General features: G+C 38.4%; 46 protein-coding genes and 1 other annotated feature (1 of these 47 only partly in view). Of the genes, 6 read left to right on the top strand and 40 right to left on the bottom strand.

What is annotated here, in order from left to right:
* Positions 1-165: 165 nt before the first annotated feature.
* The gene (locus AC2TDL_RS02370; RefSeq protein ID WP_484698497.1) at positions 166-1986 is read right to left on the bottom strand and encodes a hypothetical protein; all 1821 of its coding nucleotides are present in this window, start codon (positions 1984-1986) and stop codon (positions 166-168) included.
* Positions 1987-2126: 140 nt separating this feature from the next.
* Between AC2TDL_RS02370 and glsA the strand changes: the two genes are divergently transcribed.
* Positions 2127-3080: a glutaminase A gene (gene glsA / locus AC2TDL_RS02375; protein WP_484698499.1), complete on the top strand. Its 954-nt coding sequence runs from the start codon at positions 2127-2129 to the stop codon at positions 3078-3080.
* A gap of 92 nt (positions 3081-3172) precedes the next feature.
* Here the strand turns inward: glsA and AC2TDL_RS02380 are convergent, their stop codons facing one another.
* The 7 genes from AC2TDL_RS02380 to AC2TDL_RS02410 all read right to left on the bottom strand — a co-directional run bounded on the left by AC2TDL_RS02380 (position 3173) and on the right by AC2TDL_RS02410 (position 11439).
* Positions 3173-5029, bottom strand: a complete 1857-nt coding sequence (locus tag AC2TDL_RS02380) for an ABC transporter ATP-binding protein (protein ID WP_484701001.1) — start codon at positions 5027-5029, stop codon at positions 3173-3175.
* A 32-nt stretch (positions 5030-5061) separates the two neighbouring features.
* Entirely contained in the window at positions 5062-6825 is a 1764-nt protein-coding gene (locus AC2TDL_RS02385) for an ABC transporter ATP-binding protein (RefSeq protein ID WP_484698501.1), read from the bottom strand.
* Positions 6826-7007: 182 nt separating this feature from the next.
* A complete protein-coding gene (locus AC2TDL_RS02390) occupies positions 7008-7913 on the bottom strand; it encodes an ArsR/SmtB family transcription factor (RefSeq protein ID WP_484698502.1) in 906 nt (301 codons plus the stop codon).
* Between the two features lie 63 nt (positions 7914-7976).
* Positions 7977-9365, bottom strand: a complete 1389-nt coding sequence (locus tag AC2TDL_RS02395) for a M14 family zinc carboxypeptidase (protein ID WP_484698504.1) — start codon at positions 9363-9365, stop codon at positions 7977-7979.
* Positions 9366-9584: 219 nt separating this feature from the next.
* Complete coding sequence (locus tag AC2TDL_RS02400) at positions 9585-9842, bottom strand: YfhJ family protein (RefSeq protein WP_484701003.1); 258 nt, start codon at positions 9840-9842, stop codon at positions 9585-9587.
* Positions 9843-9958: 116 nt separating this feature from the next.
* Positions 9959-10699, bottom strand: a complete 741-nt coding sequence (locus AC2TDL_RS02405; RefSeq protein ID WP_484698506.1) for an ABC transporter permease — start codon at positions 10697-10699, stop codon at positions 9959-9961.
* A gap of 17 nt (positions 10700-10716) precedes the next feature.
* Complete coding sequence (locus tag AC2TDL_RS02410) at positions 10717-11439, bottom strand: ABC transporter ATP-binding protein (RefSeq protein ID WP_484698507.1); 723 nt, start codon at positions 11437-11439, stop codon at positions 10717-10719.
* Positions 11440-11834: 395 nt separating this feature from the next.
* Here AC2TDL_RS02410 and AC2TDL_RS02415 point away from each other — a divergent pair, with 395 nt between their 5' ends.
* Positions 11835-12833, top strand: a complete 999-nt coding sequence (locus AC2TDL_RS02415) for an LLM class flavin-dependent oxidoreductase (protein WP_484698508.1) — start codon at positions 11835-11837, stop codon at positions 12831-12833.
* A gap of 180 nt (positions 12834-13013) precedes the next feature.
* Here AC2TDL_RS02415 and AC2TDL_RS02420 read toward each other — a convergent pair whose 3' ends face one another.
* On the bottom strand, positions 13014-13244 hold the full coding sequence (locus tag AC2TDL_RS02420) for a hypothetical protein (protein WP_484698511.1): 231 nt from the start codon (positions 13242-13244) through the stop codon (positions 13014-13016).
* A gap of 178 nt (positions 13245-13422) precedes the next feature.
* On the opposite strand from AC2TDL_RS02420, the gene AC2TDL_RS02425 reads away from it, so the two are divergent.
* Entirely contained in the window at positions 13423-14889 is a 1467-nt protein-coding gene (locus AC2TDL_RS02425) for a SpoVR family protein (RefSeq protein WP_484698514.1), read from the top strand.
* 160 nt (positions 14890-15049) lie between these two features.
* On the opposite strand, the gene AC2TDL_RS02430 is transcribed toward AC2TDL_RS02425, so the two are convergent.
* From AC2TDL_RS02430 to AC2TDL_RS02510, 17 genes are all read right to left on the bottom strand, one after another.
* Positions 15050-16783 (bottom strand): choice-of-anchor I family protein, encoded by a 1734-nt coding sequence (locus AC2TDL_RS02430; protein WP_484698516.1) that lies wholly within the window; start codon positions 16781-16783, stop codon positions 15050-15052.
* A gap of 223 nt (positions 16784-17006) precedes the next feature.
* Positions 17007-17579, bottom strand: coding sequence for a hypothetical protein (locus AC2TDL_RS02435; protein ID WP_484698519.1), 573 nt, complete (start codon positions 17577-17579; stop codon positions 17007-17009).
* Positions 17580-18184: 605 nt separating this feature from the next.
* Positions 18185-18853: a histidine phosphatase family protein gene (locus AC2TDL_RS02440; protein ID WP_484698521.1), complete on the bottom strand. Its 669-nt coding sequence runs from the start codon at positions 18851-18853 to the stop codon at positions 18185-18187.
* Positions 18854-19052: 199 nt separating this feature from the next.
* Positions 19053-20090, bottom strand: coding sequence for a stalk domain-containing protein (locus AC2TDL_RS02445; RefSeq protein ID WP_484698522.1), 1038 nt, complete (start codon positions 20088-20090; stop codon positions 19053-19055).
* A 90-nt stretch (positions 20091-20180) separates the two neighbouring features.
* Complete coding sequence (locus AC2TDL_RS02450) at positions 20181-21056, bottom strand: ABC transporter permease (protein ID WP_484698524.1); 876 nt, start codon at positions 21054-21056, stop codon at positions 20181-20183.
* Positions 21001-21975 (bottom strand): ABC transporter ATP-binding protein, encoded by a 975-nt coding sequence (locus tag AC2TDL_RS02455; RefSeq protein ID WP_484698526.1) that lies wholly within the window; start codon positions 21973-21975, stop codon positions 21001-21003. The genes AC2TDL_RS02450 and AC2TDL_RS02455 overlap by 56 nt, the downstream gene beginning before the upstream one ends.
* A gap of 4 nt (positions 21976-21979) precedes the next feature.
* Entirely contained in the window at positions 21980-22384 is a 405-nt protein-coding gene (locus AC2TDL_RS02460; protein WP_484698527.1) for a DUF3021 domain-containing protein, read from the bottom strand.
* 2 nt (positions 22385-22386) lie between these two features.
* Positions 22387-22842 carry a LytTR family DNA-binding domain-containing protein gene (locus tag AC2TDL_RS02465; RefSeq protein ID WP_484698528.1) on the bottom strand — a complete coding sequence of 152 codons (456 nt, stop codon included), beginning with the start codon at positions 22840-22842 and terminating at the stop codon, positions 22387-22389.
* Between the two features lie 286 nt (positions 22843-23128).
* Entirely contained in the window at positions 23129-25381 is a 2253-nt protein-coding gene (locus AC2TDL_RS02470; RefSeq protein ID WP_484698530.1) for a glycoside hydrolase family 88/105 protein, read from the bottom strand.
* Positions 25362-26639, bottom strand: a complete 1278-nt coding sequence (locus AC2TDL_RS02475) for a hypothetical protein (RefSeq protein ID WP_484698531.1) — start codon at positions 26637-26639, stop codon at positions 25362-25364. Before AC2TDL_RS02475 ends, AC2TDL_RS02470 begins: the two co-directional genes overlap by 20 nt.
* Positions 26640-26720: 81 nt before the next feature.
* Positions 26721-28298: an extracellular solute-binding protein gene (locus AC2TDL_RS02480; RefSeq protein ID WP_484698533.1), complete on the bottom strand. Its 1578-nt coding sequence runs from the start codon at positions 28296-28298 to the stop codon at positions 26721-26723.
* A gap of 74 nt (positions 28299-28372) precedes the next feature.
* Entirely contained in the window at positions 28373-29257 is an 885-nt protein-coding gene (locus tag AC2TDL_RS02485; protein ID WP_484698536.1) for a carbohydrate ABC transporter permease, read from the bottom strand.
* Between the two features lie 238 nt (positions 29258-29495).
* Complete coding sequence (locus AC2TDL_RS02490) at positions 29496-30407, bottom strand: ABC transporter permease (RefSeq protein WP_484698537.1); 912 nt, start codon at positions 30405-30407, stop codon at positions 29496-29498.
* A 185-nt stretch (positions 30408-30592) separates the two neighbouring features.
* Positions 30593-32902: an AraC family transcriptional regulator gene (locus tag AC2TDL_RS02495; RefSeq protein ID WP_484698539.1), complete on the bottom strand. Its 2310-nt coding sequence runs from the start codon at positions 32900-32902 to the stop codon at positions 30593-30595.
* 273 nt (positions 32903-33175) lie between these two features.
* Complete coding sequence (locus AC2TDL_RS02500; RefSeq protein WP_484698540.1) at positions 33176-34840, bottom strand: 2-isopropylmalate synthase; 1665 nt, start codon at positions 34838-34840, stop codon at positions 33176-33178.
* Positions 34841-34899: 59 nt separating this feature from the next.
* Positions 34900-35143: a binding site (T-box leader), on the bottom strand.
* A gap of 213 nt (positions 35144-35356) precedes the next feature.
* Positions 35357-35668, bottom strand: a complete 312-nt coding sequence (locus AC2TDL_RS02505) for a hypothetical protein (RefSeq protein WP_484698542.1) — start codon at positions 35666-35668, stop codon at positions 35357-35359.
* Between the two features lie 162 nt (positions 35669-35830).
* Positions 35831-36667, bottom strand: coding sequence for a polysaccharide deacetylase family protein (locus tag AC2TDL_RS02510; protein WP_484698543.1), 837 nt, complete (start codon positions 36665-36667; stop codon positions 35831-35833).
* A gap of 127 nt (positions 36668-36794) precedes the next feature.
* On the opposite strand from AC2TDL_RS02510, the gene AC2TDL_RS02515 reads away from it, so the two are divergent.
* Both AC2TDL_RS02515 and AC2TDL_RS02520 read left to right on the top strand, forming a co-directional pair.
* Complete coding sequence (locus AC2TDL_RS02515; RefSeq protein WP_484698546.1) at positions 36795-37682, top strand: helix-turn-helix domain-containing protein; 888 nt, start codon at positions 36795-36797, stop codon at positions 37680-37682.
* A gap of 136 nt (positions 37683-37818) precedes the next feature.
* Positions 37819-39105: a glycoside hydrolase family 27 protein gene (locus AC2TDL_RS02520; protein WP_484698547.1), complete on the top strand. Its 1287-nt coding sequence runs from the start codon at positions 37819-37821 to the stop codon at positions 39103-39105.
* Between the two features lie 442 nt (positions 39106-39547).
* On the opposite strand, the gene AC2TDL_RS02525 is transcribed toward AC2TDL_RS02520, so the two are convergent.
* Positions 39548-41443: a PrkA family serine protein kinase gene (locus AC2TDL_RS02525; RefSeq protein ID WP_484698548.1), complete on the bottom strand. Its 1896-nt coding sequence runs from the start codon at positions 41441-41443 to the stop codon at positions 39548-39550.
* 228 nt (positions 41444-41671) lie between these two features.
* On the opposite strand from AC2TDL_RS02525, the gene AC2TDL_RS02530 reads away from it, so the two are divergent.
* Positions 41672-42379: a DUF2161 family putative PD-(D/E)XK-type phosphodiesterase gene (locus tag AC2TDL_RS02530; protein ID WP_484698550.1), complete on the top strand. Its 708-nt coding sequence runs from the start codon at positions 41672-41674 to the stop codon at positions 42377-42379.
* Positions 42380-42381: 2 nt separating this feature from the next.
* On the opposite strand, the gene AC2TDL_RS02535 is transcribed toward AC2TDL_RS02530, so the two are convergent.
* The 13 genes from AC2TDL_RS02535 to AC2TDL_RS02595 all read right to left on the bottom strand — a co-directional run.
* Positions 42382-43149, bottom strand: a complete 768-nt coding sequence (locus AC2TDL_RS02535) for a hypothetical protein (RefSeq protein WP_484698551.1) — start codon at positions 43147-43149, stop codon at positions 42382-42384.
* 350 nt (positions 43150-43499) lie between these two features.
* Positions 43500-43751, bottom strand: coding sequence for an AbrB/MazE/SpoVT family DNA-binding domain-containing protein (locus tag AC2TDL_RS02540; RefSeq protein ID WP_484701007.1), 252 nt, complete (start codon positions 43749-43751; stop codon positions 43500-43502).
* Positions 43752-43866: 115 nt separating this feature from the next.
* Entirely contained in the window at positions 43867-44331 is a 465-nt protein-coding gene (gene trmL / locus AC2TDL_RS02545; RefSeq protein WP_484698552.1) for a tRNA (uridine(34)/cytosine(34)/5-carboxymethylaminomethyluridine(34)-2'-O)-methyltransferase TrmL, read from the bottom strand.
* Between the two features lie 305 nt (positions 44332-44636).
* Positions 44637-45737 carry a 3-phosphoserine/phosphohydroxythreonine transaminase gene (gene serC, locus AC2TDL_RS02550; protein ID WP_484698554.1) on the bottom strand — a complete coding sequence of 367 codons (1101 nt, stop codon included), beginning with the start codon at positions 45735-45737 and terminating at the stop codon, positions 44637-44639.
* Positions 45738-46110: 373 nt separating this feature from the next.
* Positions 46111-47535 carry a type I glutamate--ammonia ligase gene (gene glnA / locus AC2TDL_RS02555; RefSeq protein ID WP_484698556.1) on the bottom strand — a complete coding sequence of 475 codons (1425 nt, stop codon included), beginning with the start codon at positions 47533-47535 and terminating at the stop codon, positions 46111-46113.
* 359 nt (positions 47536-47894) lie between these two features.
* On the bottom strand, positions 47895-49724 hold the full coding sequence (locus AC2TDL_RS02560) for an ABC transporter ATP-binding protein (RefSeq protein ID WP_484698557.1): 1830 nt from the start codon (positions 49722-49724) through the stop codon (positions 47895-47897).
* The gene (locus AC2TDL_RS02565) at positions 49705-51513 is read right to left on the bottom strand and encodes an ABC transporter ATP-binding protein (RefSeq protein WP_484701009.1); all 1809 of its coding nucleotides are present in this window, start codon (positions 51511-51513) and stop codon (positions 49705-49707) included. The genes AC2TDL_RS02560 and AC2TDL_RS02565 overlap by 20 nt, the downstream gene beginning before the upstream one ends.
* Before the next feature lie 218 nt (positions 51514-51731).
* Entirely contained in the window at positions 51732-52073 is a 342-nt protein-coding gene (locus tag AC2TDL_RS02570) for a zinc ribbon domain-containing protein YjdM (RefSeq protein WP_484698559.1), read from the bottom strand.
* Between the two features lie 206 nt (positions 52074-52279).
* Complete coding sequence (gene aroF / locus AC2TDL_RS02575; protein ID WP_484698561.1) at positions 52280-53344, bottom strand: 3-deoxy-7-phosphoheptulonate synthase; 1065 nt, start codon at positions 53342-53344, stop codon at positions 52280-52282.
* Positions 53345-53674: 330 nt separating this feature from the next.
* Complete coding sequence (locus tag AC2TDL_RS02580; RefSeq protein ID WP_484698563.1) at positions 53675-54394, bottom strand: hypothetical protein; 720 nt, start codon at positions 54392-54394, stop codon at positions 53675-53677.
* Between the two features lie 3 nt (positions 54395-54397).
* Complete coding sequence (locus tag AC2TDL_RS02585; RefSeq protein WP_484698564.1) at positions 54398-55255, bottom strand: ATP-binding cassette domain-containing protein; 858 nt, start codon at positions 55253-55255, stop codon at positions 54398-54400.
* Between the two features lie 72 nt (positions 55256-55327).
* The gene (locus AC2TDL_RS02590; RefSeq protein ID WP_484698566.1) at positions 55328-56275 is read right to left on the bottom strand and encodes a 4-hydroxy-3-methylbut-2-enyl diphosphate reductase; all 948 of its coding nucleotides are present in this window, start codon (positions 56273-56275) and stop codon (positions 55328-55330) included.
* Positions 56276-56331: 56 nt separating this feature from the next.
* Positions 56332-57671: the 3' portion of a sensor histidine kinase gene (locus AC2TDL_RS02595; RefSeq protein WP_484698567.1), read on the bottom strand. 130 nt of this gene lie beyond the right edge of the window; the window shows 1340 of its 1470 coding nt (coding positions 131-1470); the start codon falls outside the window, past its right edge; the stop codon is at positions 56332-56334.

Below are 57671 nucleotides of genomic sequence, written 5' to 3' on the forward strand. Positions count from 1 at the left end.
AACTTTTTTTATTTTTTCTAAATCCACTAGATCATGATATAAAAAAGCTTTAACACACTAGATGATGTGTTTCATTCAACTTTACCGTAAAAAGAAAACACCCTCAAGTTCTAATCATATTTTGCAACATGATTTTAGAACCTGAAGGTGAATAAACTCTCTAACTTATATCTTAATAGATGCAACTCTTAATTTTAAATCATACACATAAGCCCATTGAATAAGTCCATTGTGATAAATCGGCATTTCATAAGAGTTTAATTGTAAATTACCAAGTGAGGTCTTTGGTGTAAGAACATTCCCGCTTGATGATAAGACCATATAATAAGATTTTGCTGTATAATTACTCTTCTCAGTCCAAAGCACAACGATACGATCATCAGCAACTACAACCTGTGGCGCAATAACATCTTTATCGGTATAATTCGTAAGCCATATGACTCCATAATCATTTACACTCGTTAACGGTGTATTTTTATTATCATTGATGTCTAAGGAAGTAGCTCCGCTGCGCTTCGTCCCTCCAACAAACATATCAGAAGAAATTTCTTGAGCTAATGGATCAAAAATTTGAATAAATAAATTTTGTTTTTCAGATTTCGCCGATCCACTAATCGATTTAGCAGATGCTCCAACAAGCACAACACCTTTACTAGTCTCTGCAAGCCCTCCAAGCTGAGCAAAAGTTTTATTTACAATATACATATCATAATTCGCATTGGCTGGCAGGTAAAATTGAAAAATGTTATGTGCAGGATATTTCGAAGCATATACACCCTTTTCATAGTCTACATACATTTCTTTCTTCAATTTTTCAACAATAAAGCCGCGGCCATACGCATCGCCATGATTAGCAAATATGAAATCCTGTGCTTTTTCTGAATAAATAACCGATTGATTAAATGAATGACTTACATACGGAATGTTTGGCGTATTCTCATCCCATAGTATTGACTCAAATTGATATGGGGACATGTCTGAGATATTTACAGCAACTACATTGTTCGACTGATGTCCGTTATACATAGTTCGAGCATAGTTCACCATTAATACACCATCATGGATAGCTGAAACTACATTACCATGATTAAAAGGAATCTTAGTATTCCCATCTTCCCCCATTATTGACTTTCCAACAAAGCCTGTTGATTTAACTAACTTTCCATCAGGTGTATATTTGCTGATAAATACAGTTTGCTGAGTACTAGCTGTACCTTCTTTCCCCCATATTATATAGAAGTTACCTGACTCATCTGCAATTACATCACCCAATCTAGGATAAAGCAGCTCTACTTTTATTTCTTTGCGCGGAGTTACGATAATAAGTTGTTTATTTTTGACATAGGCGTAAGCTAAGCCTTCATCTTTATATGAAAACTGTTGCAGCTCTGAAACATTCGCCCAGTTACTTATAGAATTCATTTGTGTATCTAATAACGGAACGTTTGCTTTATATAGATAGCTATCGTTACTTTGACCATAGCTAAACATCGTTTCAATCACTATTGCGTATTTATCAGCCTCCCAACCTACATAGAAATCTAGTAAACTGCCGAGATCACGCAATTTAAAGTAGTTATTATTTCCAATCGTGTAAGCCGTTAATTTGGCTTCCTTACCATTAAGATAAACTTTAACATTTGAAAGTGTTGCTTTTGTTCTGTAGTCTCCTGATTGTGTCTTCATTTCACTGCCATCAGCTCGATACGTCTTTCCACTTACGATATTTATTGCATTTTTCTTAGAATCAAAACTAATATCAAACTTCTTAGACGTATTTGACAATACATAGGCGATATCTCGCAATTTAAAATAGTTGCTGTCATTAATAGAGTAGGCATCAAAAAATTCATACTCTCCATCAACAATCACATTGGAATAACTCGCAGTTGCCGTAACAGTATTGCCAGCCGCTGTAACGTTTCCTGGACTACTAAGCAAAAATAAGATCATCATTGCTAGTAAACCTAAGCTGATTTTCTTCACTAATTTTCCTCCATTTCCAAATAGATTATAAAAGGAGTATATCAAAGTTTACAACAAATTACTTCTATATAATGATAATCTGTTGGAATTTCGATAAAATAACTACATTAGATAATAGATTGTGGAGGTGAAGCTATTATATGAATAAACTAAAGTTACATGAATATTTACCAGATCTTGATAAAAACTTAGCATTATGGGTAGAAGATAGTAAGAAACATTGCAGTAACGGAACAGTTGCCTCCTACATTCCAGAGTTAGCAAAAGGCAATAAGTCAGCGTTAGGAATTTATATAATGGATGCGGAAGGCAATCATTGCAGCGCAGGAGATAGTGATACTGTTTTTACATTACAAAGTATTTCTAAAGTATTTACTCTCTTATTAGCATTAATTGACAACGGAGAAGAGAACGTATTTCATAAAGTAGGGATGGAGCCTACTGGAGACAGCTTTAATTCCATGCTTAAATTAGAGCTTGTTCAACCTGGTATTCCTTTTAATCCGCTAATTAATGCAGGGGCTATTGCTATCTCTTCATTAATTCAAGGAAATAACCAAGAGCATAAGCTAGAGCGCACGTTACAATTTTTCCGTAAATGCGCACAAAACGATCAGCTCCAATTTAATGAACGTGTATATCAATCCGAGCTAGCTACCGCAGATTTAAACCGTTCAATGGCTTATTTTTTGAAAGATAACGGAGTGCTAGAGCAAGCTGTAGATGATGTGCTCGATATTTACTTTCATCATTGTTCAATCGATGTAACTGTAAAAGATTTAGCACGGATGGGCTTACTGCTGGCTTATAACGGTACAGATCCTATTACAGGTGAACATATTATTCCAAAACGTTATGTGCAAATCGCGAAGTCGTTTATGGTGACATGCGGCATGTACAATGCCTCTGGACAATTTGCAATTGAAGTAGGTCTGCCAGCAAAAAGCGGTGTCTCTGGCGGCATTTTAACACTTATACCTGGCACAGCAGGAATCGGGGTCATTGGACCTGCACTAAATAGCAAAGGTAACAGCATTGCTGGTGTGAATTTATTGGAAAAGTTGTCTTCCTTCTACGACCTTAGCATTTTCTAAAACATATAAAAAAGCTGCTGGATAGCAGGTGGAATCGCTCCACTTACTGTCCAACAGCTTTTTTGATTTCGCATTTAATTTATATGGTCATACTAAGCCTCAAGCACAATTTGACCTTGTACCAGTCTACGGTATAAGCCATCCTGCTTACACAACTCCTCATGTGAGCCAATTTGCGTAATAGCTCCTTTTTCAAGCACAATAATTTTATCAGCTTGTGTAATCGTATTTAAGCGATGAGCAATAACAAAAGAAGTTCTCCCTTTCATTAAGCGATGCAAAGCCTCTTGTATTTTTATTTCTGTCACTGTATCGATACTGCTAGTTGCTTCATCAAGAATTAAAATCGCTGGATCAGCAATAAGCGCTCTTGCTATCGCAATTAACTGCTTTTGACCTTGACTAATCCCCGCTCCCCCAAGCTTAAGCTCGGTCTGGTAACCATCCTTTAAACGCATAATAAAGGAATGGGCATTCGCCAGTTTTGCAGCCTTATATACTTCTTCATCGCTGGCATCAAGCCGACCATAACGAATGTTTTCCATTATTGTACCTTCAAACAAATACGGATCCTGCAATACAAATGCCATATGAGAGCGTAAGCTTTCTCTTGTATATTGCGCAATATTTTTGCCGTCGATCAATATAGCACCAGAGGTCGGTTCATAAAAACGAGATAGCAGCGAAATAAGCGTCGTCTTCCCTGCACCAGTTTGTCCAACAAAAGCAACCATTTCTCCCGCCTTTACTTCAAAGCTGGCATCCTGAATAATCGGCTTACCCTGTTCATATTGAAAATTAACATTTTGAAATTTAACATCACCTTTAACCTTTGTTAACGGTTTAGCTCTTGACTCATCCTGTACTTCAAGCGGCTCATCTAAAATTTGAAATACTCGCTCTGCCCCAGCAATCGCACTGAGCAGCGTATTCCATTGATTTGCTAAATCATTTAGCGGTCTTGTAAATTGTCTTGCATATTCCGCAAAGATAATGATAATTCCAATTGTGACGCTATCTGTCCAAAGCGCCATTAATGCACCAACACCACAAATTAAGCCAAAACTAAGTGAATTTAAACCATTCATCAGCTTAGGAATAAAGCCAGAAATCGCCTGTGCCCAAAAACCTGCCAAACGAATACTTTCATTTCTTGATTTGAATCCTTTAATTACTTCTTCCTCTTGAGCAAAAGCTTTAATAATTTTTTGCCCCGATAAAGTTTCCTCTACAAACCCGTTTAATGAACCTACACTTCTTTGTTGCATGCGAAATAATCGGCTTGTACGACTGGAAATCCATTTCATCCCCATAAACATTAACGGGATTACGGTAAATGTCAATAAGGTCAGAAGCGGACTTAAACTAAACATTACAACAACGATCCCAAGTAAGGTTAACGTACTTGAGAACACCTGAATAAACGAGCTGTTCATAGAAGAGCTTATATTTTCAATATCATTGCTAGCACGGCTCATTAAATCTCCCTGCTGTCGTTTTGTAAAAAAAGCAATCGGCAAACGATGAAATTGTGCAAATAAATCTGTACGCAACTTAAATACGGTTTGCTGCGATACTTGAATCATCCATATATTTTGCAGCCAAGCGCTCACTGCTTGCAGCAAATAGACTGCAGCAGCGACGAGCAGCATAAACAATAAACCATCCTTTGCTTCCACAATATAATGGTCAATAATATGTCCGATTAAATAAGGTCCTAACAGTGACATTGATGTACTAAGTACAATCATGACTAATACCGCGATCAGCTTTAGGCGATATTCAGCTAAATAACTCCATAATCTAGCCAGTGTACGCCACATATTTTCTGAACGCTTTATTTGCTGAGGAGCCCGCCCGGGAGCTCCTCCTAAACCTAATCCTTTATACTTCTGCTTATCTCCATCATCAGCTAAAAAAGCGCTTGGCTTATCATAGCGAAAAGGCAATATAAAAAACTGAATCCATCTAGGATAGCTTCCTAAGGAACGATTAGTTTCTGCTCTGCTTTGTCGCTCCACATCCCCTCACGCTCCTTCCCTCTTTGAGACTGATAAATTTTTCGGTATAACGATGATTGCTGCAAAAGCTGCTCATGCGTTCCTTGTTTAATGACTTTTCCATCATCAACGATTAATACTGTATCTGCCCGTAATGTCGTGCTCATCTTTTGCGTTACAAGCAATACTGTACAGGACAAGTCACTTATAGCATCAAGTATTTTATTTTCTGTTTCTACATCTAATGCGCTCGTACAATCATCTAGCAGTAAGATTGGTGGCTTGCGAACAAGTGCTCGAGCGATACTAAGCCGCTGCTTTTGACCTCCAGACAAATTTACCCCTTTTTGTCCGATAATCGTATCGTAGCCCTGCGGCAGTTCCATAATAGTTTCGTGAATTTGAGCAAGCCGCGCAGCCTCCATCACCTCTTCAAGCGTTGCATCAAGCTTTCCCCATCGAATATTATCCGCTACTGTTCCTGAAAATAGCATAATCTCTTGCGGAACGTATCCAATATTCATGCGCAGTTGATGCAGATCGTACTGTTCTATAGGTTTATCATCTATTGTAATTACACCTGAATCACAATTGTACATTCTAGTGAGCAATTGCAAAATGCTTGTTTTTCCTGAGCCTGTAGCCCCCATCATTGCTAAAAGTTGCCCTTGTTTCACCGAAAAGCTCACATCAGTTAAAGTGTAGGTATTGGATTCAGGATAGTTAAATGATACACCTGAAAAGCAAATATCTCCTTTCAAATGTAATATCTTCTGCTCTTCAGTTTCAGCCTGTTCACGTTCCTTCACCAAAAATACTTCATCAATCCGCTGCATAGAAGCAGTTGCTCTTGCTAATGATGTCACAATCCAAGAAATCATCGAAAGTGCACCGATTATTCGCATTGCATAGTTCACAATAGCGACTACTTCACCAACGGTAATTGACGAGCCCGTTTGCAACTGATGGCGAGCTGCCCATAGCATTAGAATTATACATCCATTTATAAGAATGATAACGACTGGATTGGCAAGTTCGGCAAAAATCATCGTCGTAACTGTCTTAGCTCTAAGTTGTTCATTTTGCTGTTGAAACTGTTTATTTTCATAGCTCATACGCCCAAATACGCGAATAAGCCTTACACTCATTAAACTTTGCTGCATCACTTTATTCACTTGATCAAGCTTTTGTTGTACCACACGAAACAATCTATTGTTGCGCAGCATTAACCAACCAAGAAAGAAAGCTAGGAATGGAAAAGCAATTAACAAATAAATGGCGAGCTGAACATTTAGCACAAGCGCAAATATTAAACTAGTAATAACTAAAAGCGGCGCACGCAGTAAAACTCTCATTCCCATAAACACAGCATTTTGCACCTGATTGACATCATTACTTATGCGAGTAAGCAATGAAGCTTCTTGAAACTTACTAAAGGCATTGTAGCTCATCCGTTGAACGCTTTCATAAATACCGTGTCTTAGATCATAGCCAAAGTTTTGACTGACATATGCGGAATAAAAAGAACTTACAATTCCAATCGCAAAAGCGAGAATCGTTGTACCGATTAATAAACCGCCCCATAAAAGAATTCTCTCAACATTACCAGAGACAATACCATCATCTATAATTTTGGACATTAATAACGGTTGAATGACCTCAACTGCTAGTTCAATTAACATTAATGTAATTGCTAAGATTGCATAGCCTTTATAACGAATCAAATAAGAAGTGAATGTACGCAAGCTTTTCCCTCCTTCATTTTCTATTATAAGCGAAGATTGGTAATAAATTGAACACTTTTTTTATAGTTGTAAATATCTTAATTTTAAATCTTTATCTATAAATAATGCAGGCAAGTATCTTTCAAGTCCTACACTTTTTGAGTAGTCATCGAATTAAAACCTGCCTGCGCTATTAACTAAATTTATTCATAATACATGCGAAATGAAATATCTCTGCTGTAGTTTCCAAAGCCCTTGCCAAATAACGTTAATCCGCCAACATGCTCGGCATCCTCATGAACACCAAGTCTAAAGCTCCATACATTGCGATTAATACTTAACATATCTAGCGTAACATCTGATATTTTATGCCCATCAACCCAACTGCCGACTTCATCTACACGAAGCACCTTTAACAAGCCATACTGATTGACAGGATCACCCCACCATGATGGTGAAAATCTGCCTCGTTCCGCACCAAAGTCACCTGGGCTTGTCCATGTTCCTATTTCCGTCCCGTTGATTTGAAAGAAAATATCTGAAGGCCAGTTTTCATTATAGCCAGGTGCTTCTGAACCTAACTCCAACGAAATTTCAATCGCGATAATACGTTGAGAAGGCAATAAATAATTAGGCACCTTGTACTCTAAGTAACCATGTCCAAGCCATAGTATCCCTGCATTTACTCGCTCAGGGGTATAAAAATAACGTGGATCATCAAATTGACCGATCACCCGATCAGGCGTTGCCAGCCCACAGGTTGGATGAATCTCGAATTCAGTATAATGACCAATAGGAATTGTTACCTCATGACATTTGTATTGAGCACTTCCATGAGAAGGAAGCTCAATATGAATATCATATTCAGCCAGAGAGCACATTTTATGTGTGCCACCGTCTTTACGAACCATTTGCGTTTTAACTAAACCAGCCTTCTCAAGCTTTTTTACATGCATCGTAATAATTGCACTGCTTAAATTTAAGGCAGAAGCAAGTTGCTTTACGTTCATCGATTCCTTAGAAAGCAGCTTAATTATTTCCAAACGCACTTCGCTAGCTAATGCTTCATAAAGAGGTAACCATTTTTTATCCGTATTTGCCTCAATCATTAACTTCGATCCTTCCCGTATACTTATAGCTTTGTCCTATACTCATCGTACAACTATTGAACATCATTTGTAAATAGAAGGAATATGAATCCACATTTCTCCCATCCAAGTATCTATTTTAGCCCAATTCAATGTTTGCTTAAGTATCGTTATACGCTGCGGTGAAATCGTAGCTACTGCAGTTGCTGTTTCAGACGGATAAGGATAGAGCGGAGTATCCTTAGTCAGCTCCAATGTTTGATGTTCTGTAAGCAACGGCTCATCTGGTAAATAAATATAACTGTCTCCTAGCCATGTATCAATTAAAAACCAATGATCCCATTGCTCCTTTACCTTGATGCTTTTCTGATCAAGATTTGCATAGGCATAGCTTGATCGATTGGGCGCTTTATAAATTTTTACCGATGAGGACAGATTAATTGTTCGATCTGCCTCTATAAATTTAGGCTTTTGTTCTTTAAGCCACAGACTATAGGCATTTTTAGCTCCCCAAATCATGACATTACGATTTCTCTTCCATTCCTCGGCAAAATAATTGAGCGAAACCGGTTTACCACCATTACCTGGGGACATTTCTATCGTAAATGCTGGCTTAGCAAAAGTTTGAATAAACCAATCCGAATAACCGCCACCTGATGGATTAGCTTTAGGCTTAACGAGAGAATAACCTGTCATTTGTGCAAGCTCTGTGGCAAGCTGACGATCTCTTGCCAGATTGTTCTCTAACGTATGAAAATGCCAATAAATAATTCGACCAGCTGTATGGTTTGATATTGTTAACTGCGGGTTTATTTCATATGTAAGTTTAATAAGTGCTTGAGTTTCCTTTGTTTGCAGCGGCTGACTGCCTTTATAGTTTTGTGAGCTTGGTTTTCCGGGATCTTGTACAATATGCGGCCAGTTGGCTGGATATTGACGATTCAAGTCAATCCCGCTAGCGTTTGCTTTCCAGCTCTTAAAGCTGTTGCTTCCTTTATTAATTTGTAATAGCTTTTTATGTACTTCTTGAGGAAATGCATTTAAACCATTTTGTACTAGTGACACACCATCAGGGTTAACCATCGGCACTACCCAAATGCTCACATGCTCTAACAAATCGGCAAGATCTGCTTCTTTCGTTTGGCGAGTCAATAAATCTTGAATCTGATTCATAACAATTGCAGTCGTAAAATATTCACGAGCATGATGAGCGGCATTAATAAATACCGATGCGCTCCCTTTTCCGATTTTTATAGCATAAATGTTGCGATCGTAATCTGTTTTTCCAATGGTTTGCAGGAAAACAAGTTCAGGATAAGCTTTCTCTAAAGCTATTAAATCTCTTTCCATCATGAGATAGGTATACTCTTTTTTACCTTTCACGATATCTGTGGCACTGCCGGCGGAGGAAATAGGGGTAAAGCAAAAGAAAAGCAGTAAAATCATCGAAGTAATCCAAATGTTGCGTTTCATATTATTCCCCTTAATCTAGTGATTCTAGTTGCTAAATTACTAATAGATGCATTCTACCATATTTTCATAGATTTAGGAGAGCAAAAATATTGATATTATGTTAAGAATGCGAGATGACATATGGTTGCAGCAATAGCCTTAAATGAATAATTAATCTCTGGTATGTTTTTATGTAACAAAAAAAGACCTGTTCATTAACAGGTCTACAACAACAGTTCACTACTCAGGATCACGCAACAAATCTGCGTATTTTTGATTCTTTGCAACAAAGAGATGCAGCTTATCGCCATAACTATTTATTAATTGTCGAACAAGATTTTCCGTATAATCTGCTCCTTGATACGTATAACCAGCCTTTGCAGAGGTTGCTTCATAGTCACTCCAAAGCAGCTCTACCCAAAGATTTGCCTTTTCCTCGCTCAAATCAGGATTTTTCTGCATCAGCAGCTCTGTTAGTCGTTTTATGTTATCTATCATCATTCATTCTCCTCAATTTCTGCTATAGCTAATAAAATCTTATCATACTAAATGATTGGAGAAAATGAAAGTTACACATTGATGAAACTATTGCTCGCAACATATCTAAGGCATCCTTAGTCTGACCAGCGGAAATACCTCATACCAATTCCAGCAGCAACAATTAGCATCCCTACAAGAACAACTAGTTCTGCAAGGGCATCAATCGAGAAAAATGTCCCATTCCAGCCATCACGTAATAAATTAACAACATAAGTAAGCGGAACAAAAGCTGCTAAATTCTGAACCAGCTCTGGAAAAACATTAAGTGGAAAAGTGGCTCCAGATAAAAAAAGCATTGGATACATAGCCACCATCCCAATACCTAGCGCTGTTTGCATACGTTTAGTTAGACTGGAGACAAGAAAACCAAGAGCAAAAAATGTAATCGAGCATAATGTTAGCGCCAGGAAAAACTCTAGCGGATGCTTTGTTAATGAAGAGTCAAAGCCAAACTTGGCAATTAATATGATTTCGATTGTACCAAGATAAATTGCAAAGAAGCCTTTTATAATTGTTGCTATAAATATGGCACTTTGATTAATAGGCGTACCTTTTAAACGCTTATAAACCCCTTTTTCACGGTCAATTACAATTTGCAATCCTATAGAAAAGAACGCAGTTGTAAAGATAATAATTGACAGCGTACTTGGAATATAAGCTTGAAAAAAATCTAAGCCATCATAAGACTGTGACTTGAACATCATCGCCATAATAATAAAGCTTAGCGCAGGTACAATCAATGTGAATAAAACAGCTAACGTTTCTCTAAAAAATAGCTTTAATTCCATTTTCGTATGTATAAGTATCGCTTGCAAATGTTATCCCTCCCTAGCTAAGAGCCTATCGCATACTTCATATAAACATCCTCTAATGTAGCTCCATCATGTGCAAATGCACTAATTAGCTGCTTCGGCTCATCACAGGCAACAAGTTCTCCCTTTTTAATGATTGCAATTCGATCACAATGTCGTTGCGCTTCGTCCATATAATGAGTCGTCAAAATAATCGTTTTTCCTTCCGCACGATATTTATTAATACAAGCCCATAACTCTAATCGTGCCTGCGGATCTAAGCCTGTTGTTGGCTCATCTAGAAAGATGATTTCAGGATCATTGACTAGCGCAAGTGCCAAAGAAGTCCGTTGCTGCCAACCGCCTGAAAGACTTTTTACATATTTATTTAAATAAGGTGCCAAGCCAAGCGTATCAATAATTTCCTGTAAATTTCGCTTTTTTTCATAATACGAGCTAAACAGTTGAAGCGCTTCCTTCACTTTAATTTTGTCATATAACGCAGTTTGCTGTAATTGAATACCGATACGTTGTTTAATTACATTGACCGACTTTCTCAGATCCATGCCAAGTACTTCAACATATCCAGCATCTGGTGAACGCAAGCCCATCATAATCTCTAACGTAGTAGATTTTCCAGCTCCGTTAGCCCCAATAATGCCTAGCACCTCTCCTTTTTTTACGGTTAAAGAAAGATTGTTAACCGCTTTCAAATCACCGTAGCTTTTATGTATTCGCTCTAATCTAATGACATCTTGCTCCATACATCCACCTCACAAACAATGTATTGACATAATGCTAAAAAACATCTTTTAAATTTAATATAAGGAAGACTATTTTTGACACTAACAGGTTAATTCTAGAATAAATTAGGAATTTATTCAATAATGAAATTATTTTTGCATAATAATGGGATAAGCCATATTAATGATTAACTGCTTTCTCTATTTCTAATAATCAAACGGAAATTATTAAATTGTTTTACTTATCTTTACGATCAATATAAAACAATATGTTGTTGATGTTTTGCAGAAGCTGCGACAAAAATATAGCTACCTGAATAATAAAAATCGTATCATTATATAATTCAAAAAGAGTATTGTATAATAATTATACTTAATATGAAATTAAAATCCCTTATATAAAAAGGATGATTCCAATGAAGCTAAGTATACTTGATCAAATACCTGTACCAAAGGGCTATACGCCAACCGAAGCACATGCTGCAAGTATTCAGCTTGCTTTAGCTGGCGATCAGCTAGGATATGAAAGAATCTGGTTTGCCGAGCATCATAATACAAACTCCATTGCCAGCTCTGCACCTGAAATAAGCGTTGCTTATATGGCAGCAATCACTAAACGAATTCGCGTAGGTACAGGGGGAGTGATGATGATGCACTATTCCCCTTATAAAGTCGCAGAAGTGTTCAAAACGTTAAGCGCCCTTGCTCCTGGTCGAATTGATTTTGGCGCTGGTCGAGCACCCGGCGGAGATCCGAAAGCAATTATTGCTTTAGCTAGCGGTCGTCGCCCATATATTGATGAACAGTATGAGACACTTCACCATATCATGCGAATGATTGAAGACGAGCCGACTGGTGAGGAAGTCTATGACTCTGTTGTTGCTGCGCCAAGCGGAATTCAGCTTCCTGAAGCGTGGCTGCTAGGATCTACAGGACAAAGTGCGCATGAGGCTGGCAAACACGGGGTTGGTTATGCCTTTGCCCAGTTTTTTCAAGGCGAGTTATCACGTTCAATTGTAAATACATATAAATCGTCCTTTGTCCCTTCTGCCTTTATGCCTGAACCAAAAATATTAGTCACTTATGCAGTAAGTGTTGCTGAAACTAAAGAAGAAGCGGAGTTTTTATCACTGCCGATGCAAATCTCTCGCTTACAATTAATTCGCGGTAAAATCGAACCAGGTCTTACGCCTGAAGAAGCAAGCCAATATCCGTTAACGGAAATGGACCGAGCGATTTTGGAGCGTAATCGTCATCTTATATTAGTTGGCACTGCTGATGATGTGCTAGCACAGATTGCAGATGACATGGAGAAGTACGGCTTTGATGAAGCGATGATAAATTGTAATCAGTACGGGATTGAGAATCGTTTAAGAAGTTATCGGCTTCTGGCGGAGAAAGCAAAATTAATCTAAAGTAATACAGAATCGTTCAAAGTGAATATGCATTTAACATAATAACTCATGTAACTAATAAATTAAGGCTGAACCCTCTAGTAAGTGATTCAGCCTTATTTATCCTACCGCAGTCCATTCTTTCAATAGCTTTTCTAACTACTTGTTTAACACATAGTCACTTCAAATCCATTTATTTATTCAAGCCGATGGTAACAACCAATTTATTATCTTCCATTTCCATTGTATGAATATGACCAATTGGCACTGCTTTAATTTATTTTCAAATGTTACCTTGGCATCAAACACATCTTGAAGCGGTGCTTTAAGCAACAGCTTTTCAAGCATTGTCGGTGTAATTGGAACGGATACTGCCTGCTCCTTAATCGTTTTTACCGCTGCATCTTTCAACTTATTAAATAATCCACTCATGTTGTGCCTCCTAGTTGTTATCGTACTATTTCTGTATTTTACTATAGTTTGAAAGATCAATAAACAAATATGCTTAAGAATGCAACTTGCTCTACCCCATTCCTTCCCGCTTCGTCACATAACTCCCCTGTCCTGAACATACATATAGTAATGATTAGTTCAGATAGGGGGATTTGCGATGACAGGAGATGAGATGAAGCAACTTGAACGGGCAATTGCTGAAATTACGGAAGTAGCCAAAGGCTTTGGCTTAGACTTTTATCAAATGCGTTATGAAATATGTCCAGCCGACATTATTTATACATTTGGCGCTTACGGAATGCCGACTCGCTTTAGTCACTGGAGTTTTGGAAAAATATTTCACAAGATGAAAATGCAATATGACTTCGGCTTAAGCAAAATTTATGAGCTTGTTATTAACTCCAATCCTTGTTATGCCTTTTTATTAGAGGGCAACACATTAATTCAAAATAAGCTGATCGTTGCTCATGTTCTCGCACACTGTGACTTTTTTAAAAACAATGTGCATTTTAGCTTAACAAATCGCGATATGGTTGAAAGCATGGCTGCTACCGCCGAACGTATTCATCAATACGAGCTTATTCATGGTACGGACACCGTAGAAAAATTCCTTGATTCTGTCCTCGCCATTCAAGAGCATGTCGATCCGAGTATTATTAAGCCTTACCAACTCGATCGAAAACGGTATATCGAAATGGTTATGCGCGAACAGGAACGTGAAAAAGAGCGGGCAGCCCTGCAGCAAGAAGCACCTTCCCCTTACGATGATCTATGGTCACTGGACGAAGAAACTAAGGAACAGGAACGGCGAAAAAAAGAAGAAGAACTGCAAGAAGCGAAGCGATTTCCGCCTCGACCAGAAAAGGATCTTGTATGGTTTATTGAAGAATATTCACCGAAACTAGAGGATTGGCAGCGTGATATATTAACGATGCTGCGTGATGAAATGCTCTACTTCTGGCCGCAAATTGAAACGAAAATTATGAACGAGGGCTGGGCCTCTTACTGGCATCAGCGGATAATTCGGGAAATGGATTTAACAAGTGAGGAAACAATTGAGTTTGCTAAGCTAAACAGTTCGGTTGTTGTGCCATCACGCCATACGCTTAATCCATATTATTTAGGCTTAAAAATTTTTGAGGATATTGAAAAGCGGTGGGATAACCCGACTGAGGAAGAACAACGTCGCTTTGGCAGAGTGCCAGGCAAAGGTCGGGAGAAAATTTTTGAAGTACGTGAGCTGGATAACGATCAATCGTTTTTACGCAACTATTTAACGAAGCAGCTTGTGGAAGAGCTTGATCTCTATGTATTTGAGAAAAAAGGTCCTGAGTGGAAGATTACCGATAAATCTTGGGAAAACATACGAGATGAATTGGTCTATTCAAAAGTTAACGGCGGCTTCCCTACTTTGCATGTTATTGACGGCGACTATAACGGTAATGGCGAGCTATATATCCAGCATCAATTCGAAGGCAACGAGCTTGACCTAAAATATGTAGAGCGCACCTTGCCGCATGTTGTAAACCTTTGGGGCAAAACTGTACATTTACAAACAGTAGTGGAAGGAAAAAATATTGTCTTTACATGCAATGGTACGAAGGTAACAAGGAAGTTTTTGTAGAGAACGCATATTTACAATAAAAAGCTATCGCACAAAAATCCCCTTCAATATTAAATTGTCGCCAATTGTTAAGCATAACGACAATTGGAGATGCAATTTATGAATGAAGGGGATTGCTCTAGATTTTCATTTTACTTTTTTCATTTCAATTACTGGATCATCATTTTTCAAATTGGAGACTGAATATTTTAACAAACAAGTAATTTAGCCACCTATCTATAAATAAATGATACGGTACATTGGATTCATCTATAACCGGTATGACATCAGCTGCATTCATTTGATAAATAGCAACCGTGCCGCTAACCTCATGTGCGGCGATAAGCAATGGGTATCCAGTTGGACTTTTATCTGCTTCAACAAAGGTAAGCCCCTCTGGAGCAACGTCACCACTAATCTCATTATCAAATTGTCTGCTATTCATATAATCTATATATTTGGGCTTTGATGGATCAGTTACGTCATAAAGCATAACCCCGCCAATCCGCTCTAAGCCAATTGCCGCATAATATTTTCCATCGATATAAGCAACTTTCACATCTTCTGGTTCAGGTCCTTTTTTTGAGCTTCGATGATCCATTGTTAAATTATCATTGGAAACGTTAAAGTACGAAGGATATTTAAGTGATGAGATTTTTTCAAACTGACTACCGCTATCATAAACTAATTTCATATTGTCGGCATCCCAAATTGAAAATGAACGGGCACCAAATACATAGATTTTATCTGGCTCTAATCCGTCGTGTTCTGAAACATTTAATGCATCAAATTTATTACCATTAATCGTTACTGATGAGACATTAGAGTAATCTCCCCACTCTCTAGAATCTCCTTCATTTGCGGTAATTAAATAAGTTTTTCCTTCTATTTCATAAAGAGCGATACCATCTGGCATATATACACTATAAACATCCTCATTTTTTAGTGCCAATATCGAATCTCTAAAAAGATCTAATTCGTTCCCAGCTAAATTATGATTTTTAAATCCTAGACCTTGTACTTTTGTAAAAACTCCTTTATTAATATCAAGTGTAGCAATTGCATTTGCCTCTTGCAGTGTGACATAAGCAAATCTGCTGTCACTTGTTACACTTATGTACTCAGGTTCTAAATCTACTGAAGGGGGTGTGTTCTTTTTTAAAATAACTTTATTATCGATTAATTGATCGCGTTTAGTATCAAATGCTTCAAAATAAACAATATTCACGTTCGCATTAAATAAACCGTTGCTCAAATCGATAATCGTAACTGAACCTTTAGGATCAATATTATTTTTTCCATAACCTAAACGAGGTTCACCTTCATCAGCAGTTAATATCGCATTACCATTCGGAGTAAATGTAACCATATCTGGCTGAACACCAACAAAATAATGAGTGATGTAATTCCCATCATAATCAAGCAGAATGACAGCACCTGCTCCTGTATAATCTTCTTCCTGAACAGCTACCGCTATTATTTTTCTTTCATGATTAATGTCTACACTGGAAATATCGCCAAATGTAAACCCCTCAATCATTGTACTTACATCAACGCTCTTTTCTAATTGCAAGTCACCTTTACGATTCAAGTTTGAGAGACTAACAATATCAATTGTTTTAACGAGTCCATTTACTAAGTATATTTTTTGATTATCCCAATTATATTTAACAATTTCAGCAATTCCGCCATCTTCACTTGTATAGCCAGTGTAATATCTCTTCAAATAAGAAAGAACATGCTCACTTTCCTGATCATTTATATTTTTCCATATCTCATCAACTTGATCTTTTATGGAGTTGCCGGCATACACATAAAAATGAGAAGCAAGATTATTAACAAAAATAAACGATAGAGCAGTGATTACTGAAAATGAAAAGATTTTCTTCAATTTAGTCAGTACATTTTTTTTCATACATCTTTCCCCTTTATTCAATATTTGATAATACTAAGGCGAACTGACTTCATACACATGTTTGAAGCTTTTTTCATTTTCATAATACACATAAATATAAATTTAATATGCTTATTTGTGTTAATTTTTGTAAAATATAAGTAAATTATTCTTAGTATGATTAACTTATTTTTAATAATGCAATTCTCTGTTTAAACGCAAAAAAGGCATCATCTGCGATTGCTTATGATGATGCCTCTGATTTTGTCAGCATAGATTGAATGAATTGTTCAAACTTCTCTTTATTTAATACCTGAAATTCCTTATTAGCTTCATCCATAGATTTTTTATTTAAGTATATTGATAATTTCTCACTACCAGCTTCATGCTCAATACTTTTTAGTTGTCCATCTGCTTTTGCCCATTTTATAACTGTATCGTTATCTAAAATTTCATATATTCCGGTTTCAGCTCCTAAAATCCAATAGGTGTTCTCTATTTCAAAATTAGAGGCTTTCATTAACATGAGGATGTATTCATCTCCTGGTTTAAATAAACTTGTACCATTAAATTCAACTTTGCTATTACCTTCTTGCATGACATTTATCGTCTCACCAGTAAATGAATCATTCTTGTATTCCTTGATAACTTCAGCATTGAATATTGTTTTTGCTGAAGGTTTATGGATTTCTTTAACAGTATCAATAATCTTTACCTTTGCTACCATATCGGATTTTTCTAATGCTTGGTCGAATGAAAATGTCTCGACAATGGCATGTATTTTTTCTTTTTTATTTCTTGTAATTTCATTTTTCAATGTGTTCGTCTGCTGTAAAGTGGTATCATTTGAGTGGTTTGATTGTAGGTTAAAACAAAACCAAACAACAAAAACAAAAAGACAAATAAAAAAAAATACTTCCACTTAAATACCAAGTTTTTTTCTTAATCCTCATCTTATCATCTCCTAATCAAATCTCAACACTTGATATATTAATTTCAACAATTTAGTAAATCTACTCTGAGCATTTTGAACTTTAATATATCGAGTGTCCTTGAAAAATAATGTTATCATACAGTTCCCCATAGTGAAGAATTTATCATAAGATATAAACTTCTTATCATTAACGAATACAGAAATAGCTTTTATTATTTGGGATAATGCATCTATGAATGAATTAGTTGACAAAATCTATTCTTTAAAGATAATTTCTATTGATTTCAAAGTTTAGTTCTTATTTATCTACACAATAAAAGAACTGATATAAAGAAAAATGAATCTATTTACTGAATTTATTATAGAAAATGAGCAATAAAAACATACTAACAATAGTAGCACAAACCATGGCCTTGGTCTGTGCTACTATTGTTGGTATGTTTTCCTTATAAAGCTACAAAAAAATCTCATTAACTAGCAAAACTATTCTATACATGCTGCACGGCTTCACGCGGATCAAGATAAATCCAGCCTTTATCTTGACCATCTTCAATTAAGCGAATGCTTGTATTTAATGGGAAAGGATCTTTTTCAAAAAATTGAGGGGTTTCCTTCAATAATTCCATAATAATCACTTTATTGGTCATAGCATGACCGAACAAGAACACATGCTCAATCCCTTTTTGCTCCATTTCTTTCGTGAAAGAAGGCAGGAATTGACGAATCCGAAATGAAACCTCATGAGGAGTTTCACCTAGCGGCGGACGAGTAAAAAATTCACCAGCTTGTTCTACGCAATAATAGTAATATTTTTCTTCTTCGGCATAAAATTTGCGCAAATATGAGAATTCAATTGCTCCGTAATTTATTTCAACTAAGGAGTGATCTTCCTTAACAAGAATATTTGGATTAGAAGCAATAAATGGCTCTGCTGTCATTTTGGCACGCAGGAACGAACTTGTAAGTACAACTGCTTTATTAATATCAATTCCTTGCTCTTGAATATATTGATTAAGAAATATACTTAATTGCTTAGCTTGTTGCTTTCCTTTCTCAGTTAATGGAATAACTGGATTAGGCAAAGGCATCGGAAAATGGTTATTGTTTTCTCCAGTATTGGCAGTAGTCTCCCCGTGACGAATCAAGTAAAACTTCATCTCTTTATTCCCTCCATCTCATGTAGCATTTCAAATCTTAAATATCTCTAGAACTTAATCATAGCATAAATAGCATCGCTATCGGCGGCAAAAAATAATTACTTTACTATAAAGTTTATTCATCAATCATCTTAACTTTGCAAAACAAATAAAGCTCAAAGTAAATCGCTTATCGCGACTTCTTTGAGCTTTATTTTATCTATTCTTCTAACAATACAATTTTCCAAGCTTGACCAATTGGCGGGAAGCTTTTCGCTAGTTTCGGTCCATAAAATGCTAACACTTTACTATCCTTTGTTAATTTTGCTGAATCGACTGGATTACCTGCAAGATCAGTAAGTATCGTATTTTCATTTAGTCCTAGCACTATTTTTTGTTGCGATAACTGGCTCATTGGACTTCCTTCAAGCAATATGCGCTTATTGCCTTGCTCGTCCTGCATTACGTCTAGAATGGTTCCCGATGTTCCAAGCATTTCAGGTTCATCCGTAGTCTCTAGAGCAGTAATTTCATAAGCATACGTTTGACCTGGCAAACTTAAGGTCATTGCCAAGCTATGTTTGACCTCAATACGTAAGCCTAAGGTTAAATCACTAAGCTCAATTTGTTCACCGGCACGGTTGCGGATAATTGTCTCCGCATCAATATTAAAAATAATTCCTTCAGTATCTATACCGTTTGCTTGGATTGACTTATAGTTTTCTTCATTATTTATTTTCGTAATAACCGCTTGCTGTATTTGCATCTTGACATCCTCATCTTGTCGTGTAATCAAAACCTGATTTCCTTCATAGCTAACACGACTGCGCAGGATGTCACTAAAAAATTGTGACGGCACAAACAATCTGTTATTTAATTTAACTGGTGCTGCTCCTAATTCTACAAACATGCGATTATAGCTGTATTGATCTAAATTAGGTTGAACTAGCGTCCAAATTGGTGAACCTTCAAGAGATACCTCTGCCCACCCTTTATCCTGATACCATGTCACTTTAAATCCTAATGCCTCTGCAGTCTCACGAAGCGGAACCATAATCTGCTTATCTTGTTTATATGCGACGGTCGTTATTGCTGATTCATTTACAAGCACACGATACTGATTTTCTGTAGACGGTGCACTAATTAACTGTGCTGTTGGTTCGCTCAGATTGGCTGAATCTGCATAAACCGCGCCGCCAGATAATAACACGGACGCAAGTAAAACTGCTGCTGTTTGCTTTGTATATTTTTTCTTCACTATTGCATACCTCCTGCTGTCAATATTTCTTGTTCAATATTATTGACGAACAACCTGCAAAAATGTTGCTGCAATAGTGATTTTGTTTTCTTAGCGATGCTTCGACTTAAAAATAACTATCGAAATAATGGCAAGGACGATAATTGAGCATCCAATGATAATATAACTTATTGGCAGGCTTAACAACTTACCGTGCATCTCGTAAGTCACACCATAGGTAAGCTTATAATCCTCTATAACTTCGCTTGGAGCACCAGCAAACACTTTATGAAGTGAATCCTCCATAAAGACATTACGTAAAAGTAACGTCGTATGACTAATTGGAAAATACATAATCGCATACTGTGCAAAGCTTGGTAAGGCACCTATCGGTATATAAACTCCGCACAAAAATCCGATTAATGTACCAACGATCGTGCTTAATGTGGAAAATGAATTTTGAGTTGAAGCTAACAGAACTAAGAAGGTATTAAATACGCTAGCAAGTAAAACGGACAAAAGTAATATGCCGAGCACGTTAAGGAATTTACTTAAACTTAACCATTCTCCTCCAGTAGAAACAAGAAAAATTTCACATCCAATTAGACCTAAAATTGAAAACACTGAACCGATAATAAATGCATTAAACACATGTCCTAGCTGAAGTGCAGCACGTGAAACAGGGGCGGTTAAAAAATCTGCGGTAGCTTTAGTTTCTCTATCTTTCACCGACACACCAAATACTCCTAGTGTTGTCGTGACAGCAATAATCGATAATAACCCTGCTACTAGCCATTCATTTACCATCGTAACAATCTCTGTCGTTGCCTCTGTAGCTTGCTTAATCGAGTCAACCTGCATTTTCTGCAAAAATACCGTATATAACACAATGACAATGATAACTGATAAAAAAGAGAAAAAGACTTGTGTTTTATCTCGCGTAAACACTTTGAAGTTGCGCGTCACTAGACTCATCAGAGCTTCCATTTACAATCCCTCCACCTTCCGTAATATGAATAAATACATCATCCATTGTTCCTTTTATAACTTCAAACGAAGCTAATAGATGCTCAATTTCTTTTAGTAGTGCTAATGCATGGAGCGTTGATTCTACCCGTACTGTAAAAATCCCTTGTTTCTCAATATAATTAAACTGTCGTTGCTCCAGCCACTTTATCCCTTGCTGGCGGTCATGGAAAACTAACGCCATTTGATCATAGGCATATTTTGATTTCAGCTCATCCGGTGTTCCCTCTGCAACGATTTCACCTTGCTTAATTACGACAACCTGATGAGCCATCGCTGCTTCCTCCATATAATGTGTTGTTAGAAACACGGTCATATTGTTTTCTTCTTGTAATTTCTTTATCGTTTGCCATACAAATTGGCGAGTTTGCGGATCAAGCCCTGTCGTTGGCTCGTCTAAAAAAAGAATCGCTGGACGGTGAATAAGCGCTCTTGCAATGTCTGCTCGTCTTTTTTGTCCGCCAGACAGCGTACTATATTTTTTCTTAGCAATATCTTCTAAATGTAAATAGCTAGAAACAAACTGATAATTTTCAGCAAGCTTACTCTTTGATAAACCATACATTTTGCCGCGGTGCATAATATTTTCATAAACGGTCAAACGATCATCTAGTAAGCTTTCCTGAAACACAACACCGATAGACTTGCGAATTTCTGCATTATCATTGCTAGCATCAAGCGTATAGCCATTTATTACAACTTTTCCGCTAGATTTTTTTAGAAGTGTACATAAAATTTCAATTGTCGTAGATTTACCAGCGCCATTCACACCTAAAAAGGCAAACATTGTGCCATGCTCTACTGTAAATGAGATCCCTTTAACTGCTTCATGCTGTCCGTAACCTTTACGCAAATTTTCCACCGATATGGCAAGTTTCATAATCCTACTCCCTCCGTTTTTTTATTTCCTCATTAATTTTCGCTACATCTTTTTTGACGAGAATATAGCTAAAGATCCAAACCAATGCATAAATAACAGCCTCTGAAATTAGCACATTGACTATACCAAAACTTCGAAACCAATCTCCAATCATCCCAGCTATTGTGACCAGCAGTGTCACTGCTAGCAAATGGATAATAAGCAATACGAGATATGGCAGCCTCTCTATCTCAAATATTAAGGTAACTAAACCGACTGCGGCACCAAAAACAATCGCAATGATTAATTGCTTCAATAAGCTTTCTCCTGGAATTGATGAATGATCGGATAGTACGCTTAGCGTAACAAAAATATATGAGAAGCTAAGCGAATTAAGTATACCGATAATCGCGTATCGTAATGCCTTCATATCTATTCCCTCCCGATGCCTAAATGCTGTTTTAGTTGCTTTAAATATTTCCGACTAACATGGATAGTGACATCGTTGTCCAAGACAAGCTCTGTGGTACCAATCTTGCCGATACTAATGGAACATATTTTGTTTACATTCACCAGCGTCGATTTGTTTACACGCACGAAATCTTTTGCTAGCTGCGCCTCCAACTCATATAGTTTGCGCTTAGACTCATACTCTTTTTCTTCTGTTTGCAAAAACACCTTGGAATCCTCGGTATAGATCGAATAAATATCTGCTATTTTTATTAAATGAATTTCTTGTTGCCAATAACCATCAATCATATTTACCTGAGTTGCTTGTGTTGTCTGCAATTGCTTCATCAATCGTTCGATTTGTTCATTGTATTCCTTGGCAAAAATATGTACTTCCGTTTCTTCCAATTCACTATTAATCGTTAATTGTATTTTCAAGTGAATGCCTCCGTTTATCTCAAATACACATGTTTTTGATTACGCGAGTTTAGTTTAAGAGCTATCAGCTAGAGTGCGCGTTCCCTTTCTTCAATACTAATGTAGCATATAAATTTTAGAAAACGTGCATTTTTCCGCTATGTGGTTAAAATTTAGCGGTAAGAGGTATATTTTTTTAACTAAAATGCAAAAAGCGCGAACTTAGTGCTTTACTGCACCAAGCTCACGCTAATCCGTGTCCGCCTCTTTTTATGCATTTTTTTGTACTGCATCCTCTTTAGCAGCTTTATCTGTTAACTTTCGCTTTATTAAGCCACTTATTCATTTGCAGCGCTTCAATCCCTGCCAGCATAATAATCCCAATGCCATGAGTATCGTTTAAGCGCGGCATTAATTCATATTTGTAATAGTAAGAATGGTGCGCAAAACCTGAACCGCGACATACGCCGTACACATTGCCTTCACTATCAATTGCCCTTTGCTTCAGCCCCTCCCATGCTCGGTTGACGCTAGCAATATAAGGATCTGCCTCGTCAAACCAATGATGTTGTACACCAACTGCAAAGGCATACGCAAACATTGATGTACAGGAGCTTTCCTCATAAGATTCATGATCATTTAACACTTGATGCCATAAGCCATTTTCACCTTGCAGCGCCAAATATCCTCCGCTAAGCTCACGATACATCGTTAATAGCTCCTCATATTGCTGATGCCCCTTAGGTAAATGCCTTAATAGTTCAGCAAGTGAAAAGAGTACCCAGCCATTTCCTCTGCCCCAAAATGCGCCGTTGGCTCGATTAAATTTAAAATCATAAACGTGATTCATAATGTTTAGTTCAGGACTAAACAAATACTTTTTATATTGCAGCAACTGATGAACAGCATCATTTATATAGCTTTCTTCCCCTGTAAGCAAGCTATATCTTACAAGAAAAGGCACGCTCATATATAAATCATCACACCACATTGTATCCATCATAAAATCGGTGCTGCCCTTTATTCGATACAATGTTCCATCAGTTAGGCGGCTTTGCTTTCTCGTAATATAATGAGCAACCGTATCAGCGATCTCACTTGCTCCGATTAATGATTTCATGCTATGGCCATAAAGCATCGTTGCAGCAAAGGAGCCGCAATCGTCTAAGCTGTCCATCCCTACAAGCTGATGGTCAATACCCGGTGCACCAAAATGCTCTGCATCCCAAATTGCATAGCGGTAGAATGAAGTACAAGCTTCAATATGCTCTAGCGCATAAGCAACTGTCTCCTGCTCTGAAAGGCGAAGCAAACCATAGAGTGTAACACCAAGCGGATAATTCCAACGAGCAAAATTCGTCTGCTCGACAAATGGACGGACGTAACCGCCAGGCAAATCCACTCGCCAATAAGAAGGACCTTGACTAGTAGGGTGCAGTTTATACATCGCTTTAAGCGCCAACGTATCATATACCGATAAAGCTTCAGAATATGGGCCGCTATAGAAAAATTTGCCCGAATATCCTTTAACCTGAATTGGAGCTTGCAGCTGTACATGACTTGGGGACATGCTTATGATTTCAAAATCTTCCCCCTCCTGCTCCATAAGCCAGATCATTAAGTCATTTGCTCCTTGCTTAAGCTCAAGCGAAGCGGTATATATTCGCTTTATTGCATAAGCATCCTCCTCGTTTTTTTGCTTATTAAACTGCAACTCCTCCACAGCTATTTCCTGTCCATTACAGATTAAGCTCAGCTTGCCGCCGAAGCTAATTTTTACTGTATAGCGCCCACATTGCTTGGCTATTATATTAGTCCAAGCTAAATAGGTGTTTGCTCTACTAGAATATAAAATTAGATTTCCAGCGTCTTCATTATTAACTTCATTTATAAACAAACGCTTTGCAAGAGGTTCTCGCAGTTGCTCCTCATTCCACTGCATAACAGGATGCCATTTTAATTTACGGTCTGCAATCAGCAGATTGTAGTCGCCATAATGCTCACATCTCTCTGCTATTGGAGCTGTATAGAGGATTCCTTCTCCCCCCTCATTCTCGCCAAAAGGTACGACGAAATGCAAAGGGAACCCTTTTATCGAGCCAGTGCCAAACAACGCGCCGCACCCTGTTCCTGTCTTCATAAATTGCCATACAAAATGATTCCAGCCCGCTACAAGCTTCAAACGAAACCAGCTTTTACGCTGTGGAAATACCTCTTCCTCAATGTTCGCTTGATATACCTTGTTTCTGTTAAGAAAAATCGTAACAGGTCCATAGCAGCTTAAGCTAAAAGCTAGCTCCTGCTCTCCTTCACTCCATAGCTTGGCATAAGCATACACATACTGTTCGTCTGCCATATTCGGAAAAAGTGCTGACATATTCATATTATATCGGTACTCTAAATCTCGCTTAACTCCATAAATGGTAGACACACGATACGTAAATGGCGAAATCGGATGTGCTGACATATAGCGCTGCGCGATAGTCTGCAAAATGGCTCGGTCAGCAGCTCCGAAACGGTCAGCAGCACTTATCTCAAATTCATTGCAATGTATCGTCATACTCTCCTCCAGGATACAAAGTTGAACTATATAATCGTTTACTTTGCGGAATTGCTTTCTGTGATACTTTATCTAGACTTGGCTTGCTGCCAAAAATCGCTACCTCTCGATCATTGTACACAACCACTTGCTCCAGTCCGCTTTGCAAAAGATCAGCAAAAACGACATATCCATCGAGCGGAAACTGAGCAACGATATTCATATTGCCATCATAAATGGTTGGCGGTACACCTCCGCCACGACGAAATGCTAGGATATAGTCTTGCTCATTATTATCCCAACTGCTAATCGTATGAATAATCGTCAGCCAGCCGTTTGTTTGTCGATCTTCTTTCCATAGCTCCTTCCCTTCGCAACTAAGCATAAAGATTCCATCTTTGCCATTTTCCGTGATTATCCCGCTTGTATCTCCTCGCTTTATTCGATCTAACCCAGCAATTTGTAAGCCGGGCTCACCAGCGATAAATTTGCCAAGTGCAATATGTTGTGATTCGATAGATCCATCGTAGCGCCAAAGCTCATTACCGTGACGATCATAGAGAACGGTCACACTTCCGCCAATTACAATTTGCTTATCGCCACGTCCCAGCACATCGCCAATCCAAATACAATCAGCATGATCTTCTAGCGGCAAAGTTGACCATAATTTTACGCCATCCCCATTTAGCAGATCATAGCCAGCAACAATTTCATCACGTCCGTCCCCATCTAAATCATAAGGATAAGGAAAATGCCCTACATTCCCTTCATACGTCCATAGCAAATTCCAATCTGCATCCATCGCCCACAGCTTACTGTAACGATCTTTTAAGAGAATATCCTGCGGCTGCTCCGTTCCGCGCAAATTACAAATAATGATGCAGTCATGCGCATGCTTCTCAGGCAATGGCAAGCTACGCTTCACACTGCCATCACGACCATCTATAACAAGAAATTGACCGTTCATGACACAAAGCACTTCATTATTTCCGTCCTGATCCCAATCATAAATTTGCGCCGGATAATCAGATCCTGGCCCTCCTGCATCGCTACTTGGTTTACCGACTTGCCATAAAAGCTCTCCAGATAGATTAAACGCTGTTAATGCAATTACTTGATGCGGCACATAGCGATCATCAATTCCGCCATCCGCTTGGACAAATAATAGCTCCATCATTCCGTCTCCATTCAGATCGCCAAGCAACACTTTACAGCGTACACCTGCTGCACTGCAATCAAAGCGATTCCACTCTATTGCAGCTTTTAACCCTGTACTCATACCTTTTCCACTCCTTTAGCTTACAAGCTGGACAAGGCTGGATTGATCCCTGCCAAAGGGAGCAACCAGCCTTCGCTCATTTTATTGTTTACTTGCTTGATAGAGTTGATTGATTTCCTCGATATAATCATCTCCACCATTTTTTCTCCATAGCTCAATCGCTGCATCCAGTCCAGCATCGTCAATTTGCCCAACGATATATTGAATTCGAGCATCAGCAATAATATTATCCAGCTGTTGACCGACTTGGGCATAGACTTCAGAAATTAAAGGCTCTGCCGGGTTGCCGACAACAATGGCTTCATTAGCTTTTTGCACTTCATTGATTTTTTGATTGAGCGGCGTTTGTTCAATTGTCGGCGCATCAGGCCCGATAAATGTTAGCAATTGGTTTAAACTCTCTACTTCTTTTAAGAGAGCAGGGTCATCATTAATAAGCGATTTCACGTATCCATCGACAAGCTCATAATGTCTTCCTTCAATACCGCGCTCCAGTAATAACTGCATTTCAACATCACTTAGCTGATCTAGGAATTTCAAGACGCGTTTCAATTCTTCTTCAGTTTTTACTGCGGTCTTCGAAATAACGAGCAAGCCGTTATAGCCAGATGTCGGCATATCACGATGTCCTTTTGGTCCTACCGGTGCTTGGAATACATCAGTATATGGCTCATCCCTAGGCGCTTTTTCTTGCATTGCATTGTCTAGACGTCTTGCGTTATCTGCTACGTCTACAAATACACCTGCTTCTCCATTTACAAATGGATCATTCCACACTGCAGAATCCATTACTGCAAAATCTTCATTTACTAAACCTTCTTCATATAATTTGCGGAAAAATTTTAATGCTTCACGATATTCTGGGAACATATGAGTTGGCAACAGCTTGCCATTTTCATCTTCACCCCATTTATTAGGCGCGCCAAACCAAACTTGCATAATATCCCACGGACCTGCATATTTCGATACAACAATTCCGTACGTATCGTCTTTGCCATTTCCATCAGGGTCATTTTCTTTAAACGCTTTCAAAATGTTGTAGAATTCATCAATGGTTTTTGGTGGCTCTAATCCTAAATTTTCCATCCAGACACGATTAAGAGTTACTCCCATGCGACCTAATACACGCTCGCGGTAAATCCCATATATTTTTCCGTCAATCGAAGTATTGTTTAATGTTACTTCATGTGCCATAGATAGATTAGGATAATCTTTCAAATAAGGTCCAATTTCCCAAAATGCGCCCGCTCTTGCAGCATTAATAAAGCTTGCAGAACCGCGATCTACAACCATAATATGAGGAATTTCCCCAGATACAAGGGTAATATTCACTTTATCAGGATAAGAGCTGTTCGGTACAAATTGAATGTTTACATCAGTGTTCGTATACTCTTCAAGTGCTTTAATAACTGGAGAGTTATCATCAGGCAGTTCTGTACTAAAGGCAGGAATCATAATGTCAAGCTTTAATGGCTCCAGTTTTTCTTCGACTACCTCTGCACCTTCATTAGTAGAAGCAGGTTTAGGCGAAGAAGTGCTGTTTGTTGTTGTATTACCTCCACTGTTGCTTGAACAAGCTGCTAATACGGTTGACATGGCAATAACAAGTGACATCAGCCACATCGCACAATGCTTTGTTTTTTTAACCTCACTGTTCATAGCATTGATCCTCCTTTTTAATTTTCATAGTTATAGAAATCGCATAACGCGAACTCTAACATTGTTAGTGAATGTTATCCCTTAATTGACCCAAGTAATGCTCCTTTAGCAAAATGCTTTTGCAGGAATGGATAGACAAGCAAAATTGGCAGAGTTCCAACAATGATTACAGCCATTTTTACAGCTTGGTCTGGTGGCGTAACAAATTCAGGGTCAACATTGTTCAAATCTCCAATAGCAAGCTGCGACAGCATCACAATTTCGCGCAGCATTACTTGCAGCGGCCATTTATGATGATCGTTTAAGTACAGCAATGCTGAGAAGAAGTTGTTCCAATGTCCCACAGCATAAAACAAGCCAAACGTTGCAATAATCGGCATCGAAAGCGGAATAACGATACGCCATAGCACACCAAGCTCAGTGCACCCATCAATCCGTGCTGATTCCTCAAGTCCTGGCGGAAGATTCTGAAAGAAGTTGCGTATAACGATAAGATTAAAGGCGCTAATTGCACCAGGTAAAATGACTGCTGCATAAGTGTTAACAAGTCCAAGTCCTTTTACCACTAAGTAACTTGGAATCATTCCTCCGCTAAATAACATCGAGAAGATAATCATATTCATCACAATATTTCTTCCCGGCATATCTTTGCGTGAGAGCGCATAAGCCATCGTTAATGTGAAAAACAGATTCGTAATTGTACCAACAATTGTAATGTAAATAGATACTCCCATACTGCGGAACAGTGTAGAAGATGAAAAAATATACTCATACGCTGAAAATGAAATATCTCGCGGAATAATAAAGAAATCTCGCTCTGCTATCTCCGCTTCAGTAGCGAAGGAGCCAGCCAATATATAGACAAATGGCAAAAGCGTCACAAGAGCAAACAAAGATAACAATATATAATTGATCAGATCAAATAAGCGTTCATGCCATTGGTCATGCTTATTGAACATTTAAGTTCACCTCCTAGTGCAAATCAGCGCTCCGCCTAACGTCGCCTAGGCGCTCCACATCCAGTTGGATAAGTCGCTTTTACGCGACGTTGGCTTCGCTGGTGCTTCCCCTCTTGATTGTCGCGCTTCGACGCTCTTTTTGCCTACCCAGCGCTTCGCCTAACCTCGCCTAGGCGCTCCACATCCAGTTGGATAAGTCGCTTTTAGGCGACGGAGGAGAAAAAGAAACAAGGTGTGATCAATATATCCCCTCTTGCCCAAATCGCTTTGCAAGCCAGTTGCTGCCATAAATTAAAACAATGCCAACGAGTGATTTAAACAAACCTATCGCTGTACTGTAGCTAAATGCTCCTTGGGTAATACCAACGAAATAGACGTAGGTGTCAAATACATCTGCAACTGAGCGGTTCAAAGAGTTGGTCATTAGGAAGATTTGTTCAAAGCCTGTGTCTAGAAAATTCCCTAGCCGCAAAATAAGCAATATAACGATAACCGAACTAATTGCTGGCAGTGTAATATGAATTAAGCGCTGAAAGCGCGAGGCTCCATCAACGACAGCCGCTTCGTATTGCTCGACATCGACGGTTGCAAGTGCAGCAAGAAAAATAATCGTTCCCCAGCCTGTTTCCTTCCACATAATTTGTAAAATAATTAACGGTCTAAACCAGTCTGGATCAGCTAGAAAATTAATTTTTGTGCCCGTTAGTTTAAATAAGATTTCATTCACAATTCCGCCCTGTGTCGTTAAAAACACGTAGGTCATACTTGCAACAATAACCATGGAGATAAAATGCGGAAGATAAATTAATGTCTGTATCGTTCGCTTAAAGAACATGAGCCTTACTTCATTTAGTAATAATGCAATAATAATTGGAGCTGGGAAGAAAAAGATTAAATCATACAAACCGAGAATTAACGTATTTCGTAATAAGCGAAAAAAGTCAGGATGGGCAAAAAAGTTTTCAAAATGCGTAAATCCAATCCACTGGCTTTTCCAAAAACCTAAATAAGGCTGATAGTTTTGAAAGGAGATTAGCACACCCCACATTGGCGCATATTTGAAAATGATAAAATACAATAGCCCTGGCAGGAGCAACAAATATAAATAGCGATGCTTCTTAAGCTTAACTACCCATGCAGCGTTCCTCAAGTAACGCCCCTCCTTTCTCTCACAATCATGAAATCTTGTGATCCATATGCAATTGCCTCATCACAATCCAAGTATTAAAGAAAATGATTGGCAGTTCAATTACACATTTTTGCAGAAGAAAAAGCCTTGCTACACAAGGCTTTTATGAGAGATGTATCTTTTTTTGAATGAGTGGAATTTTTTTGCTACTTCCCTAACGCACCACGATATTCACTCGGAGTAACGCCAACCTGCTTTTTAAATATGCGATTGAAATAGCGCTGCTGATACCCGACCTGCTGTGCAATTTCATTGATTAGAAGATCAGTCGTTCGTAATAGCTCCTGAGCTTTTTTTATGCGTAATTCCGTTATATAGTCGATAAAATTCACACCCGTCGCTTGTTTAAACCATTTGCTTAGTGTATATGAGCTAACTCCAACCAAATCCGCACATTGATCAAGTGAAATATCATGCTGATAGTTCTCATGCATATAAGCAACCACTTGTCGCATCGTGCCTTGCTGCTGGACGTTTACCCGATTATCTAACTCCTCCGCAAGTGGTACAATGACTACATCTCTCATCCAGCGCAGCATTTTGCTTGGATCACGTATTTGTGATAGCTTGCTATATAAATTTTCACCTTTAAATAGCTTCACAGGATTAACCCCAGCTTGCAACATCATATGTTGAATGCTGCCTAATAGCTGAAGCATATTTTGTTGTACGTAGCGCTCTTTGTTTTGTCCGCAGCTATCCATAAATTTTTTAATTAATTCTAACGTCTGCTCAATATTGCCACTGCGCATAAGCTGTAATATTTCTAATTCTATATCAAAAGGATAGTCAATATCGTCAAATGTAAATTCCTTGGGCAAATCGTCCAAGCAAATCATTTGATTCTGATTATAAAATTGCCGATAGCTCGCCGCACGTTCTATCTCCATATACAAATTGCGCACCTTGCGCAGCTCATCCGTACTACGGCTTATCGAAATCGTAACCTTTAGTCTTAAAAGATCATTAATTGCATTCGTATAGCGCTCACAGAAAGCTAGCAGCTTCTCCTTAATATTTTCATGCTTATTTTCAATAACAAAAATCCCTAACGAAAGATCATGAAAATTAAGAGCAAACCCTTGTCTAAAGCTATCCTTCACCATTTCTTGAGCCATATTATATGCAGCAAACGTCATCAGACGCTCATCATTTGAGGTCATTTGCTGATCGATCCGATGTAGACCGGTCAAATAAATATGGATAAATGTATAGTTATGATCGCCTACTTCCCAGTAAAGCGCTCTCATTCTTCGCTCTAAATCATTTTCAGAAAAGTCTCCCATATGTCCTTGCAGCAATTGCATTAAAAACGTATTGCGCTGCATCGGCAGCATAGCGTCCAGCTTATTTTCCAGCTCAACACTTCTATTTTCTAAATTTAACCAATTCTCACGGATATATTGAAATTCATCCTGCTTTGACTTTTCTTGTACACGTCTGCGCTCAGGATCAATTTGATTAAGCAGCTTTTGAATTGGCGAATACATCGTATTAGAGACAACAACAGCTAGCAGCAGCGCGAGCATAAAGCTTATGCCGCTTATCCATAACAACGACTTAGAAAATGTAATGACTGGAGAGATGATAAGAGACATTGGTGCTGCAGATACATAAATCCAATCATCAGCTATTCGGTCGAAAATACCGTATGAAACGGAATAGCTTTCTTTGCCATAATCAAAAATAAATTGTCCTGTTGACTGATCTTGTCCTTGGATATAATTGATTAGCTCCTCTTGCAAAGGATTGGATTGCATACTATCAGACAGCATCAATTGATAATCGGGATTTAAGAGAAAGGTCGTTCCTTCATTATATGGTGTCATTGTCTTTAGCAAATTCATCAGTTTATCTTGGTCAATCTTAATCCGAAGAATCCCAAATGGCTTTGGACTTTCGCCAGGGACTTTATGAATTAAACTCATTGCAGCAGAATTGGATTCACTGCTCTGCTCCCAATACATTGTCTTGTCTTGACTTAATATGCCTTTATAGTACTTAATTTTTTCCTCATCTTTTAACTGATAATATTCAGTCTTAAACAGAATCGGCTGCTCGCGATCAATATATAGCTCAACTTCTTTAATTAAGGAATGTGAATCCTCCATCACAACGAGTGATTTTGTAAGCTCATACGTTTCCCGAAAATAATATACAAAATCCAAATTACGTAAATGGTAACCAAAGGTCGGATTAAATGCCCAATTTGACAGACCCATTTCCAAATAACTTAATTGATCGTCTATATTTTTTACCCGTTCATTCATTTGCTCATAATGCAACGCACTAATATCGTCCTTTAACTGGTGTGAGGCAAATTGATAGACTAATATGCCAATCATAAAGCCTGGAATACTGGCGGCCAATAAAATAAACACAAGACTATTGCGATAAAATACTCCCTTATGTTGATTGCGTGATGAAGTCCATACTTGTTTCAAACTGGCTATCATAATCGTTAACCTCTTTCACAAATATAGAGTGCTTGCTTAAACTATAAATATGTCTCCCTGTCTTAAATGACGGGATATGCCATTCTATCATTTCCAGTGTAGCAGTCTTAACTAAAATAGGAATTTAAAAATTCTAGTTTTTTCATCAAAAAACAGACTACGTTGTAAATTAACATTTTTAAATAGAAAAAGAGACTTAACAGCTGCTTCCTAAGCAACTTAGGAATAGGTCAAGTCTCTCCATTTCAAGCACGATTAATTTATAGCTACAGTTTAATTTTTCACAAGCATTTTGTTGATTGCGCTGAATAGACCTTTTACAGAGGAAGTCATAATATCCGGATCAACACCGCAGCCCCAGAATAGCTCACCATTTGGTGATTGAATGCTAATATAGGACACTGCTTGAGATTTAGAGCCAATTTCAAGCGCATGTTCGTTATATGTTAAATTAGAGAAGCTAATTTCTAGATTTGTTTGCAATGCATCAACAATTGCATCAAGTCTTCCGTTTCCGTTACCTATCAGTTCAGTAACGACATCGTTCATTTTTACTTTTACAACCGTTTGATAATCCTCATTATGCGTGAAGCTGTAAGAGATGAACTGAATTGGTGTTGAAATATTTACATATTCTTCTTTGAAGATTTGATAAATTTCATCAGTCGAAATTTCTTTGTTCAAGCGATCAGATACACCTTTTACAGTATAACCTAGATGCTCACGCATTTTAGGAGGTAAGTCTAGACCGAATTTTTGATGCAATAGGTAGCCGATTCCGCCTTTACCAGATTGGCTATTAATTCGGATAATATCTCCCTCGTATTGACGGCCAATATCAAGCGGATCAATTGGCAAGTAAGGCACGGACCAATATTCCGTATTACCTTCTTCACGCCATTTCATACCTTTTGCAATTGCATCCTGATGGGAACCAGAAAATGCGGTAAATACTAGCTCACCAGCATACGGTTGACGTTCGCCGACTTTCATACGAGTTAGTTTCTCATATGCTGCTACGATTTCCGGAATATTTTCAAAGTTTAATCCTGGATCAACGCCATGTGAGTACATATTAAGCGCAAGTGTAATAATGTCTACGTTACCTGTACGCTCCCCGTTACCAAACAATGTACCTTCTACACGTTGTCCGCCAGCAAGCATACCTAGTTCAGCATCAGCTACACCAGTACCGCGGTCATTATGCGGGTGAAGTGAAAGAATGACATTTTCCCGATATTTCAAATGATTACTCATATACTCGATTTGGCTTGCATACACATGCGGCATTGACATTTGCACAGTAGAAGGCAAGTTAATAATAACTTTGTTGTCTGGTGTTGGTAGCCAAACATCTAGGACTGCATTACAAACCTCAAGCGCAAAGTCAACTTCTGTACCTGTAAATGATTCAGGAGAATATTCAAATTGGAAGTTGCCTTCTGTTTCCGCAGCACATTGCACTAGAAGCTTCGCACCTGAAACAGCAATCTCTTTAATTTCTTCTTTTGACTTTCTAAATACTTGTTCACGTTGTGCAAGAGAAGTTGAGTTGTAAAGATGGACAACTGCACGTTTCGCACCTTTCAACGATTCAAATGTTTTGCGAATAATATGCTCGCGTGATTGTGTAAGCACTTGAATTGTTACATCATCTGGAATAAGATCTTGCTCGATTAGTGTACGCAAGAAAGTAAATTCTGTTTCTGATGCTGCTGGAAAGCCTACTTCAATCTCTTTAAATCCTAGCTTAACAAGCAATTGGAAAAATTCTAGTTTTTCCTCCAAGTTCATTGGCACGACTAACGCTTGGTTACCGTCACGCAAGTCAACGCTACACCAAATTGGCGGTTCAGTAATATTTTCTTTTTCGACCCACTTTACACTTTTTTCTGGCGGCATAAAATAATTTTTTGTGTATTTCTCAAAGTTTTTCATGCTCTTTTCCTTCCTTTTCTAATCGTTTTAACCAATAAAAAAAGCCTTTCATCTCATAATCTAGAGACGAAAGACTGTAATCTTGCGCGGTACCACTCCAGTTCACACCATACGGTGTGCACTCAACGGATCATGATGCATCAATGATCCTCCTAAGATAACGGTTAGGCTCCGACATCACCTACTGCAATGTTCAGTGAGTAACTCCAAGGCGAGTTCAGATGTTCTAGGCAACTGCTTTTCACCAACCAGCAGCTCTCTGCATGCTTCAAACTTCTTACTATTCCTTATCAACGTATTTCAATATTAGTTAGTATATTAATACAAAGCTCGCCACTTCGCAAGTGGGTAAGCAAAAAATATTTTTACGGTTTTAGCATTCCCTTATTTTTATTATACGTTATCGAGTTTAATAAGACACTCATCCACGGAAAAAAGTTAATGATATATCCAAATTAAATATGCCCAACAAGCAAAAGTTATGTGCTTATTGGGCAGAAACCAGCTTAAACCATTTTAAGAAGAAAGTGATAATCCTAATATAACAACAAAGAAAAGAAGAAATAACAACCACAGGCCTATCGCAATTGCAGCCAATATTAAATTTGCTTTGAAAAAGTTAGCTTTAGAAGGATTACTGCTTCCACCAAAGGCATAAACAAATAGCATGACGATGTTCACAATAGGAATGAGCATAATAAGCAGAGTAATAAACCATTCCTTTGTTGAAACAATCGGTGCACCGTAACTACTTTGATTAGGTGCTCCGTATCCATGCTGCATCACTGTTGGATTGTTATTTTCGTACAAGCAATCACGACCCTTCATGTAATTATCCATGTTTTACATTGACAGATGATACAAAGTGAATATATTCGTCTAAATTCTGTACTATTCCTCAAACTTGCTGTTAGTTACGAACCAATTCACTACATGTTACATATAGCTATATTTTATTGCAAATATCTTACATGTCAATCATAATTTTCCTTAGTACTGCTCGATAATTTTTTTAATTAATTGTTCTCCATCAAGTGTAGATAATCCAGCATTTACTCGATAGTACAGGCCTTCCGGCAGATTGCTTTTTCCTCCACGCTCGTTTAAGCCAGGACGTATAGTAAATGCATGTTTAATGCCGATCTCTTGCATAACTTCTAGTAACTCATCACTAAATGCCCCGTATGGAAAAGCTAAAATATTATCTTGCTCGCCTAATTCTTTCACTAATAACTCATGAGCAGTTAACAGGTCAGTCTTTACACGCTCTCGATACTGTTGAGAAGTTTCGCCCTCTTTATAGTTTGCTAACAAAGGATTTTCCGAATTAACCGTATCTATCATTTTATGTGAATCATATGTGTGACTATAAAAGCTCATTCCATTAGCCTTCATTTCACGCATTTCATCCCATGTTAAATGCGGTAAACGGTTAGGATTAGGTTCATCCGACGATTTTACAACGATAAAATTTGTCGCGGGAAATCCATATTGCTGGAGAATAGGATAGGCAATTTCATAAAAATCCTCATATCCATCATCGAACGTAATTAAAATAGATTTTTCAGGAAGCTCTAATCTGCCCTCCATGTAATCTACATATTGTTCCATAGAAATCACATTAAAACCATTGTCAGCTAACGCCTTCATCTGGTCATCAAACACTTCGGCATTAATAATCGATGGATTCCCGCTATATCCAAAATCGTGATACATTAACACGACGACTCCGCGTGGTTTATGAGCATTCATACCAAAAATTATAATCCAGCTGGCTGCAATTACGATAAGAAAACCAATCGCTACAAGAAATGACTTTTTCAACAATAGGTTCAACTCCAATTCTATCATGTATTACTCTACTATTATGCCTTATTACTAGGGCAAGATGATAGACATAAATTAATGAAAAATATTAGAATAAGTAATAATTTTAGATAAGGAGTCATTGAGAATGCTTATTTCATTGCCTAATGAAACATATGGCTTTTGTTTTAACAGCTCAAGCACTTTGCATCTTCCATTATGCCAGCTCTTTGCTGTTGGTCATGATTTAGTAAATGACACTCAATATCGTTGGCATGGCTTAGAACGCAATGACGGGCCTCTTTTGTTGTTCCAATATACGGTTGCTGGTGAAGGCAAATTGCAGATAAATGATGAGATTATTACGATAACTTCTTCGATGGCATTCTTAGTGGAAATCCCCAGTGATCATTGCTATTACTATGAACCGAATGAGCAAGGCTGGGAATTTATATTTTTACTTATAAGACCGCATAGCATTATGCCTTTATGGAATGACATCGTTAAACAGCTAGGTCGATTCCCGCTTCTGCCAATAGATAGCTCCCCTATTGAAGCGCTAATTAAGCTGTTTCTGGCTGCAAAAGAAGGGGCAATAACCGATCCTTACACCGCATCGAGCTATGTTTATAACTTTTTTATGGAGTTCAAAAAATGGGCTAATAGCAATTCGATACAATCTGCCATGCCTCCAGCGATTGCTAAGGCTGTGCAATGGATCGATCATCATTTCGCAAATATGATTAGTTTAGAGCAGCTAGCTGAACAAGTTGGATTATCAAAATATCATTTTTTACGAAGCTTTACAAAGGCAGTCGGAATGACGCCAAATGATTATGTTAATCGCAAACGTATTGAGCATTCTATCCAATTACTGCTGTCTACGGAAAATTCATTAGAGCAAATTGCGCAAGCAGTCGGTTATTCTAACGCTAGTTACTATATTCGAGTATTTCGCAAAATGTTGGGACAAACTCCAGCTACATTTCGCTCTCATAAAAATGGTCTCCATTACAAGCGCCTGTTTTTTAGCTAATCCGCTTCCCCGTACAATTATAAACAGCAATATTGTACTATCGCTGCATTATTTTATTATAGTCACACTACCATTTTGTCGTTATGATGAAGTCAATATCGTATCATTCATTAATTGCTAAATGGGAGGTTTTGTTATGGATCATCGTTTATTCGCACCAACTCCGCCAATGGGCTGGAATAGCTGGGATTGCTATGGTGCAGCAGTTAGAGAAGACGAAGTACGGGGAAATGCCAAATATATGGCGCAGCATTTATTAGAATATGGTTGGGACACAGTAGTTGTTGATATTCAATGGAGTGAGCCAGATGCTGTATCTTCGCAATATCGACCATTTGCCCCACTGGCGATGGATGAATATTCCCGCCTAATTCCTGCTGAAAATCGTTTTCCCTCCTCTGCAAACGGTCAAGGCTTTAAGCCGCTAGCTGATTATGTACATAGCTTGGGCTTAAAATTTGGGATTCATATTATGCGAGGTATTCCACGTCAAGCTGTACATCAAAATACAGCAATATTAGGAACACAAGTTAGAGCTCGTGATATTGCCTCTACAAACTCAATCTGTCCATGGAATACGGACATGTATGGTGTTGATGCAACTAAGGAAGGAGCTCAAGCATACTACAACTCTCTGTTCCAGCTGTATGCATCATGGGGCGTTGATTTTGTTAAAGTTGACGATATCGCAGCTTCGCGGCTTTACGATACCCATTTATCTGAAATCGCCCTTATTCACCAGGCGATTCAGCAATGCAGCAGACCTATGGTATTAAGCTTGTCGCCAGGACCTGCTCCACTAGAGCATGCAGGATTTTTCTCTACGCATGCGAATATGTGGCGCATGACAGATGATTTCTGGGATCATTGGCATCTGCTGCTCGATATGTTTGACCGCTGTGAAAAATGGCAAGGTAAATCGGGTAACGGCTGCTGGCCTGATTGCGACATGCTGCCGCTTGGACATATTGGAATTCGTTCGGTTGATGGCGGCGGCGCTGATCGCTGGACTCGTTTCACCAAAGATGAGCAGGTGACAATGATGACACTTTGGTGTATATTCCGTTCCCCTTTATTTTTTGGCGGCGAGCTAAGAGATAATGATGAATGGACGTTAAGCTTGTTAACGAATCGCGAACTTATTCATATGCACCAAACCTCCTCAAATGCTAGACTGCTGCGCAGAGTTGGCAACGAGATTATTTGGACAGCAGATGGTGAGAACGGTTCGCGTTATATTGCCTTTTTCAATATTGGTGAGGAACAAGCTGCTTTTACAGTAAACTTAAACTATTACGGCTGGCAGCAACAAAACTATTCAAAGGCGTTAAATATTTGGACTGGCGAAACAATTGCTATTGATGATAAATTATGTAGCGGCACCATTGCACCGCATGGAGCAGCTTTATATAAGCTAAATTAACATAACATGTTACAAACTATAGGCAGCGGGCTTGGTAAACATTTACTAAGCACCCGCTGTTTTTGTTATGTTCATCTAAATGTCAATATTCCTTCAATCTTTTGTACTAAAATTGCGACAAAAGGTAATGTACAGCATAACATCATTACGTTAACCTTATATTAAGGAAAATCCATGAATTCGAAGGGAGAACTTTAATATATGTTGCCGACAATTTTAATTCTTTTATTTTTCGTTACCCTTGGTGCAATCTTTGTAAGTGGTAACCATATCATCACTGAGGACGATAAACTTCACCAATAAGAAGTAAAATAACAGCAGTAGAAGTAGCCGCATTATTAGACAATCCAGACTAATTTTTATATATGTTTAATGCATAAGCAAAAGAGGCATCATAAAATGCCTCTTTTGCTTATTTATTATTTGCTTATTTATAAAATAATTAGCGATTTAATAAGCTGCCGACATATCGAAGCAATTCATTGGCACATACCGAGCAATAGCCGTGCTCATCAATCAAACGAGCAGATACTTCATTGATTCGCTTAAGCTGATTTTCATCTGGTGTTTTCGTGCTCGTTGTTATTTTAACGATGTCTTTTAAATCTGCAAACAGCTTTTTCTCCACTGCTTCACGCAATCGCTCATGGCTAGTAAAATCAAACTTCTTGCCTTTGCGCGCATAGGACGAAATACGAATTAATATTTCTTCACGGAACGCTTTTTTTGCGTTTTCTGATATGCCGATTTGCTCCTCAATCGAGCGCATAAGCCGCTCATCTGGATCCATTTCTTCTCCTGTTAACGGATCCTTGATTTTAGCCCAGTTGCAATATGCCTCGATATTATCTAAATAGTTTTCAAACAATGTTTTTGCAGATTCTTCAAAGGAATAGACAAATGCCTTCTGCACTTCTTTCTTCGCCAACGTGTCATATTCCTTACGAGCTATGGAGATGAAGTTTAGATACCGCTCTCGCTCTTCTTTTGTTATTGATGGATGCTGATCAAGACCATCCTTAAGTGCCCGTAAAACATCAAGGGCATTAATACATTCCATATCGCCTTTAATAAGTGCGCTAGAAATACGATTAATAACATAACGTGGATCGATTCCTGACATGCCTTCCTCTGCATACTCATTTTGCATTTCCTTAAGGTCTGCCTCTTTAAACCCTTCGACCTCTTGACCATCATACATCTTCATTTTCTTCACAAGGTCCATGCCTTGCTTTTTCGTTTCCTTCAAACGTGTAAGTATTGAAAAGATTGCAGCCGCACGAAGTGCATGCGGCGCAATATGAACATGTTTCATATCGCTTTGCGAAATAAGCTTGCTATATATTTTTTCTTCCTCTGTCACACTTAAGTTATACGGAATCGGCATCACAATGATCCGTGATTGCAGTGCTTCATTTTTCTTATTGCTTATAAACGCTTTATATTCGGTTTCGTTTGTATGAGCGATAATCATTTCGTCTGCTGAAATAAGAGCAAACCTACCCGCTTTAAAGTTACCCTCTTGCGTCAATGAAAGTAGATTCCACAAAAATTTCTCATCGCATTTCAGCATTTCCTGAAATTCCATAATGCCTCGGTTCGCCTTATTTAGCTCACCATCAAAGCGATAAGCGCGCGGATCAGATTCAGAGCCGTATTCTGTAATGGTTGAAAAATCAATGCTTCCTGTAAGATCGGCAATATCTTGAGATTTCGGATCAGAAGGGCTAAATGTACCTATGCCCACCCGATTTTCCTCTGAAATAAATACTCGTTGAACACGTACATCTTCTATTTTTCCGTTATATTCTTCTTTCAATCGCATCTGGCAGCTTGGGCATAGATTTCCTTCGATTCTAACCCCTAAAGTCTCCTCAACTTCTTGCCTTAACTCATGAGGTATGAGATGAAGCGGCTCTTCATGCATTGGACATCCTTCAATAGCATAAACAGCTCCCCGATCCGTACGCGAAAATTTTTCTAATCCTCGTTTGAGCATTGTGACTATTGTTGACTTACCTCCACTAACAGGGCCCATTAACAATAGTATCCTTTTCCGAACATCGAGTCGCTTCGCTGCAGAATGAAAATATTCCTCCACTAGCTTTTCAATTGCACGATCTAGCCCAAAGATCTCCTGCTGAAAAAAATTGTATTTCTTAACTCCATTCTCAACTACAACTCCATGCGACTCAATCATTTCATATACTCTTGAGTGGGCTGTCATTGCTGGAGAGACATCTTTTTTTAGCAGCTCAATGTACTCCTTAAACGTACCAGACCAGGCTAAGCGTTCACTTTCAGCTTGGTATTCTGAGATTCGTTTGAATATATCCATCCCTTGCCTCCTCCCAATCACATCGACGCGATTCCTTCTATAAACTTCAATCTCCATTCTTCGTATGAAATTAACTCTCTTTAAAGAGTCGTGCACTGCTGGACTATGTTTAAAGTGTATGCTTGTTGCACAAGGATATTGCCTTTTTTTAAAGATTTAAGTCGTAACTTCTCATTGACTGAACTGACTCTGCTCGATATAGTTAGGAATGATGTGAGGTGACTGGACATGGCAATTGTTAAGGAAGAACAGCTCTATGAGCCTGTAAAAGCATATTTTACAGCTAAGGGCTATGAAGTAAAAAGTGAAGTTAATCACTGTGATCTTGTCGGTGTTCACCAGCAGAACGGTGAAGTTATCGTAGTAGAAATGAAAAAGACGTTCAATCTTGCGTTGTTACTACAAGGAGTAGAACGTCTTCGATTAGGGGTCAATGTCTATTTGGCAGTAGAACGTAATCGAAAAAAATCAGGTGCAGTTAACCAACGCTATGGGGATTTGACTGAATTATGTCGCAGGCTAGGCTTAGGCTTGTTAACTGTGACATTTTATAAAACAAAAGCTCCCGTCGTTGAGCTTCTCTGCTCGCCAGATGAAGAACCAATAAGAGGCAATCGACCTAGTAAAGGAAGAAAATTGCTATATGAGTTCAAGGAACGCAGTGGTGACTATAATGTTGGAGGCAGCCATGCGCGCAAGCTCGTCACTGCTTATCGCGAACGAGCATTACGCTGTGCAAATGCCTTATATCAACTAGAGCAAGCTTCCCCTGCTCAGCTTACTAAGCTAACAGGAGTAAGAAATAGCGGCAATATATTAAGAGATAACCATTACCATTGGTTTAAAAAGCTTAATCGCGGGGTGTATAGTTTAACTGATGAAGGTGTAGCTGCACTTAAGCAATATAAGGATGTAATTGCCGGCTGGGAAAAGTAAAGTTAATTTCGTGCAATAAATTGACCTATTAATTCGTCAAGCTCAGCAATAAATCTGTATAATCGCTCCTCTGATAAACCATCGACAACTAACGACAAATGACTAGGCTGCTCATGCGGAGCGATCCGTTCTAGTGTAAGCTCTCGATACTGTTGCTTGCTTTTTTGTAACGCTCTTACCAGCAGTGTGCTCGGCAATGCATCAGGCAGCTCAATCGCTATATTTGCCTGCTGCTGCCGCAGTCTACCTCGCATATGCTCACTTGTCGCACAAGCTTGCTGAAGCAATGGATATATATTTTTCAGACCACGCTTATCTTCAGTAAAGTGGTTCGCTGATTTGTCTGCGATCGGAATCTGTTCATCATTGTCTGTTAACTTTATTGGATGCTCATGCGACTTTAGACCATTGTTAGTTTCATTTGCTTCTTCTATTGCTTTTCGCCGCTCGCTACTTTCAGCATAACCTTCCTTCTGTTTACTTCCTTCTATTTGTTTGCTGGTCTTCTCAAGCTTAGCAGCTTCTGTAAGTTTACTCCACTTTTCATTCCCTGCTTCTGCTAGAAGCTTTTTTGTTTCTTTAGCTTTGCTTACTGCTGGTAACTTTTTGACTTCCCCAGATTTTGCTCCTCGCATTTGCTTGCTATTGCTTAAACGTTTTTCACCATATGCTTTTTCATTGAGCAGCTTGTTTCCTGTCTTTCCATTTTTATTATATCCTCTGCTGGAGCTAGTTCCTTTATGCGCAACTTTTTTTTGTTTTTTGGACATGTTATCCACCATCCTTCCCATACTATACTCATATCCAAAATAGTCAAATATGTTCTTATTTTTTGAAGTTTTCTTTTTTTGACAGCTTGAGTATAATAAGGTTAGGTTACGGAGGTGCTAAAGGATGTCGATGACTTTTTGGATAGTGATTACTGTTTTAGCGATGTTTTTAACCGCAATCTTGACTGCTGCGTATAACGACGATAAAACAAGCGGTCTGTAAGCTTCACTCCGAGTCGCAAAAGGCCTAGTCCTTCGCTTCTCACATCTTGACCTACAAAAAAGCAGCACTTTCTCAGTTGAGAAAGTGCTGCTTTTTTTGCTTACCTTGTTTTACTTTGTAATATTTACTATGCCTGTTTTAATTGCTCCATTTCAGTCATGCAAACATCACATACATACTTCTCTTTAAATTCGGCAACTTCCGCCATTGAACCACAAAATACACATTTTGGACGATAACGCTCCAAAATAATATGATCGCCTTGCACGAAAATTTCTACCGGATCCCCTTCGTTCATTAAATAACGTTTACGGAGAGATTTAGGAAGAACAATACGTCCTAGCTGATCAACTTTTCTTACTACGCCTGCTGGTTTCATCATGTCACCTCTCTTGTGTCTGAATTGGCTAGTATTGCGAGAGAAAACCATGCTTTACGTATTTCGACAAAAAAAAATGAAATCCTGCTTATTACTCAAAAATAATTTTTCCATTTTATAACATATTTTTGAAACCAGTTTGCCGCAGTGCCTCGTATAATACGGCACAAACCGTATTACTGAGATTTAATGAACGTACAGCTGTAGTCATTGGCATTTTTATACAATTTTCCATATTATTGAAAATTAATTGTTCTGGTAATCCTTTTGTTTCCTTACCAAATACTAAAAAATCTCCATCTTTATACGTAAACTCAGAGTAATATTTTTTCGCTTTTGTAGTGGCATAATAATAAGTAGCATTTGGATACTTGCTTTGCAGCTCCTCAAATGAATCATGATACTCAATATTCACAGCATGCCAATAATCGAGTCCTGCTCTTTTTAAATGCTTATCATCAGTACTAAAGCCCAAAGGACGTACCAAATGTAGATGAGCCCCTGTAGCTGCACAGGTACGGGCTATGTTGCCTGTGTTTGAAGGAATTTCTGGTTCAACGAGTACAATATGAAATGCCATTTTTCTTTCCCCTATCATTATTCATAATAAACTCATATTTATTGTATTTATTTTACATAAGATCAACGATTAAAGCTATCTAATGTTCTTTATGGAATTAAATTCGCTTTAATATCTTATAGTGTTTATGTTGCCAATAAATTTAAATATAGACAGAGCATTGATCCAAGTTATCAGCATCGCATAATTACAGTTATGAGCAGTCGTACGTCATATAAAAGACCGCTTTCTCTCTGCAATATGAGATAAGCGGTCTCGCATTTATATTGAAATCATATAAAGCCTTCTAACAAGCGTATAAAATTTTAAGCGTTACGAGCTTGGAATTCTTTCATGAATTTAGCCAATGCCTCGCAGCTTTCTAATGGAACAGCATTATATGTTGATGCACGTAATCCACCAACATCACGATGTCCTTTTAAGCCAACAAAGCCAGCAGCTTCAGATTCTTTAACAAATTTTTTCTCAAGCTCTTCATTTTTCCCTTTAATACGGAACGTAATGTTCATTGGAGAACGGTCATCCTTATTGGCACAACCTTCATAGAAACCATTGCTTTCATCAATTACATCATAGATAAGCTTCGTTTTATTTAGGTTATACTGCTCCATTGCAGCTAAGCCGCCTTTTTCTTTAATCCATTTTAACACTAAACCAACCATATAAACTGCAAAGCTTGGTGGTGTGTTATATAGAGAATTGGCTTTAGCATGTGTATCGTAACGAAGCATAGTCGGAATATTTTTTGGACTTTCTGCAATTAGGTCTTCACGAACGATAACTACAGTTACACCAGATGGACCTAGATTTTTTTGAGCCCCTGCATAGATTAACCCAAATTTACTTACATCTATCGGACGGCTAAGAATGTCGCTAGACATATCTGCGATTAATGGAATATCACCGAATTGCGGGAATTCTTTATATTGAATACCACCGATTGTTTCATTAGAAGTAATATGAACATATGCTGCGTTACTTGGAACTTTCATTTCTGAAAGATTTGGCACGCGCATATAGTTATCTTCTTTTGTAGAAGCAGCGATAACTGTTTCGCCAACAATTTTAGCTTCTTTAATTGCTTTACCAGCCCAAGCACCTGTATCTACATAGACACCAGCTTTTCCTTCTGTTAAGAAGTTCAATGGAATCATTGCAAATTGTGTACTTGCGCCACCTTGCAAGAACAGGATTTTATAGTTATTTGGTACGTTCAAAACTTCGCGCAACAAATCTTGTGCTTCTTGGTTTACTTTTTCATAATTAGCACTGCGATGGGACATTTCCATCAAAGACATTCCTGCGCCTTCATAATCAACAAATTCAGCTTGCGCTTGCTTAAGTACCTCCAACGGAATTGCTGCAGGTCCTGCGTTAAAATTATATGCTCGTGTCATAACTTTCATCCTTTCTAGATTCACGATCCATCAATATATTAAACTATATCAACTTTACTACATTCCATCAAGTGAAAACAGTAACGATTAAGTGAATAAACTCGAACAAATTAATTAAAAGCGCTTTAATTATTCGGATTTTGTGAATAGTAACCAGCTCGATAACGTCACAAAATTGTTATGATAGCAAATTCAAGAAAGCTTCTAGCCGTTTTTTGATAGTTACTTCCTTTTAGGTACCTTTAAACTGTAGAAGCATTTTAAGGTCTTTAACGGCTTTCTGCCGTTTTAACAACACAAAAAAGCTGTGAGGATTGGCGCCTCACAGCTTCTTTGTTTATAAGGGTGAATGTTGAAGAAAAACTTTTTGAAAAATATTTTATTAAACGTTGAAGTATAGGTTGAATTCGTGTGGATGAATGCGAATAGCAACTTGTTTAGCTTCATTACGTTTGAAAGCAATGTAGTTAGCGATAAAGTCTTCAGAGAATACGCCGCTTTCTGTCAAGAATGCAGAATCAGACTCAAGAGCGTCAAGCGCTTCTTCCAAAGTACCAGGAACGCTGCGGATTTCTTTTTTCTCTTCATCAGAAAGTTCATAAATGTTTTTGTCGAATGGTCCATAACCAAGAGCAACTGGATCAAGACCTTTTTTAATACCGTCAAGACCTGCTAGCAACATTGCAGCAAATGCAAGGTAAGGGTTAGCAGTAGAGTCTGGAGTACGGAACTCGATACGGCAACCTTTTGGAGATACTGCTGCAATTGGAATACGAACTGCTGCAGAACGGTTACCTTTAGAGAATACCAAGTTAACTGGAGCTTCATAGCCAGGAACTAGACGTTTGAAGGAGTTAGTACTTGGGTTAGTTAAAGCGATTAGTGCTGGAGCATGGTAAAGGATACCAGCAATGTAGCTCATCGCAATTTTACTTAGGTTAGCATAAGCGCCTTTTTCATAGAACAAAGGAGTATCGCCATTGAAAATTGAGCTGTGCACGTGCATACCGCTACCGTTATCACCGAAAAGTGGTTTTGGCATGAATGTTGCAACTTTACCCCATTGTTTTGCAACGTTTTGAACGATGTATTTATATTTTACAAGGTTATCAGCAGTTTCAGTTAGTGTGCTGAAGCGGAAGTTGATTTCTGCTTGACCAGCAGTAGCAACCTCATGATGATGACGTTCAACTTTAAGACCAGATTCTTCCATGATACGAACCATTTCAGAACGGATATCTTGTTGAGCATCAATTGGAGCAACTGGAACATATCCACCTTTTACTGGAACTTTGAAACCAAGGTTTCCGCCTTCTTCTTTGCGGCCTGTGTTCCAAGCAGCTTCTTCTGAATCTACAGAGTAGTAAGAAGAATTCATATTGTTTTCAAAGCGTACATCATCAAAGATGAAGAATTCAGATTCAGGAGCAAAAAATGCTGCTGTACCGATTCCAGATGCTTTTAGATATTCTTCTGCTTTTTGCGCAATACTACGAGGGTCGCGATCATAACGCTCACCTGCTGGAGTGAAAATGTTACACATAATGTTAAGTGTTGGATGTAAAGTAAATGGATCGATGAATGCAGAGTTTGGGTCTGGCATCATAACCATATCAGATTCTTCGATACCACGGAAACCAGGAATTGAGGAACCATCGAAAGCAACACCTCTTTCGAATGTTTCTTCGCTTACTTCACCAACTGGCAATGTAATGTGGTGAACACCACCGTTAAGACCGACAAAGCGGAAATCAACAAACATAATGTTGTTGTCTTGAATTGTTTTGAAAACTTGTTCAACTGACATAAAATAAATCCTCCATTTCCGAACAATCAGATGTAAAATTAATATAATGTTCAACTTCTCTATTACTTATGTTGTCATTATAAAACTCTGCAAATCCATCGTCAATACTCATGTAAGGTATTTTTTGCGCATATGTCAGGTTTGTTCACAAAGCTAAAAAAACTCAAAAAACCTTGTTAAATCAACGTTTTTGGCACTTTTTTTCCTGATGTAAACGTTATCTATTATATCATTGTGCACAAAAAATATGTGGAAAAGTACAAACAAAAAGTGGCTAGATTCCCAACAAAAAAGTGCAAAAAACAAGCTGCGCCAAAACATGCTTTGACGCAGCGATAGATCATTCCCTATTTTCTTGATCATTTAGATAAAATTACCGAAACTTTCCCTTGTGAATGTTCGATCATTTGCTTATAATGGCCATTTTTTTCCATAAGCTGCTGATGAGTTCCATGTTCGATAATTTCGCCTTTGCTCATCACAATAATATTGTCTGCACCAATTATCGTTGACAGTCGGTGGGCAATAACAATTGTTGTTCTTCCTTTTGACACCAAGTCTAATACTCGATTAATTAATTGCTCTGTTTGTGAATCAAGGTTAGCGGTAGCCTCATCTAATATTAAAATACGCGGCTGGAATACTAAAATGCGAGCAAAGGAAATTAATTGACGTTCTCCTGCAGATAAGCCGCTCCCTTTCTCAGACAGCTTCGTATCATATCCCTCACTCATTCGTTCAATTATTATATCTGCACCAATAAAGCGGCACGCCTCAATAACCTTCTCGCGAGATATGTTTTCATCAAATAAACGAACATTATCTAACACACTACCTGTAAATAAGTATGGCTCCTGTTGAACAAGTCCCACAATGCGATGTAATCGCTCCTGCGGTATATTTTTTATAGATACACCGTCAATGGTTATTTCTCCTTGCTGAGCATCATAAAAGCGACAGAGCAAGCTGATCAGTGAGCTTTTACCAGCACCAGTAGAGCCTACAACGCCTAGCATTTGACCTGCTGGAATCGTTAGATTCAAGTTTTTAATGACAGGCTCTCCATTTTTATAAGCAAAGCTAACATTAGTGAACTGAATATCCCCCGTAATTTGCTTGACTGAAAGTGAACTGGGTATTGCTGAATCCTTTACTTCAGGTTCAGTCTCCAATATGCTCCATATCCGCTGAATCGCAACCGTAGCAGATTGGAGTGTATTCCACTGCTGTGATATTGTATTAATCGGTTGGAAAAACATGCGAATATATGTAATAAAGGCATATAAAACACCGAAGGATAATGTTTGCTCAAGCACTGCTTGCCCGCCAAACCAAACAACACAAGCGATTGCAATATTGTTTAACACCTCAAATGTACGGTTAAATAGCACATTGGTACGAATTTCTCTTAAATTTGCACGAAAATAGTCGTTGTTCTTCTCATTAAACTGCTTGCTTTGCTCCTGCTCTTGATGAAACACTTGAATTAACGGCATGCCTGCAAGATTTTCAGCCGTAAAAGCTACGAGGCGTGACAGCCTAGTTCTTGCAAGCTGATACGTTTTTCGCATATAAGAACGAAAGGCAAATGCAATTAAGGCAATAATGGGCAGCAGCAATAAGCTGTATAAAGTTAATGTAATATCCAGCTGAAACATCATTACTAGAATAAAGATTAAAGTGAATCCATCACGCACAATACTTAATACGACCTGATGAAAAAATTGGTTAACTGCTTCAGTATCACTCGATACATGTGTTATAAGGCTGCCGCTTGGTACGCGATCAAAATAGCTCATCGACAGCTTAGTTATATGATGAAATAATCGTTTGCGTATGCTTGCAACAATGCTTTGTCCAGCCTTTTGCAGCAAATTGCTTTGTAAATAAGTAAACAGCAGGCTAGTAATGGAAAGAGCGAGATAAGCACCTCCGATTAGCAGCAAGCTGTTGAACTGCGCGTTATCAGCTAATAAATGATCATCGATTGCTAGCTTGAGCAAATAAGGTTGGAGCAGATCACCAACAATGGCGATTAGGGTGCAGATGACAAACGCTGCAAAGGTCCGTCTATGCTCGCGTATATATCCGAATAAAATGCGAAAGCTTGAGCGATATTTCGGCTTAGGCTTCGGACCGTTCAAATCAGATTTCTGGTCCATTTGCCAATTATGAATTGCTTGTGCCATTTACGCGCGTCCCCTCCTCCTGTAGCTCATATAGCTTGCGATATAATCCATCCTGCTGTATAAGCTCTTGATGTGTCCCTTGTTGTACAATCTGCCCTTGATCAAGCACAATAATTTGATCAGCCAGTTTAAGAGCACTGACTCTGTTAGCAATAATTATTGTCGTTTTTCCTTTGCGGTATTTTGTAATGTTTTCTAAAATTTCAGTTTCAGTAATAGCGTCCACCGCACTTACGCTATCATCAAGAATTAAGAGCGGGGCATGTTTAATCATTCCTCGCGCCAGACTAGTGCGTTGGCGTTGGCCGCCTGACAGCGTAACTCCACGCTCGCCTAATACAGTTTCAAAGCGATCGGGAAAATCCATAATGTTGTCGTATATTCTCGCTTGCTGTGAAGCTGCTATTACTTTCTCCTGCTCGATTTCACGATTCGAAAAAGCGATATTCTCTCTAATCGTTGTACTAAATAAGAAGCCGTCTTGCGGAACGTAGCCAATGCTTTTCCTTAGGCTCGCAATTTTCAAATCTCGTATATCATCATTCCCATAATATATCGTTCCTCGTGGAGGATCATACAAGCGCAGCAAAAGCTTCATCAATGTTGTTTTCCCGCTTCCTGTTCGTCCAATAATTCCTAAGGTCGAGCCTTGTGGAATTTTCAAAGATATATTGCTTAATGCAGTGTGTTGCTTAGCTTTTCCTTTTCTATCTTGTGAATTGTCGCCTTGACCTGCTAAACTCTCCTCATAGTTGAACGAAAGATTGCGTATTTCAATGCTCATATTTCGCAGATCTATGTCTTTAGCATGTTCAACCTCAACAATATCTGGACTTTCAGCTAATAAATCATTTAATCGTTCAAGCGATGCCCGTGAGCGTTGCACAACATTAATGACGTTACCAAGCTGTTGCAGAGGTGTCATAAGCATACGAACGTATAATGTTAGGGCAACAAAAGTTCCGATGGTAATCGTGCCCTGCATCGTTAAGAAGCCGCCATAGACAATAGATATAACTAACGATAACGCTCCAAGAAACGGTATAGCAGCATGAAACAGCGAAGATATTTTTACAAGCCGCAGCTGTCTGTTACGAATTTCATCTACCGTTTTCCCAAAGCGAGCATTCATAATTGACTCAATGGCAAACTTTTTTGTAACGCGAATTCCAGCAAACTGTTCCTCTGCATTTGCCGTCATCGCACTAAGCGCCTCCTGCACTTGTCTAGAAAGTTGTTTTATGATTGGACCAATCCATACAACGATAACTGGAATAAAGAGCATTGGAATAATACAGATTAGAACCAAATAAAGCGGCACATTGGAAATTAGCAGCATTGCAACCGTCGAAACAAGCAGCATGGTAGCGTTTGCTGTTTGATTGACACCCATCGAGATTGATTCTCGAACTGCAGTTACATCATTCATAAAGTAACTTAATAGCTTACCAACACCGTGATTTGCATAAAAACGTTCACTTAGCGTTAAAAAGTGCTTGTAGAGACGTCCTCGATTCATATACTCAAAGTATCTTCCCGTATACATAACAATATATTGCGCAATGCCACCTAATACAGCAAAGCCAACACCAATTAGTAACAACTGCCAACCAGCATGCATTACTCCTGTCCAAGTAAGCCCGCCTGCTTGCAAATTATCTGTAAAATTACCTAACACCCGTGGGTATTGCACATTAATAAAATTGGCGATGGCATGCAACATAATTGATAAAACATAGGCTAACCAAGTTTTCTTAAAAAATTGTGCCAATATACCCTGCGAATCCAATTTATCTATCACTTCCTATATGTTTAATTATAATGGAGCAGCTAATTTTACTCCCATTTTATAGTTTATAACTAACTATTCATTTCTATCTCTCCATTAATCAATATCATGTACAAAATTATAAATGAAAAACTAAGTTTATGCGATATATCGTTATAACCAAAAGGTAAAAAAAGGCTATACAGACATTCTCCGCATAGCCTACAGTTAGAAATGAATTAACCTTTTTTCACAAATTCAGACTTAAGCTTCATCCCACCAAAGCCGTCAATTTTGCAATCAATATTGTGATCGCCCTCGATTAGACGAATATTTTTCACCTTAGTGCCTTGTTTTAGAACAGATGAGCTACCTTTGACTTTTAGGTCTTTAATAATTGTAACGCTGTCTCCATCCTTTAGTTCATTGCCAAATGCATCCTTAACAACAAGCTCAGAGTCTGCCTCAGACTCCGCCCCTACTGTCCACTCATGTGCACATTCAGGACATACAAGCAATGTTCCATCCTCGTAAGTATATTCTGAATTACATTTTGGACAGTTTGGTAAATTTGATGACATGTTTTCTACTCTCCTTGTTCAATTGATTACTTTATAGTCTATCAGTTTATATCACGAATCGTCTAGCAAACTAAGCAGTAAGTACGATAAATGTCAAATTTCCCTTTGGAAATAGTGTGCTTTACCTTACATATTGGTTAGAAAAAAACAAAAGCCTGCAAGAGCCAGTGATCTCTTTGCAGGCCTTCATATCGATCAATCTGATATTATTTTTTCCACGTTGCAAATGCTTCCTGTGGTGCTTTTTCTGTATTAAACTCTTTACCAACAATCGGAGCCAGTTTTTCTAGATCTTTAAGCAATGCAGCAAATTGATCTGGGAATAATGATTGTACCCCATCACCAGTCATTGAATTATCTGGATCTGTATGCATTTCAATAATTAAGCCGTTCGCTCCTGCAGCAATCGACGCCTTAGCCATTGGCTCAACAAGCTCTCTGCGCCCAGTACCGTGACTTGGGTCAGAAATAACAGGCAAATGACTTAGTGATTGCAATACTGGAATCGCAGATAAGTCCAAAGTGTTACGAGTATAAGTTTCAAACGTGCGAATACCGCGCTCACAGAGCATAACGTTTGGATTGCCACCTGCTAAAATATATTCTGCAGCATTAAGAAACTCATCATAAGTCGCACTAAAGCCACGTTTTAATAAAACAGGTGTTTTAATTGTGCCTAGTTTACGCAGCAAATCAAAGTTTTGCATATTGCGTGTACCTACTTGCAAAATATCTGCATATTCCGCACATACCTCAACATATTCTGGCGTCATAACTTCAGTAATCGTTAATAAGCCGTGCTTTTTGCCCGCTTCAGCCATCATTTTAAGACCTTCAACGCCGATGCCTTGGAAGCTGTATGGACCTGTTCTTGGCTTAAAGGCTCCGCCGCGAAGCACTTGACCGCCGGCTGCCTTAACTAGTCTTGCAATTTCATCAATTTGCTCTGGGCTTTCCACCGCACACGGTCCGCCCATCACAACAACATTGTTGCCGCCAATTTTTACTCCTTTTATTTCAATAATAGTATCATCAGGATGAAAATCACGGCTTGCTAGCTTGTAGGATTTCGATATTTTAATAACGTCTTCTACACCCTTCATTGATTTCAACTGTTCGCCAAGCTGCGGATCAACTTTTCCGACAATTCCAATTACAGTGCGATCCGTACCGCGCGACACATGTGCTTGTGTTCCTTCACGGCGCTCAATGAATGCAACGATTTCGTTCAATCTTTCCTCTGGTAAATTATTTTTCGTAATTACGATCATTTTTAATCTCTCCCTTTTCATTGACTGATCATATACATATAAGCAAATGGTTAATTAAGCTCTGCTGGCAATGCTCTTATCTCATGTTATGAGTGAAAACTTCCATATAGTCACTTTCTCGCTTTTATGCTTACACGCTTCGACGCTTTTATGCTTTTATGCTTTTATCCGATAAAGCAATATTACTCCGATTTGCTCAAAAAGTCAATAACGAAAAAAGAAGCTGGTAAGCTCATCAGTTGAAAACTAAAGAGCTTATCAGCTTGTTAAACTTGCTTCAAAGTTTCATATTTTCGGATTGTCACTTATAAAAAGCCAGCATTATTAGCCTTAAGATTGAGGTGAATCCAGCTTCCGCTTTAATAGCACAAATAGAAGCAGTACAGCAACGATTATGCTATATAATATTGTCGCCCCGATTGGCATTAGCTTATCTAACCAAGACGCTGTATCATAGTGTGTTAAAACATCCATTGTAAATTGCTGCGGAGGCAAAAGATAAGCTATAAATTTCAAGGTTTTCGGCAATTCATTATGGATTCCTTGTGCAGTCAGTGTCAATACAATAAGTAATGTTAAGGATAAAAAGGACATTAAGCGTGATTGAATAAATTTAGAGCTGAACCAGCTAGCTATTACAACCCCAAGCAATGCTGATACAACATGATATACAAACGCAAAGCACAGCTCTTCTAGCGTTGGCTCACGATTAAACTTATCGAAAAGAAATGGATATAGCACAGCATACAATGCGAACGGCACTGTAAACAGCCAGCAATACAACAGTTTAGCTATATAAAGTTTTAATAAACTTCCACAATGCAGAGTCGTAATATATTCTTGATTACCTGATTCTAAATCAATAAACGTATAACAAAGAACTGCGGCAATAACAAATAGAAATGATGCAGAAAATGAATAGCTGTCCATAACTGGATTCGGTACAACGGTATAAATAAATGCAATCCAACCAATATATACAAAACTAGCCGGGGCATAGCGATATGATCGCATAAAAATAGCATGTAAATAAGACAGCAGTGCAGGCATAAGCTAATGCTCCTTTCTTTGCAAGCTAATCATTTCAATCTCTCGCTCTATAAGCTCAAGTAAAAAGTTGCGATAATCTTTTCTGCTAACCGTAAACTTTATAAAATTCCTTTCATCCAAAGCGTAATTTACGTCAGAAAATGCTTTTATGAGCTGTTCAGCAGCTTGCTTATTCATCGAGACTGTTATTTCGAAACATACTTTCCACTGCTCCTGAAGCTCTTCACTTCCCTTCTCCTCTAATAGCCCTTTCTGAATCCAAAATGTTCTTACAGAAAATCGGCTCACTAATAACGGGTCATGAACAGCAGCCAAAATTGCTGTACCCTCCTCATTAATTTTCTGTAACGAAGCAACTAAATCGTCTACGGATTGCTTGTCTAATCCAGAAAACGGTTCGTCCAGCACTAGTAAATCTGGAGTTGTGAGCATCGCTTGCATAATGTTTAGCTTTTGCAGCATTCCTTTCGAGAAAGCTGTCATCTTCAAGCTTTTGCTTTGTTCGAGATGAAATAGTCTATGTAACTCTGTAATGCGCTCCTGAAGCTTGTATCCTGAAAGTTTTGATAATTTACCCATATGTGTTAAGTATTCAGTAGATGTCATTCTTAGTTGAGGTAATCGGTCTGGTGTATAGCCGATTAAAAATTGGGGATGCTTGGTCAATCTTTGACCTGAGTTAAAAGGAATTAATCCACTAATAATTTTCAGTAACGTACTTTTACCAGAACCGTTACTGCCCCTAATTACAATAAATTCGCCTGGCTTAATATTTATTGAAACATTACGCAGAATCTCGCGACTCCCATATTTCTTTGTTACATTCTGCAAACGAATAAGCGAAACGTTATCATCGAGCATTGTTCTTCACCCCATTTAAAATAACAAGGTGGCTAGTAAATCGGTACGAATTGACCGCTAGCCACCTTTTGCTTATTGCTTAACTTTAATTTTTGGTAAAATTTTATCCATATTAACTGAACGTTTAATTGGCCATGTGCTTGGGTCGTTATGATCATATTGTGCTAAATAATCAATGACTTCCTTCGTTAATGCAGTCGGCGTGGATGCGCCAGAAGTAACTGCTACGCGCTCAATGCCTTGTAGCCATTCCTGTTTTAACTCAGATAGATCAGCAATTCGATACGCCTTAACTCCAGCGATTTGCTCAGCAACTTGCGCTAAGCGATTTGAGTTATTACTGCGCGGATCACCAACTACAATACATAGCTGTGCTTCACCTGCTTGACTCGCTACTGCCTCTTGTCTTACTTGTGTAGCAAGACAAATTTCATTATGCACCTCAGCATGAGGGAATTTTTCCTTAAGCTTTTCGATAATATGTCGAATATCCCATTGCGACATCGTCGTTTGATTCGTAATAATTAGCGGCGTGTTGGGATCAAAGCTTAAGCTATCGATTTCATCCTCTTTCTCTATGAGATGCACCATACTCGGAGCAACACCAATTGCTCCCTCTGGCTCCGGATGTCCTTTTTTACCTATATAAATTGTATGATAGCCTTGTTCACTTTTTTCGCGAATAAGATCATGTGTCTTCGTCACATCAGGGCAAGTTGCGTCAACTACAGTTAACCCTTTTTCACGTGCTTTTCTACGCACCTCTGGCGAAACGCCATGTGCAGTAAATATGACAGTACCAGATTCAATTTTATCTAAGATTTCAAGACGATTTGGCCCATCAAGAGTAATAACTCCTTCTGCTTCAAATGCCTTCGTTACATGTGCATTATGAACAATCATGCCTAAAATATATATCGGTTTAGGCAAATTTTGGTTTTTGGCTGTTTGCAGAGCAAGCACCATAGCATCTACAACACCGTAGCAATAGCCTCGTGGAGATATTTTAACAATTTCCAATTTCGCACCTACTCTCTATTCATTGCGTATCTATTCATTATAGACGATTGCAACGCTTAGGAAAAGTGGATAGGCAGCCATATTGTAAATGTGGAGCCTTTTCCAAATTCCGTAACAACTTCAACGGAGCCTTGATGCTCCTCAATAATCCATTTTGCTATCGCTAAACCAAGCCCTGTTCCAGGATTAACTCCGCGAGATTCATCTGCTCGATAGAAACGATCAAAAATATGTGGAACTTGTTCTGGCTTCATTCCAATTCCTGTATCGCTAATTACCCATGCCATATGGGTATCATTCGTTTTAACTGTAAAGGTTACGCTGCCTTCCGATGTATATTTAAATGCATTTTCAATGAAAACAAAAAGCAATTGCTGTAAGAAATCCTCGTTGCCGTATACTTTTATGCCCTGCAATGGAGATAAATCTCCTACCTCCCAGTTCGCCTTGCGCGGCAAAAGTTGAGCTCTACGGACAACCGCCTCCGTTAATGCAAGAATATCAACCTCAGCTTTATCCATAACATAACCAGCGTCTGCACGGGCTAACGCTAACAGATCATTAACTAAAGTAGACATTCGCTTCGCTTCTGCTGAAATATCAAGCATTGCCTCTTGCGATAGCTGAAAATGATCTGCTGACAACGTAACGACGTCTAACATTTGCTTGTCACAGACTTGCTTCGTTTGTGCCCACATTTTTTCTAATAAATCAATGTTACCGCGAATGGTTGTAAGCGGAGTTCGCAGTTCGTGAGACGCATCTGACACAAAGCGGCGCTGAGCCTTATATGCTTCATCAAGCTCATTATATGCCTTCTCTAGCCTTGACAGCATCAAATTTAGTGTGTTTACAAGCGTACCAATTTCATCATTTACTTTTGGTGGCGGAATCCGCACGCTTAAGTCTGAGCCATGTTCAATTGATTTGGTAGCATCAATGACCTTTTCAATTGGTCTAAGAGCCCCTCTAGCAATAACCATTCCTACTGAAAACGCGATCAGTACAGATCCAATTGCAGAAATGATTAAGCTTTTAAGTAATCCTTCAAGAAATTTATCCTCATTATATGGGATGGCCCCAACTTGCAGCAGACCAATAAGCGTATTATCAACGATAAGCGGACGCTGATACGTAAGCATTTTATATTTTTTGCTGGCGATAACAACCTCGGTCTCCACAAAACCTTTCTGTGGGTACGATTTGGCTTCAGGATAAGGAATCGAAAATTGCTGTTCTATTAAATTATTAGATTGTCGAATTCTTCCATTACTATAATTGACTAATTGAACATATAGGTTTTTACCTTCAACATATGTTTGGCGGTCAACATTAAGATCAAGTGAATTAAATAGCCGTGTCTCAGTAACATATACATTCATTTTTTCAGTCTGTT

It is taken from the genome of Paenibacillus sp. plas6, assembly GCF_057221655.1.

Coding starts and splice junctions, on each gene's coding strand:
- glsA (WP_484698499.1), top strand. CDS start 2,127: ATGAATAAACTAAAGTTACATGAATATTTACCAGATCTTGATAAAAAC.
- AC2TDL_RS02390 (WP_484698502.1), bottom strand. CDS start 7,913: ATGATTGAGGCAAATACGGATAAAAAATGGTTACCTCTTTATGAAGCA.
- AC2TDL_RS02395 (WP_484698504.1), bottom strand. CDS start 9,365: ATGAAACGCAACATTTGGATTACTTCGATGATTTTACTGCTTTTCTTT.
- AC2TDL_RS02400 (WP_484701003.1), bottom strand. CDS start 9,842: ATGATAGATAACATAAAACGACTAACAGAGCTGCTGATGCAGAAAAAT.
- AC2TDL_RS02410 (WP_484698507.1), bottom strand. CDS start 11,439: ATGGAGCAAGATGTCATTAGATTAGAGCGAATACATAAAAGCTACGGT.
- AC2TDL_RS02415 (WP_484698508.1), top strand. CDS start 11,835: ATGAAGCTAAGTATACTTGATCAAATACCTGTACCAAAGGGCTATACG.
- AC2TDL_RS02420 (WP_484698511.1), bottom strand. CDS start 13,244: ATGAGTGGATTATTTAATAAGTTGAAAGATGCAGCGGTAAAAACGATT.
- AC2TDL_RS02425 (WP_484698514.1), top strand. CDS start 13,423: ATGACAGGAGATGAGATGAAGCAACTTGAACGGGCAATTGCTGAAATT.
- AC2TDL_RS02430 (WP_484698516.1), bottom strand. CDS start 16,783: ATGAAAAAAAATGTACTGACTAAATTGAAGAAAATCTTTTCATTTTCA.
- AC2TDL_RS02440 (WP_484698521.1), bottom strand. CDS start 18,853: ATGAAGTTTTACTTGATTCGTCACGGGGAGACTACTGCCAATACTGGA.
- AC2TDL_RS02450 (WP_484698524.1), bottom strand. CDS start 21,056: ATGGAAGCTCTGATGAGTCTAGTGACGCGCAACTTCAAAGTGTTTACG.
- AC2TDL_RS02455 (WP_484698526.1), bottom strand. CDS start 21,975: ATGAAACTTGCCATATCGGTGGAAAATTTGCGTAAAGGTTACGGACAG.
- AC2TDL_RS02460 (WP_484698527.1), bottom strand. CDS start 22,384: ATGAAGGCATTACGATACGCGATTATCGGTATACTTAATTCGCTTAGC.
- AC2TDL_RS02470 (WP_484698530.1), bottom strand. CDS start 25,381: ATGACGATACATTGCAATGAATTTGAGATAAGTGCTGCTGACCGTTTC.
- AC2TDL_RS02475 (WP_484698531.1), bottom strand. CDS start 26,639: ATGAGTACAGGGTTAAAAGCTGCAATAGAGTGGAATCGCTTTGATTGC.
- AC2TDL_RS02480 (WP_484698533.1), bottom strand. CDS start 28,298: ATGAACAGTGAGGTTAAAAAAACAAAGCATTGTGCGATGTGGCTGATG.
- AC2TDL_RS02485 (WP_484698536.1), bottom strand. CDS start 29,257: ATGTTCAATAAGCATGACCAATGGCATGAACGCTTATTTGATCTGATC.
- AC2TDL_RS02495 (WP_484698539.1), bottom strand. CDS start 32,902: ATGATAGCCAGTTTGAAACAAGTATGGACTTCATCACGCAATCAACAT.
- AC2TDL_RS02500 (WP_484698540.1), bottom strand. CDS start 34,840: ATGAAAAACTTTGAGAAATACACAAAAAATTATTTTATGCCGCCAGAA.
- AC2TDL_RS02505 (WP_484698542.1), bottom strand. CDS start 35,668: ATGAAGGGTCGTGATTGCTTGTACGAAAATAACAATCCAACAGTGATG.
- AC2TDL_RS02515 (WP_484698546.1), top strand. CDS start 36,795: ATGCTTATTTCATTGCCTAATGAAACATATGGCTTTTGTTTTAACAGC.
- AC2TDL_RS02520 (WP_484698547.1), top strand. CDS start 37,819: ATGGATCATCGTTTATTCGCACCAACTCCGCCAATGGGCTGGAATAGC.
- AC2TDL_RS02525 (WP_484698548.1), bottom strand. CDS start 41,443: ATGGATATATTCAAACGAATCTCAGAATACCAAGCTGAAAGTGAACGC.
- AC2TDL_RS02530 (WP_484698550.1), top strand. CDS start 41,672: ATGGCAATTGTTAAGGAAGAACAGCTCTATGAGCCTGTAAAAGCATAT.
- AC2TDL_RS02535 (WP_484698551.1), bottom strand. CDS start 43,149: ATGTCCAAAAAACAAAAAAAAGTTGCGCATAAAGGAACTAGCTCCAGC.
- AC2TDL_RS02540 (WP_484701007.1), bottom strand. CDS start 43,751: ATGAAACCAGCAGGCGTAGTAAGAAAAGTTGATCAGCTAGGACGTATT.
- trmL (WP_484698552.1), bottom strand. CDS start 44,331: ATGGCATTTCATATTGTACTCGTTGAACCAGAAATTCCTTCAAACACA.
- serC (WP_484698554.1), bottom strand. CDS start 45,737: ATGAAAGTTATGACACGAGCATATAATTTTAACGCAGGACCTGCAGCA.
- glnA (WP_484698556.1), bottom strand. CDS start 47,535: ATGTCAGTTGAACAAGTTTTCAAAACAATTCAAGACAACAACATTATG.
- AC2TDL_RS02560 (WP_484698557.1), bottom strand. CDS start 49,724: ATGGCACAAGCAATTCATAATTGGCAAATGGACCAGAAATCTGATTTG.
- AC2TDL_RS02570 (WP_484698559.1), bottom strand. CDS start 52,073: ATGTCATCAAATTTACCAAACTGTCCAAAATGTAATTCAGAATATACT.
- aroF (WP_484698561.1), bottom strand. CDS start 53,344: ATGATCGTAATTACGAAAAATAATTTACCAGAGGAAAGATTGAACGAA.
- AC2TDL_RS02580 (WP_484698563.1), bottom strand. CDS start 54,394: ATGCCTGCACTGCTGTCTTATTTACATGCTATTTTTATGCGATCATAT.
- AC2TDL_RS02585 (WP_484698564.1), bottom strand. CDS start 55,255: ATGCTCGATGATAACGTTTCGCTTATTCGTTTGCAGAATGTAACAAAG.